The organism is Undibacterium sp. GrIS 1.8 (genome assembly GCF_040544445.1).
GTDB lineage: Bacteria > Pseudomonadota > Gammaproteobacteria > Burkholderiales > Burkholderiaceae_D > Undibacterium.
In genome coordinates, this window is the sequence record NZ_JBEONQ010000019.1 from 1 (window position 1) to 57,671 (window position 57,671).

Below are 57,671 nucleotides of genomic sequence, written 5' to 3' on the forward strand. Positions count from 1 at the left end.
TCTACCTGATCTTATTCAATTCTCTGCCTTCAAACTCCGTACTCACTTCTTGTGTTTCACTATCTTTCTTACCTCTACTTCCCCGCCTCTCGACGGGAGCCGAACTATAGCAAACTACACCTCCCTTTGGCAAGTAGTTTCAAATACAAAGTCATTGCAACTGGTTTTAACCCTGATGCGGAGAGTAAAATGTTGGTTTGGTCTTTGCTATACAGAAGGCTCTTTATTTACCTGGAATGCCGTAAATGCTACGTTTGACTGATATACAACTCCCACTCGATCATCCTGAGTCCGCTATTAAGATAGCTATTTTGCAGCGTTTAGATATTACTGAAAGTGATCTAGTCAGTTTCACTGTCTTTCGCAGAAGCTACGATGCCCGCAAGAAATCTGCCATTGTCTTGATTTACACCATAGACGTCGAAACGACTAAAGACGCGCAATTATTGTCCCTGTTAAAGAACAAGCCCAATATCGGCATCACGCCAGACACCAGCTATCACTTTGTCACTCAAGCGAAGAGCGCCCCCGAAGTACGACCTGTTGTGATTGGATTTGGTCCTTGCGGCTTGTTTGTTGCTTTAATTTTGGCGCAGATGGGATTTCGCCCCATCGTATTAGAGCGTGGCAAAAATGTTCGTGAACGTACCAAAGATACCTGGGGTCTATGGCGCAAACGTGAGCTGCAGCCAGAATCGAATGTGCAATTTGGTGAAGGTGGTGCCGGTACTTTTTCTGATGGAAAACTCTGGAGTCAGGTCAAAGATCCCAAGCATTACGGACGTAAAGTATTAACTGAATTTGTTACTGCCGGCGCGCCGCCAGAAATCATGTATGTCAGCAAGCCGCATATCGGGACTTTTCGATTAGTGAAGATGATTGAAGAAATGCGCGCCAATATCGAGTCTCTAGGTGGCGAAATTCGCTTTGAACAAAAAGTCAGCGACATTGAAATTACAGATGGTCAGATTAACGGCGTGCATCTGGCCGATGGCTCATATATAGCGACGAATCATGTCGTCTTGGCTGTAGGACATAGCGCAAGAGACACTTTCAAAATGGTACATCAGCGTGGAATTTATGTGGAGGCGAAGCCATTCTCCGTTGGCTTTCGCATTGAACATCCGCAATCCATTATTGACAAAGCCCGCTTCGGGCCGAATGCAGGCAATAAGATTCTAGGCGCTGCCGACTATAAATTGGTACATCATGCAAGCAACGGACGCTCCGTTTATAGTTTCTGTATGTGCCCTGGCGGTACTGTGGTGGCAGCAGCATCCGAACCGGGTCATGTCGTGACCAACGGCATGAGTCAATACTCTCGCAATGAACGCAACGCCAATAGCGCCATTGTTGTGGGAATTACTCCAACTGACTACCCGGAACATCCATTAGCTGGCATTGATTTCCAACGAAAACTAGAATCTCTGGCATTCCATTTAGGGGGCGAAAATTACAATGCTCCAGGACAGTTGGTTGGTGATTTTTTAGCAAACAAACCCTCAACAGAATTAGGCAGCGTAGAACCGTCCTATAAACCGGGCATTACCTTATGTGATCTGGCCGCAGCCTTACCTGACTTTGCCATAGAGGCTATAAGAGAAGCGATCCCAGCATTCGACAAGCAAATTAGTGGCTTTGCGATGAAGGACGCAATCATCACGGGCGTTGAAACAAGAACGTCATCGCCGATCCGGATAAAACGCGATGATGTGAGTTTGCAGAGCATTAATACAAAAGGTTTATATCCCGCAGGAGAAGGCGCGGGTTATGCTGGTGGCATATTATCAGCGGCAATTGATGGCATCCGAGTCGCTGAAGCGCTAGCCCTAGATATGCAAAAACACATGCAAAAACGGATTACCTCAAACTAATCACGCAATCATCATTACGTGCAAAACGGACAGATCTAAGATTCAATCTGTCCGTTTTTTTCAAAAATTTGCTTTTGATTTGTGATCTGGCTTTCTGGTCTAACTACTAAACAATTTACTACGCAATTAAGTCTTCCATCCCCTCGCTTAGCTCAGTCAAAGTCGGCATGTCATTCAATATGGCGTTAGACGAAATGCCGAGTTTTTTCGCTACCTCGACTGGGAAAGTGGCGTCTAACTCTTCTTGCGAGTAATTATTTTCCTGCGCACGTGAACGCCAGGCGGCAATGTGGATGATCGCTGCCATTGGTTCAAAAGGTGTATGTTCTAGCGGCTCTGGGAAAGCCTTAATCACAGTCGCAAAATTATCCGGAAAGCGCCAGCGCTTTGCCAGCTCTGCACCCACGTCAGAAAAATCATATCCAAACGAAGAATGCTCAACACTCAATCTGCGAGAATCTAAAGTCCCGGCGATTTTATCAACTTGTAGCATTTGCTCAGGCATTGCTGCATGCATTACCAGTTGACCAATCGCATGCATCATCCCGACGGTAAATGCAAAATCCGAATTACCCCGAATTTGTTTTGCAAGCCACTTTGCGATCACTGCGGTATGCAAGCTATAACGCCAAAACTGCTTTAAATCCACACCTGGCATCGCCTTAAAACCACCGGTCAAACCGCTACTGACAACCAGTGTACGTACTGCCATAAAACCCAGCATCAAGACAGCATCATCCACAGTGCCTATGGTTCTTGATGAATGGTAATACGAAGAGTTTGCCAGTCGTAATAACTTTGCACTCAAGACTTGGTCAGCGGCTAATTTTTTTGCAATCTCATCAATTGATACGTCTTCATTATTAAAACTATCAATGACTTCTTGAACGACTTTAGGAATGGTAGGCAGCGCATTTTGTTGCTGGAATAGTGCGTCGAAATTCATATAGCATCTCCTTTAACGACAGTTTGGAACTGTTACAGCTCATTATTGAATTTATATGCACAAGGAAAGCGATTGCCGCCTTCAGTTGATGTGAGGATTTTATTTTGCTCTCACTATCGAAAATCATACTCCGATAAGATACCGAAAGACATTAAATTTTCTACGAGATCAAAAAAGCACGTCGCCTCTAACGGACGTATATGCAAAAAAGGCGGGCTAATAAAAATTTAGTGCACTCCGTATTTACAAAGCAGCTTGTACGAATTTGCATAAGTCCTAAAAAATCAAAGTTGTTTCTGCCAATACGCAACATCGATCCATCGCCCATGCTTAAAACCGACCTGTGCAAATTGTGCCACTTGCTTAAATCCACATTTTTTATGCAAATGCACGCTCGCCTCGTTGGGTAAAGCGATACCACCAATTGCAGTATGCACACCCTGCTTAGCTAATTGACTCAACAAGGCGCCATACAAAATCGTGCCCGCCCCTTGGCCATGCGCCTCCGGTGACAGGTAGACAGAAACCTCTGCTGAAAATCGATATGCTGAGCGCGCCCTCCATTTTGTTGCGTATGCATAACCAAGCATAGCGCCATCACGTTCCAGGATTAACCACGGAAAATTCTGTGTTACCTCAGCAATGCGATCCGACATTTCAGCCAGACCGACCTCGCTCTCTTCAAAAGAGATCGCTGTAGTCACAACATAATGGTTATAAATTCTACAAATTGCTTCAGCGTCGTCAAGACTCACGGGGCGCACATCGGACATCATCATATTCTCACTCATAAAAAAACGCCTACCTGTACCATCACAGAGAGGCGTCTTTATTGACCTCAGATCAGAAATATTTCTATCACTTCATAGAGCATTTGAACAAGTCAACATCTAGGCAATATCAATATACTCCCCCTATTTTTCATCAAAAACCTTAGATTAACTAGGTTTTACTAGGACAACTAAAAATACTTACTAGGAGTATATTAATTAACTGCTTCCAACTCGATACATAAAGACTGGAAGAGTGCTCAAACTTTTATTCGTCTTTAGCACCATCAATGCCAAGTTCTTGAATCTTCCTTGTAATCGTGTTGCGCCCTATTCCCAACCGAATTGCCGCGTCATTTTTTCTACCGTGTGTATGTTTTAGTGCCGCCTTAATCACAACGGATTCAAAACTACGACCCAACTTATCGATCACATCGGATTGGCCTTGCGTCAGCATTGCTGTCGCCTCGGCTTCCAGCAAACTCATCCAATTATCTGCCTTGTGTTGCTGCGATTCTGCACTGCTGCCAACCAAACTATTACCATTTAAAACACTGCTGCTCAAGGTATCAGCTTGGCGCAACAAAGACGATTCGCTAGTAGTGTTGGCATGCTGCATCGGGGCTGCAACATGTACGGGAACCGGTAACAAATCCTGAGGCAAGTCCGGCACCTCTACCGTTTGCCCCGGTGCCATCACGGTAATCCAATTGCACAAATTTTCTAACTGCCGCACATTACCCGGAAACTCTAATCCAGACAAAAATTGCAATGCTGGTTCTGACATCCGCTTAACTTCTACGCCAAGTTGCTTGGCGCTTTGCGCTAAGAAAAATTTAGTCAGTAGCGGAATATCTTCGCGTCGTTCGCGCAAGCTGGGTAAGCGTAAGCGAATCACGTTTAAACGGTGATATAAATCCTCGCGAAACAAGCCATCCTTGACGCGGAATTCTAAATTTTGATGCGTCGCCGCAATCACACGAACATTCGCTTTCATAGGTTGATGTCCACCGACGCGATAAAAATGACCGTCGGACAAAACCCGCAGTAACCGAGTTTGCAAATCAAAGGGCATATCGCCAATTTCATCTAAAAATAAGGTACCGCCTTCGGCTTGCTCAAAGCGTCCGCGTCGGGTCGCTTGCGCACCGGTAAATGCGCCGCGCTCGTGTCCGAATAATTCAGACTCCAATAAATCTTTAGGGATCGCGGCGGTGTTCAGCGCGATAAAAGGCTGTGCTGATCTGGGGCTGTGTTTATGCAAAGCCCGAGCGACTAATTCTTTTCCGCTACCGGATTCGCCAGTGATCAAGACTGTGACATTCGATTGAGATAAACGGCCAATCGCTCTGAAGACATCTTGCATTGCGGGCGCTTGCCCCAAAATCTCTGGCGTCTCCGAAATGGTTTGCTCTACATTCGATTCGCGCAAACTTTCATCCAAAGCGCGACGAATTAATTCAACCGCTTTGTCCAGATCAAATGGCTTGGCGAGGTATTCAAACGCGCCGCCTTGGAACGCCGCTACCGCCGAATCCAGATCCGAAAACGCGGTCATGATAATCACCGGCAGACCAGGGAATTTTGCTTTAACGACCTGCAATAACTCTAAGCCAGAAGCGCCATGCATACGGATATCGGAGACCAAAACCTGTGGCGTATCGCTTTGCAATGCAGCCATCGCATCACGCGCATTAGTAAAGCTTTTTGTCGTGAGATTTTCGCGTGCTAAGGCTTTTTCAAGCACCCAGCGAATTGAATCGTCATCGTCAACTATCCAGATTGGTTTCATATAATCGTTTTGTCCCGCATTAAAAATTAAAGCAAATTAGATAGCGGCGCTTGTGGCACCACCAACGTTCCATCCACCCGCATTAAGGCAATGGAATCAAAATCCGGAAATCCGTGCACCCAGGCCGACTTTCGCAATCAATCACGCCCATGTGTTGCTCGATAAAAGTTTGCGCTAGTGTCAGTCCCAATCCGCTACCACCGTCACGTCCCGATACCAAGGGGTAAAAAATGCGATCGATAATTTCGGCTGGAATACCTGGTCCGTTATCGATGATATGCAAATCTAATGCCAGCCTGTACCGTATCTTGGAAATAGTAATCTGGCGCACCACACGCGACTTAAATGTCAGCTCGGCATCGCCACGCTTGATGCGCTCGCTTAAAGCCTGCGCTGCGTTGTGGGCAATGTTGAGTACGGTTTGAATCAGTTGCTCCTGATCGCCGCGGAACTCAGGAATCGACAAATCATAATCACGCTTAATACTCAAGCCTTGCGGAAATTCGGCAAAAATCAAACTGCGTACTCGCTCACAAACTTCGTGAATATTCACATCGCCAACGATGTGCGGCAAACGATGCGGCGCCAGCAAGCGATCAACCAACGTCTGTAAACGATCGGCTTCTTTGATAATGACCTGGGTGTATTCGCGTAACTCTTTTAGCTGACGCTCGGGCAATTCAAGTTCTAATAATTGCGCGGCACCGCGTATGCCGCCGAGGGGATTTTTGATCTCATGGGCCAGGTTGCGAATCAATTCTTTATTCGCTCGGTTCTGGTCTTGCATACGTTCTTCGCGATCCAGCTTGAGCTGTTGTACGTTCTCGCGCAACTCGATTAATACCGGATTATCGGGATTGTCCAGTGCAGTGACAATACTGTGTACATGCAATGGATCTTTGCCCGCCCGCACCAGAGTTAAATCTTGGCGCTTGTCCCCGAACTGATGTGCGACTGCCTGATCAAATACTTCTAACAGCTCGTTACCGTTTAAAAACAAATCACTTAATTTTTGTTGATTTAAGGCCTTGAGTGAATTCTCTAGCAAACTCTCTGCCGACGCATTGGCATATAAAATATAACTATCTGCATCCAGCACAATTACGGCTGAAGTCAGCAAATCGAGTCCCGCAAAAGAGGTCATTGGTGTTTTCAAGATAATCCATAAAAAAAGGCCGCCTAGTGCGACCTTGTTACGCAAGCATCATGCCTGAAATCTTTTTTTATTCAGACGCCAGCTCTTTATTTTAAATTGCTGAGCTCTCGTTTCAGTGCTTCGATGTTTTTTTCGGTGCGGCTAATATCATCTTTCATCATATTAGTGCGCTCTTGATACTTGGCATAATTTCGCTCATCGCCACGTCGTTCTGGCTCACCATTGTTGTAATCTTTTTTCAATGCAGCTAATTTTTGCTCTTCCGTTTTTAACTCATCTTGCAGAATTTGTTTTCGATCAGAGTCACGTGCTTTCTGAGTACTCTCATCCACCTTGGGGAAATCCGAAGGTGAGGATGCTGATTTTGACGCTGTTTTTTTTGTCCCCATAAATGCTGGCGCAGGGACGACTGTAATGCCGGGCAACTCAACTCGCTTGCAACCTTTAGTTTCGCCGGTGTTTTTGTACTCTTTATTGCCATTGGCATCGACGCACAAAAACACATCCGCATCTGCATGTGCGGACGGTGCAAAAAAAACTGCCAGTAAAGCTAGGCCACTCAATAGTCGATTCATTTTATCTATAGGTCAGTCAATAACCTCTTTAGTGTATTCCAAGCAAGCGCCCAGCACAATTACCATCTGTAAATGCTTACAATAAATTACTTAATAAACATGACATTTAAGTTATCAGCATATCGACAAAGAGGTATTTTTTAAATACTCCCTCTTATTTTTCTAATTTATAGTCGATTGTCCATACTTTATATGGACGATAAAAATATACTCATAGTAAGTATATTTAGGAAGCAAGAGAAATTTCGTCCTACTTAAGCTAAAAAGACATAAAAAAAGCGGAGAAATCTCTCCGCTTTTGACTTCGTTGCTAATTGCTTTAATTAGCTTGAATTGGCAGGTACCCGATTACAAAGAGTAGTACATATCAAACTCAGCAGGATGCGTGGTCATACGCATACGCTGTACATCTTGCATTTTCAGTTCGATGTAAGCATCAATCATACTGTCGCTGAATACGCCACCGCGTGTTAAGAACTCACGGTCTTTGTCCAGCGCTTCTAATGCTTGTTCCAATGAATGGCAGACTGTTGGGATCAACGCGTCTTCTTCTGGTGGCAAATGGTACAGATCTTTAGATGCTGCTTCACCTGGATGTATCTTGTTTTGAACGCCGTCCAAACCAGCCATCAACAAGGCAGAGAATGCCAGGTATGGGTTAGCCAGTGGATCTGGGAAACGTGCTTCAACGCGACGACCTTTTGGATTCGATACGTAAGGAATACGGATAGAAGCAGAACGGTTTTTAGCAGAGTAAGCCAGTTTTACCGGTGCTTCGTAACCTGGAACTAAACGCTTGTAGGAGTTAGTACCTGGGTTAGTAATCGCATTCAAAGCGCGTGCATGCTTGATAATGCCGCCGATGTAGTACAGAGCAAAGTCAGACAAACCAGCATAGCCGTCACCAGCAAACAGGTTGGTACCTTCTTTCCATACGGATTGATGAACGTGCATACCAGAACCATTATCGCCAACGATAGGTTTTGGCATGAAAGTCGCTGTCTTACCGTAGGTGTGCGCCACGTTCCATACAACGTATTTCAGGTTTTGTGTCCAGTCAGCGCGCTCTACCAGAGTAGAGAATTTAGTACCAATTTCGTTTTGGCCAGCGCCAGCAACTTCGTGGTGATGCACTTCAACTGGAATGCCCAAGGATTCCAGAATCAAACACATTTCAGAACGCATGTCCTGGAAGCTGTCGACTGGTGGCACTGGGAAGTAACCGCCTTTAACTGTCGGACGATGGCCAGTATTGCCGCCTTCGAGTTTTTCGCCTGTGGTCCATGATGCCTCTTCGGAATCAATCTTCACGAAGCAGCCGGACATATCGATTTTCCAGCGTACGCTGTCAAAGATGAAGAATTCTGGTTCTGGGCCAAAGTAGGCAGCATCGCCAATACCGGAGGATTTCAGATAGGCTTCAGCGCGCTTGGCGATGGAGCGTGGATCACGGTCATAACCTTTGCCATCGGTCGGCTCGATCACGTCACATTGCATGAACAATGTTGTTTCTTCCATGAACGGGTCAATGTTGGCAGTAGCAGGGTCCGGCATCAACAACATATCGGATGCTTCAATCCCTTTCCAGCCAGCGATAGACGAACCGTCAAATGCGTGACCAGATTCGAATTTATCCATACTGAACTGGGAAACTGGAACCGTGACGTGCTGTTCTTTGCCTCTTGTATCTGCAAAGCGGAAATCAACGAATTTAACTTCGTTGTCTTTCGCCATTTTCAAGACTTCTGCGGCTGTCATTGCCATGTGAAACTCCTCAAATAAAGCTAAAAATAAATTCGGAAAATGCTGAGCTATCTGCCAACTATCGACCAACCATCGACTGAATAACGGTTAACTTAGTTCGGCTAACTTACTACCGCTAAATTCTTGCCGCTAAATTCCTACCGATCAACTATCAATCAACTAAGCCAATTCTTAACTGACACCTTGAAATGGTGCATTCTTATTTGTGTCTATCATTGCGTTGTTATTCTACAAGAAGCCGCGCCAGAAAAACGACAGCAACCTAAACACACTAAAACACGCTACAACAGATAAAAACCTTCTGCACCAAGTCAATAATGCAACTCGCAAACGATAATAGCAGAATCCGTGCCACCATTTAGGGAAAGAAATTGCGACCACTGAAGATGCTAAATCTTTGTTTTTTCTAAAAATTTTCTGACAACATGATCAAACAAGACATATTCATCCAACAAATTTTGCACCAAATTAAAACATAAAATCATAAGCGCACCAAATTAACGCTTTTTTATAAAAAATACTTAAAATTGCACCCGCATAAAGCATGATCAGAATTTATTACTCTGCTCAGTTAACATAGCGTTCATTCTCAAACCAGCAGTACATAATCTGGTTTAGTACATCCATTGTTGAAGTTGAACGATTTACACCAAGGCTCAATATCATGACAAGCACAACTCTTACATTACTCACGTCAGCCCGCCAACGCGGACAAGAACAAAGTCTGCCGTACGCAGGAGCGGTCACTCCGGAAGAGGCTTTTGCGCTGTTAGAAAGCGATATCAACGTCTTACTGGTTGATGTGCGCACCAATGCAGAAAGAGACTGGATTGGTCGCGTTAAACTACCCGATGCTCAGCACCATGCCGTGCAATGGAGTACCTACCCGGGCGGCAATCCCAATCCTGACTTTTTGACTGAATTAACCAAGGTAACGGCAGACAAAAATACCACTATCCTGTTCCTATGCAGGTCCGGCGTACGCTCACGCCATGCCGCAAAACTCGCCACTGAAAACGGTTACATAGCGTGCTTTGATATTTTGGAGGGATTTGAAGGTGATAAAGACAGCGAAGGTCATCGCAAAACGCTGGGCGGCTGGTGCCAGAGAGGTTTGCCTTGGTTGGGTGCCTGAGTATTTAGCCCCAGATTGATCACAATCTGTAGGTCACAATCTGTAAATCACCATATGGCGCCATCAAATTCGCTACTTCTCTGACTGCAGCAGATCGACCGCAATCTCGCTGGTGTCCTTCAAAGTTTGCAGCACAATATTCGAACGGATATCTAAGACGCCCGTGGTCTTATACAGTCGCTCCAGCACAAACGAGGAATAGTGTTTGAGATTACGGGCTTTTACCCGCAATAGATAATTAGCATCGCCCGTGATGATGTAAGAGCCGACAACTTCGGGCCAGCTTTGTAAAGCAAGCGTGAAATTTTCATGCCATTGCTCTACATCGCGGCGCATGGTGACCTGCACAAAGGCATCCACCTCCAGACCAAGCGCGGTCGGATTGAGGACGGCGCTGTAATGTTGGATGATGCCGCTTTCTTCCAGCAATCGTACCCGACGCAGGCAAGAAGATGGCGATAAAAACACCTTGTCAGCCAGCTCCTGATTGCTGATGCGTCCGTCGATTTGCAGGTAGTGCAAAATTTTAATATCCGTTGCATCTAGCTGCATTTTGACTATCTCCGTACATTCCATCATTAATTGAGTATTTTTTCGCAGTTTATTCTACATAAGCTGGTTTAACCACCTCAATTTGCAAGAACAATTTTTTCATTTGGGAATAAACTTACTGGCATATTTTTCTCTGATGGAGACATCGATGTCAGCTTCTGATCACCAAAAACCGCAACAAAAAAATCCGCAAATTTGGGATATCTCCCCTGCACTGCAAAGCGGTATGCCCGTATGGCCAGGCGACACGGCTTACAAGGCAGAGTCCACCTGGCAAATTGAAGCCGGCTGTCCGGTCAAAGTCAGTAAGATCAGCATGTCCACTCACACGGGTGCGCATTGCGATGCGCCTTCACATTACGATGCGGCTGGCAAAGCGATTGATCAAGTTGATTTGACGACGTATATCGGTGCTTGTCGCGTCATCCATTGCATTGGCCGTCAGCGAGTAGAGCCTGAACATATCGCGGCGCAACTGGCGGGTACTCCGCCGCGGGTTTTATTACGTACTTACTTTGCCGCACCGCAGACTGAATGGGATGATCATTTTCCTTATATTGCACCCGCCACCATAGATCTGTTGGCAAGCCACGGCGTGCGTCTGATTGGGATTGATACGCCCTCGCTCGATCCACAGGATTCAAAAACGATGGATTGCCACTTGACTGTGAAAAAGCATCAGATGGCGATCTTAGAAGGCATCGTGCTGGATGCGGTCAGCGCGGGCGATTATGAGCTGATTGCTCTGCCACTCAAACTGGCGGGACTGGATGCGAGTCCAGTTCGTGCAATTCTTCGTTCGCTCTAAATAGCTACAAAAATAAGCCCTCGTCAAAATCATCGTCCGCTCAATTTTTAACCATACTCATTTTAAATCGCCATGACCACACTCCACCGCCAGCATTGCCTCGACCTCGATGTACAAGATCCTCTTGCCACTTTGCGCGAAGAATTTGATTTGCCCAAGGACGTGATTTACCTCGACGGTAACTCACTCGGTGCAATGCCAAAAGCATCACTGACCCGAGCGCAAGAAGTGATCCGTCAGGAATGGGGTAATGATCTGATCAAGAGTTGGAATAAAGCAGGTTGGTTTGATTTGCCATCTCGTCTGGGTGACATGCTGGCGCCACTGATTGGTGCCGCGCCGGAAGAAGTGGTGGTGACGGATTCGACCTCGATCAATTTATTTAAAGCGCTAGCGGCGGCTTTGCATCTTCAGGCCAGCAATCCTGCTACAGCCGATCGTAAAGTCATCGTGACCGAACGTAGCAACTTCCCGACTGATATCTATATGGCGGAGGGCATTACCCGCTGGCTGGATCGTGGTTATCAAATCAAACTGGTAGACACACCAGACCAATTGGCGGCGGCGATCGACCAGACTACCGCGGTCGTGATGCTGACTCATGCGAATTACCGCAGTGGCTATTTACATGACATGGTCGCAGTGACTGCGCACGCGCATACACAAGGAGCTTTAATGCTATGGGATCTGGCACATTCAGCCGGTGCGGTGCAAGTGGAATTAAACCAGGCGCAAGCGGATTTTGCCGTGGGATGTACTTATAAATATTTAAACGGCGGGCCAGGTGCTCCGGCATTTATCTGGGTGGCAGCACGCCACCAAACGGCATTTTCTCATCCTTTGTCCGGCTGGTGGGGTCATGCAACACCATTTGAAATGGCACCGTCGTTTGTTGGCACACCAGGCATTCGTCGGGCGCTGTGTGGTACACAGCCGATTGTCTCTTTGGCGATGGTGGAATCAGGTCTGGCAGTATTTAGCAAAACCTCGATGGCTGCGATCCGTGCAAAATCCTTAGCACTGACTGAGCTATTTATTCAATTGGTCGAATCACGTTGCGCCAATCAATCCCTGGAACTCGTCACACCGCGCGATCAGGCGCGGCGCGGCAGCCATGTCAGTTTTACACATCCACATGGTTATGCGGTAATGCAGGCGCTGATCGCGCGCGGCATCATTGGCGACTACCGCGAGCCTGCCATCATGCGCTTTGGTTTTACCCCGCTGTATACCAGTTTTGTCGATGTGTGGGATGCCGTCGAAGGTCTTCGCGATATTCTCGAATCCCAAGCCTATGAGTTAAATGCAGAACGTCATGCGGTGACTTAAGCAATCCGATATCAAGCTAAAAACGCCTCCTCAATTACTAAATAAAACACTCATTATGACTAGCGACATCGACAACGACAGCACAGAACAAGCTCCCGGCGGCGCCAGCGAGAATGCCGGAAAATGCCCGGTCTCATGGCATGGCGCCAAAATGGATTTTAAAAATGATATGAGCTATGGCGACTATCTGGGTCTGAATCAAATCCTGTCAGCACAACATCCCCGCTCACCCAACCATAACGAAATGCTGTTCATCATCCAGCATCAAACCAGCGAACTATGGATCAAGCTAATGCTGCATGAACTGCACGCGGTGCGTGCGCAATTGCGTGCTGGCGACTTACCACCGGCATTTAAAATGCTCTCGCGGGTTGCTCGCATCATGGACCAACTAGTGCACGCATGGGATGTCTTGGCAACCATGACGCCGAGCGAATACACTGCGATCCGGCCATATTTGGGCAACTCATCTGGCTTCCAGTCACATCAATACCGTGAGCTGGAATTTTTACTCGGGAATAAAAACGCTAGCCTGCTTAGCGTGCATGAAACCAATACTGAAGCACATACCAGCTTGTCCGATGCGTTGCATGCACCCTCGATCTATGACGAAGCCATCATGCTCATGGCACGCCAGGGATTTGCCATTGATGCAGCACGTTTAGCGCAAGACTGGACGCTTAATGTCGAGCCAAACGAGTCCGTCAAAACCGCCTGGTTACAGGTGTACCAGCAGCCAGAGCAACATTGGGTACTGTACGAACTAGCAGAAAAATTAGTCGATATGGAAACCGCTTTCCGCATCTGGCGCTTCCGCCACGTGACTACGGTGGAGCGGATTATCGGCTTTAAAGTCGGCACCGGCGGCACAGCAGGCGTCAGCTATCTGCGCAAAATGCTCGACGTGGTGTTGTTCCCAGAGCTATTTTCACTCCGCACGGCTTTGTAAAATCACAGGCAAGCTTATCAAGTCACCAAGCAAGTAAATAATATACTCCTATCCAGTAAATTTAATTGTCCATATAAAGTCTGGACAATACGACTATTTTATAAAAATAGTGGGGGAGTATATGATTTTACGCCTCAAAAACGACGGTATATGAAGGTACAAAAAGCCAAGTCATTAAAAATATTCTGACGAATATTGTTTAACATGTTTTTTTGCTCACATTTTGATTTATTATTTGTTAACAATGTTTAACAGTCCAGAGCGGCAATCATCATGTGAACACGGATTCGTTTTCCGCATCCGACTTAACTGAATTAGCGCTGCTCTGCCCCGTCGCTTTCCAGCAACTGAGAAAGCACAATTCCTTAAGGTGAGGCCGCAGATGCCAGATCCCTCGCAAGTCACTCAGATCAGTAGCACGGCGACAGGCGTGGCAGAATCACCGCCTGAAGATACCGCTTCTACCTCTCCACCACAGCGTCCCCAAACGCCGTTGTTACCGCAACGCGGCTGGTTTGGATTACGCGAAAAATTGTTGATGCTAGTGATCGGAGTCGCCATCGGCTGCCTGTTTGTGGCAATGGCGACTTGCTACTTTGTTAGCCAACGCTCGATGGAACTGGTGATCGAATCACATCTGGCGTCGGTGGCACGTTTGCATGCGCAACGGATAGACGAATTCAACGCATTTCTGCGCACGCAAGTGCGCCTGATCAGCACCAGAACTCAGTTGAGTAAATCGGTCAGCAATTACATCGATCAACGCAATCCCGACGCATTGGACTTGACCAAGCAAATGCTGGAAGACGCCAAACGGTCTGCGTCCTCATTAGATAACGTATTGGTATATGGGCTGGATGGCAAACTGATCGCATCGATTTCTGCCATCAGCCAAGAATCGCAACAGCTAGATACCCGTACCCGGGACGCCCTGCTGACCAGCCAACAAGTTACCAGTAGCATCATGGGGTCAGATGGCAAGCGGCTAATGCGTGCAGGCGGCCCTTTGATGGATGGACAACGCGCTATTGGTATTCTGGTTGTGCTGAATAGTCTGGAACCTTTGCGTGCGATGTCGAGTAGTAGCGCAGGCTGGATATCCGAGGAACTGATCATCACCGAAGCTGACAGCGAAGGACGTGTGCGACCGCTGACACCGCTGCGTTTTGCGATGCTGGATGATGTCCCGGTCGCCGAATTAACACGAATTAAAAATCCCTACTCTGGCACATCAGAAGAACATCATCTGCTGGCAGGCAAAGATTATCGTGGTGTGTCGGTACTGGCTTATACGCAAACATTGACTCAGCCAAACTGGACCGTGATGGTCAAAATTGATCAGGAAGATGCATACAAACCTATCTACGATCAGCGCAATCTATGGCTAGCCTCGATCTTGGTGATATTGGTCATTGTGGCGCTAATTGCAGTCTGGCTATCCAGCCATTTCAGCCTGCCTATCATGCGTCTGGCTGAGGTTGCCGTGATGATCGCCAGCGGCGACATCAAGCGCCGCATGAACCATCAATCAAGAGATGAACTAGGCATGCTGTCTTATGCCGTCAATCGCATGGCCGACGAACTGGTCGACGTGAGTGAAGAATTAGAAACTCAATTACGCCTACAGCATGACAAAGCAGACCGTCTCAATGAACAATTAATCCACGCCAATAACGAGTTGCACTGGTTATCGCGTACCGATGCCCTCACCCGCTTATTTAATCGCCGTACGTTAGAAGAAACCTTAGAAAGTGAATGGCTGCGCGCCATCCGCAACCATCATTCGATGGCAGCGATTATGATCGATATCGATTTTTTTAAACTGATCAACGACGTATCAGGACATGCCAACGGTGACGAATGTCTGCGTCGTTTTGCGGGCGTATTAAAAGAGACCGCACAACGCAGCGGCGACTTTGTCGCCCGCTACGGCGGTGAAGAATTTGTAGTGCTAGTGGTCGATGCCGATCTGGATCAGGCACTGGCATTTGCAGAACGAATTCAGGCACGATTGGCAGAAGAAGCGATTCCGCATCCCTCCTCTATCTTAGGACCGGTGATCACCGTTAGTATCGGCATTGCTGCTTGCTTCCCAAACAAAGACGGAGCGCCACGTGAACTGATGTCGCTGGCAGATCAGGCTTTGTATCTGGCAAAATCAAGGGGCCGCAACAGAATAGAAAGTCTAGTAAAAACCGAACCAAAATAAAACAGGCGACAAGAACATTGCCTTGTCGCCTGTTTTTAATCGCGGCTTTTAACTGCGTTTTTTATTACTTTTTTATGGTGCTTGCTAATTAAAATTACTGATTAAAATTGTTGATTAAGCTGATATAGCAAAGCACGCCATATCAGCCGCAATCAACAGAGATATTCAATATTAAAACGCCGCAATACCAGTCTGGGCACGACCCAAAATCAAAGCATGAATATCGTGTGTACCTTCGTAAGTATTCACCACTTCCAGATTCACCAGATGGCGTGCCACGCCAAACTCATCCGAGATACCGTTGCCACCCAACATATCACGTGCCATACGAGCGATATCTAATGATTTTCCGCAAGAATTACGCTTCATGATCGAGGTAATTTCTACCGAAGCAATGCCCTCATCCTTCATGCGTCCCAAACGTAAGCAACCTTGCAAGGCCATCGTGATTTCAGTTTGCATGTCAGCCAATTTTTTCTGAATCAATTGATTCGCAGCCAGCGGGCGACCAAATTGCATACGATCCATCGTGTATTGACGCGCGGTGTGCCAGCAAAATTCTGCCGCACCCAGAGCACCCCAGGCAATACCATAGCGCGCAGAATTCAGGCAGGTGAACGGACCTTTTAAACCCTCGACATTCGGCATCAGATTTTCTTCAGGGACAAATACATTGTCCATCACGATTTCACCGGTAATCGAGGCACGCAAACCCACCTTGCCGTGGATCGCCGGTGCGGATAAACCCTTCCAGCCTTTTTCCAAAATAAAGCCGCGGATACGACCATCATCGGTCTTCGCCCACACTACAAATACATCGGCGATCGGGCTATTGCTGATCCACATTTTGGCACCGCTCAGCGCATATCCACCAGGGACAGTTTTCGCCCGCGTGACCATGCTGCCAGGGTCAGAACCGTGATCAGGCTCAGTCAAACCAAAACAACCAATCCACTCACCTGTTGCCAGCTTAGGCAAATATTTCTGCTTCTGCGCCTCACTACCAAATTCATTAATCGGCACCATCACCAGCGAGCTTTGCACACTCATCATCGAGCGATAACCAGAGTCAATACGCTCTACCTCGCGTGCCACCAGACCATAACAAACATAGTTAAGACCAGCACCGCCGTATTCTGTAGGGATGGTCGAACCGAGCAAACCCAGTTCACCCATTTCACGAAAAATTGCCGGGTCTGTTTTCTCATTACGGAAAGCGTCCAATACCCGAGGTGCCAGCTTCTCCTGACAATACACACGTGCAGCCTCTTGCACCATGCGCTCGTCATCAGTCAACTGCGATGACAACAATAAAGGATCGTCCCAATGAAATGATGCTTTTGCCATTTGTCTCTCTCTGTAATTAATATAAAAATGTCAGGCGAGTATTTTAATACTTTAGTTATACCTGTATTTATTTCTTGCAGAAATTTTTATTTTGCCAATTTCTTACGACAAGTTTAATCCGATAGTGATCACGCTGCGCTTTTGAGTTTGAAGCTAGTTTGATCCTGGTCATAACGCCGTAATACTTCAGCCGTAAGATAACTATATCTGCTGTACGTGCAACCGATATGCCCGATGGCAGCCAGGTGCGCCTTGCCCGATTAGGACAAGGTCAGCACCGCGCCCAATTCTATGCCAGCGCATCAACGCGACGGCAATCAATCATCCCAAACTATTTACTGTATTTCTGAGATAAAAAATAATATCTCGGAATTTGAGCTTATTAAAGTATGCCAATGAGCTTGGATGGCAAATAGGTGATTGACAGACAACGCGTGATTGTTTGCGCCACGGAACCAGATATTTTTTGATTTGGGAATAATGCAGTATGGCTTTGGTCCCTCCGACTGGAATCGAACCAGTATCCCACGCTTAGGAGGCATGTGCACTATCCATTGTGCTACGGAGAGACGCTAATCGAGCTGGAGTATTACTTGCTCTTTGGAAGAAGCCGCATCTTACCTGAGCGGGGCTGAACAATCAATTCGGCTGTTTTTAGAGATGCGCTTTCTCTATGAGGTCACGCACTCAAGTACAATACTGCCTTTATTCATCCAATTGCAGCAGATTACCGTCAATTTCGGTCGTGTTTAAGGAAATTGTCTCATCTGCAAACGCTCTAATCAGTTCATCTTTTTGTTCACCAGGTAATTATGGCAGTCATTTCTCTCAGCAATGCCCAATTGGCATTCGGTCACGTCGCCCTGCTCGATCATGCAGAATTTTCTATTGAGACCGCAGAACGCGTCGGTCTGATCGGTCGCAACGGCACAGGCAAATCATCTTTGCTCAAGATTATTGCGGGCACGTCCAAATTGGATGATGGCTTACTCGTCATGCAGCAAGGCATCAAGATCGCGTATGTCGAACAAGAGCCACAATTTTCGCCTGACATCAGAGTCTTTGATGCGGTGGCATCCGGTATGGGCGAGATGGCTGCGCTTTTGCAAGAATATGAAGAGCTGACCGGTCAGTTTGGTGGCGACAATGATGATGCCTTAATGGAGCGCATGCATGACATCCAGATCAAACTGGATGCGGCAGATGCATGGAGTCTGACTAACAAGGTTGAAACTACCTTAGACAAACTTAATCTCAGCGCAGATGCGATCATGAGTACGCTTTCTGGCGGGATGAAAAAACGTGTCGCGCTAGCATGCGCCTTGGTCAGTGCGCCCGATGTGTTGCTGCTGGATGAACCGACCAACCATTTGGATTTCTCGTCTATTCAATGGTTAGAAGCTTTATTGCGCGATTTTAAAGGTAGCGTGCTGTTTATTACCCATGATCGTAGCTTCCTGGATAACGTCACGACACGGATTATTGAATTAGATCGCGGCAAAATCACTTCTTACCCCGGCAACTTCACGACGTATCAAACGCGTAAAGAAGAACAGTTGGAAAATGAGGAAGTTGAGAATGCCAAGTTCGACAAATTTTTAGCGCAAGAAGAAGTCTGGATACGTAAAGGCGTCAAGGCACGCCGCGTACGTGACGAAGGTCGTGTCAAACGTCTAGAAAATCTGCGTGCGCAACGTAGCGTGCGCCGGGATCAGCAAGGTCAGGTCAAACTGGATGTCACTACTGGCGAACGTTCAGGCAAGATCGTGGCGGAACTGGAAAACGTCTGCAAATCATTTGGCGAAAAAGTCATCGTTACCGATTTCTCCAGCATCATCATGCGCGGCGATAAGATTGGTTTGATTGGTCCAAATGGCGCGGGTAAAACAAGCCTGCTGAAATTAATTCTTGGACAAGATGAGCCAGACAGCGGCACCATCAAACAAGGTAGCAAATTACAAATCGCCTATTTTGATCAGATGCGTGCTCAGTTGGATGATGAAATGAGCTTGGCAGAGACTATTTCTCCGGGTAGTGATTTTGTCGAAATCAATGGCCAGCGCAAACACGTGATGTCGTACTTGGGCGACTTTTTGTTTGCCCCAGAACGCGCTCGCTCTCCGGTGAAGTCATTGTCTGGTGGCGAACGTAATCGCTTGCTGTTAGCCCGTTTGTTTGCCAAGCCAGCCAACGTTTTGGTGCTGGATGAGCCAACTAATGATCTGGATATTGATACCTTAGAATTGCTGGAAGAACTATTGGAAGACTACGATGGCACGGTATTCTTGGTCAGCCATGATAGAACCTTCCTGGATAATGTCGTCACACAAGTGATCGTGGCGGAGGGCGATGGACAATGGGGTGAATTTATCGGTGGCTACAGCGACTGGGAGCGTTATCGCAATAGCGTGCCCGTCACAAAAAAAGTGAAGAATACGTCGCCGTCAGAAGTTAAAACAGAAGCGAAAGTAGCACTCGCAGCCAAAAAGAAACTCAGCTACAAAGAGCAAAAAGAATTAGATGAATTGCCAGCCTACATCGCAAAACTGGAAGCAGAACAAGAAGCGATTACTGAAACTTTGGCTGATAGCGATTTCTACAAAAATAATTCGTCAGATGAAGTCAAAAAGCTGAATGATCGTTTTGCCGAGATTGATGAAATCTTGCTAGTCGCAATTGATAAATGGGATAGATTGGGTAGCTAATCCGCTACATTGATCTGAATTACATCAAATCAACTAGTGGCTATGCTTAGTCACTGTCACTTAGTAAGTACTACTTAACAATTCTCGCTTAACAAGTATCACCTAACGTCGTTCCAGAAAAAACTGGAGCGACGTTTTTACATGCGCTTTTATATACGCTACTACATGCGTTAATACATGCGTTAACACCTGCACATATTTATGGTTCAGCGCTCGCTTTTACGAAAATCTTTCAGGCGAAATCCCATTACAAATAAAGAAGCAAAGTACGTCACCATGCAGGTCAAAATAATACCCAGCAAAATAGCAAAACGGATCCACCCGTTGCTACGCAAAGCAATCCAGTCAAACTGATTTGCGGACAAAACTGCAACGATACCCATTAACACCAGTGCCACGAGTAATTTCACCAAAAAAAGTAGCCATCCTTTTTCTGGCACATAAATACCCCGACGCCGCAAGCCCATATACAACAAGGTCGCATTCATCCAGGCACCCAAGCCTATTGATAACGCCAAGCCAGCGTGCTGTATGTAGGGCACAAATAGCAAGTTCATCAGCTGGGTAGAAATCATCACGATCACCGCAATTTTCATCGGCGTGCGAATATTTTGTTTCGCATAAAATCCCGGCGCCAAAATTTTAACCACGATCAATCCCGTCAATCCTATGCCATATGCCGCCACCGCCTGCGCGGTCATGTGCACAGCTTCGGCACCAAATTTGCCATGGTTAAACAAAGTCGCTGTGAGGGGAACAGGTAAAGTTGCCAGCGCTACTGCGGCAGGCATCGCCAGCAAACAGGTCAAGCGCAGACCCCAATCTAACAAAGAAGAATATTCATGTGTATCCGCATCAAAATTCGCCTTAGACAAACTGGGCAATAAAACCGTACCTAATGCAACGCCAAGTAAAGCAGTCGGAAACTCCATCAACCGATCTGCCGATGCCAACCAAGACATGCTGCCATCCCGCAAATGCGATGCCCAGGTCGAATTAATCAAAACACTGATCTGGGATACAGAGACCGCCAACACAGCGGGACCCATTTGCCGCAAGATACGACGCACACCAGGGTCGCGCAAACCAAACAAAGGATTCAAATGAAAGCGTGGCAACATCCCAATCCTTACCAGGGAGGGTACTTGTATCGCCAGCTGCATTACACCGCCGACAAATACCGCAATTGCTAAAGCATAAATCGGCTGCGCTAATAAAGGTGCCAGATACAATGAACCTAGAATCGATGACACGTTCAATAGCACTGGAGTAAAAGCTGGGATTTTAAATTCGCGCCACGTATTTAAAATCCCGCTCGCTAATGCCACTAAGGACATAAACCCAATGTAAGGGAACATGATGCGCGTCATCATCACCGTGACATTAAATTTAACAGGATTGTCAGCAAATCCTGATGCAAACAAATAGACTAAAATTGGCGCTCCGACCACGCCAATGATGCAAGTCAAAAGCAATGCCCACGTCAAGACAGTTGCGACATCATCCACCAACTCTTTAGTCGCCTCATCCCCTTTTTGATTCTTATATTCGGCCAAAATTGGTACAAAGGCTTGCGAGAACGCACCCTCAGCAAATAAGCGCCTGAAAAAATTAGGAATACGAAACGCAGCGTTGTAAGCGTCAGTCAAAGCATCTGCACCAAAAGCACTATTAATCAGTACCTCACGAAGCAAGCCAGTGATCCGCGATAGCATGGTTATGCCACTAATAGTGGCGAGCGTTTTGAGTAAGTTCATGGAGCGGCATTATAACGGTAGCCTCAGCAAGAGGCGCATCTACTTGGCATAGAAATAATTTAGCAATCGGAATCTGACAATAATCATAAAAAAACAAGCGTGGAGCACGCCAGCTAAAGTTGCCTCCCTATGACAGAGGGCGCCAGAACAAAACATTTGCTGCCAAAACTTTATCTGCTATAATTGCGAGCTTCGCAAATGAGCAACAATGCGAAATCCGGAGAGATGGATGAGTGGTTTAAGTCACACGCCTGGAAAGCGTGCGTAGGTTCATAGCCTACCCGGGGTTCGAATCCCCGTTTCTCCGCCAGCATAGATAAAATAAGGCTCTCCTCGTGAGAGCCTTATTTTTTGCCGTTCAAACTGAATGTGCTATTCAATTCAATTTCCACAGTCCGCACTAAATTTTACTTTTAGAGTAAATTGAGTGATCAACAGCTTACCTACCACCTTAGGTCAGTTGCCTTTTGACCTCTGAAGTCTTCAACCAATTTGACTAAATCCTTGAGAGAATTTGTTAATTCCTCATGACCATTATCTGAGGAGTATTCCATAAATTTTAACCGCATAGATTCCGACGCAACTTCTAGCACGGCGGGATGAACTTCGTCTCTCGGTAAAGTCATGTAATGGAATGGCATGCGCCCATGAGCAAACTGAACATCTTCAAACAAAAGACGTATATCTGGATCGTCAGTACCACAGCCAACAAACAAAAAAGTATGTGTTAACACTAATGATTTAAGAATTTCATAAAAAAGTACGTATTTTGTACGAGCTTTCGCATAATCATTTCTTGTAAAAATTATCTCCTGGGGAGTGTTCGCAGATCCATGGGTTTTAAGAAGCAATCGTACGTCGCCCCCAACAAATAATTCGCAATGTCCTGACTAGTGTGATCTTTTATTATGATTGTGCTCTTGGATGTGTTTGAGGCATAAGTATCATAAATATTGTCAAAATTTGGACTCGCCACTATTGACGCGTCTAAATTGTATATATGTTCATGGATAGCTGCGTGGCCGTATCCTTGACCTTGATATTCTTTTTGCACTAGGTCAATAAATTGGTCTGGCTTAAGCCTTTTTTTGATTAGTTCACAAGCCGTTAGGAAGTCTTTCCTATTGATTAATTCATCGATATGCTCTGTATTGTCAAGAGTTTGAGAGCATCCTTTTAAAAATTGCTCCCACGTTGCGGATCTTTTTCCAGCTATGTTTTGTGAATTTCTCGAAACACCTGCACCAATGACTATTACGCAACGTCTTCTACCTATTGCTTGCACTAATTCAATTGGCCAATGAATCATTGAGAAATTCTTTCATAGAATTTTTGGGAAATACTATGAAAAAATTCACCTGCCTCTGTAACCCGTGAATATTGAGAACCAACAATTCCGTCTTTAGATCCAAGATCAAAAATCGGTGCATGCGCTTGTTGCGATAACGGGACTACACTACTTAATGTTGGTATCACACCTAAATCAACCATTTCTGGATTCACATTGAAAAATAAGCAAAGATTATTAATTTCTTTTGTCTGCTTTTCGATTATTCGCTCGAATGCCATGACGGGTTGGCGAGTTCCACCTTTGCTTTTCGCCTGATATTGCTGCATTACAAATCCTAAAAATTTTAAACTCCAACTGACATCATGATTTTGAATTTGAAATGCACAACCTTCTTGCTTTTGATGCCGTTCAATTGCATCGTTTAAACCAGTCATCCAATTTTGAAATGATTTAATTATATTTTCTACTGCCATCAGACTAAAAATATCAACTGAAAGCGGCATGACGAAATAGTCTACGGCTAACAATACTGACCTGTTCAATGCACCTAAAGATGGTCCCATATCAACAAGCACGAGATCATAGTTTCCCAAGCGACTAATTAATTCTTTGATCGCGTATGTAGTTTGAAATCCTCTAGGATCTCCATTTTTTGTTGACGCCCAATCGGTAGCTAATAAATCCTCACGAATTGACAACTTAGGATCGCCAACGATTAAATCAACGCAGAATCTAGTACTTCTAACAATTGTAGGCAGTTCTGTTGGATATCCTTGCCCACGACGGACGGGTTCATAAAACGAATCTAAACTATAGTGGGTATCGTCTAATAAAATCCCCTCCAATTCATCATCATTAAGCAAATACGCCGAAGCATTACATTGTGGATCTGCATCAATAATTAATACCTTCTGATTTTTTACCTTTGACAATGATGCCGCCAAATTACATATCAAAGTAGTTTTACCAACTCCACCTTTGTTATTAAAAAATCCAATACTTTTCATGACGATCCTTCAAAAACGTTCTGATTGATTTGGTTTCTATTTTCAGAATCACCTACGAAAAACTCAGTAGAAATCGCGAAAAAAAGAATTGAGATAAATATATTTCATGAAATTATAGCAATGATTTTGATTTCGCCAGTAGATCCTTTTTGGCAAATCTCAGCTATGAGCTTACCAATACATATTTCTTAAACCGCAATAAAAATCTCAACAATCATATTTTTATTCCAGTGGTTCAACAAATTCTGATTTTTGCCTACAGACACTCCCAGTAATTTTGCTGTCAATATGAAATAAAAGAGTTGCAGTATGCTCCAAAGTTTTTGCGTCATTGGCACATTTAGGAGCATAAATCATGTTCCGTAAATAGTTCGATTACTTTGATTAAGCCCAGCACCCGGGTAAAAGTCGGTCTTCCAACGCAAATCCAAAGTTGCGTCGCGCATTGCGATGTGACATAGTAATCGGGACATAGTTAAACTATTTTGAGTAAGACGATCAATTGTCACTCCGGATATCAAATGGCTCTTTCCCGAATATCACTGCTCACCCTGTTCCTTCTCTTTGCTAAATTTGCCGCGCCTGCCTTTGGTGGCGAGTTGGTGGTCATTGAAAAAGAAGAGATCACCAAAAAAACAGCCGATGGTGCATTTGTCGGACGCTTTCAGACCGATCTTGGGAAGCTATTGGCAGAGCAAATGGGGCGTACTCTCATAGTTCTTGATCTGCCTCGTAAGCGATTTTCTCCTGCGTTAAAATCAGGTAGTGGTGATATTCTTTGCGGCTTTATTCCGCCTTGGATGCCGGGTGATTTTGATTGGAGTCAGTCATTTATTCCCGTGGCGGACATCGTCATATCTGTCAGTAGTGTGCCTAAACCTGCTTCTATCCAAGATTTAAAAAATAAGCGTATAGGTACGGTATTAGGCTTTACTTACCCCGAACTAGAAAATGAATTAGGTAAAAATTTTTTACGTGATGATGCCCCGTCGATTGACTCATCTTTGCGCAAGTTAATGGCTGGTCGCTTTGATTATATGACGACGACCATGTCAAATTTAAATGAACATCTCAGGCTGGGCGATCTTTCTGTTACGCTCAATCCCCCTTTAATCATTAAGCAGTTCAACACAAAATGTGCTGTCTCTAAAAACGGTCGGGTCAAACTGAGTGAGCTTAATAAAGCGATTGATGCGATTGTGAAGAACGGGGAATTTGCTAAGCTGTTAGCACGCTACCGACCAGAACATTAATAAGAAAAATCTTAACTGAGATTAAATTCCGGTTAAAAAACTCCTCCTACAATGACAAAAATTACGCCGCCATCAGGCACGGCCAATAGCAGCCATCACTTGCACCCACGGAATCGACATCAAGGTCACTATGACTTTGCCAGATTGACCCCATTGGATGCTGAGCTGGCAATGCTGGTAAGCACCAACACGCATCAAAAAACACCGCAACAATCTCAACAGCAAACACATCAAAAAACCACCATAGACTTTACCGATCCTGTCGCAGTAAAAGCCCTCAACCGAGCGTTGCTTAAGGATTATTACGGCATTCAGGGCTGGGATATTCCGGCACATAATTTGTGTCCACCTATACCAGGGCGCGCGGATTATCTGCATTATCTTGCCGATCTGCTGGCATCTGGCAACGCTGGAAAAATACCAAAAGGGTCAGCGGTACAAGTGTTAGATATTGGTGTGGGTGCTAGCTGTATTTATCCGCTGATTGGTAATAAGGAATATGGCTGGCATTTTGTCGGCACTGATATCAACTCGGAATCAATCACCAATGCGCAGACGATTTTAGAGGCAAATCCTGCGATGAAACCAGCAATACAATTGCGCTTACAAACCTCGGCCAATACGATTTTTAAAGGCGTCGTTAGCGATGATGATTGGTTTGACCTGAGCTTATGTAACCCACCTTTTCATAGCTCCGTCAAAGAGGCTAGCGCCGGAACGCAGCGCAAATGGGAAAATCTTGGTAAAGAAGCTGCGAGTGCGCCCACTGTAAATTCAGCTAACACAGCGAACTCGCCAGCATCTACAACATCGCCATTACTCAATTTTGGTGGGCACGATGCCGAGCTCTGGTGCCCAGGTGGAGAACTGGTATTCATACAGCGTATGATTAAAGAAAGCGCTCAGATACCAACGCGCTGCTTTTGGTTTAGTAGTTTGGTGTCCAAATCAGCCAACCTGCCGGGTATTTATGCAGCACTAAAACAAGCTGGCGTACATGACAGTAAAACCATCGCGATGGTTCAGGGGCAAAAACAAAGTCGCTTCGTTGCATGGACTTTTCTTAACACTAGCCAACAGACGGCCTGGCGCAAATTACGTTGGTCAAAAGTGTGACTGATTTTTCTCTCCACAAATACCAGACGCTCGATGGCATACGCGGTGTTGCGGCCTTGTTGATTGTGTTATTTCATACTGCGGATTATTTTGGCCAGGTGTACTTCCCTGAGAGCTATCTGGCGGTAGATTTATTTTTTGTCTTAAGCGGTTTTGTGATCGCTAAAGCCTATGCGCAACGGCTGGCAGATGGTTTATCCGCCGGCGGGTTTATGCGATTGCGACTGATCCGGCTGTACCCTTTGTATGCGTTAGCCACTGTGCTGGGGATTGTGTCGTTCGCGGCTAGTGTGTTGGCAGGGAAGAATGCAGCACAGTGGAGTACCAGCGATTTAATTATTAACTCGGGGTTGGCGATATTGCTGCTGCCCTCACCTTTTACGCCGCAGTTATATGCGATCAATGCGCCATCCTGGTCGCTATTTTTTGAACTTATCGCCAATGCTTTGTATGCGGTCTTGCACCGTTTTTTGAACACGAGCATCTTACTATTAACGATCGCCATTTCTGCCATCGCTTTGCTAGCTTGCACGGTATATTTTGGCAGCCTCGATGTAGGTTACAAGTGGACGCATGCGGTGGGCGGAATACCCCGAGTGCTGTATTCATTTTGTATGGGTCTATTGATTGCGCGGCTGAGTGGTGTACAAGGCGGTGTGCAAGGTGGTGCGCAGAGTAACGATGCTGTTTTTAGTGATGCATTAAGGCGTGTATTGGCGGACTTTAAACTTCCATCATCCATACTACTTTTATTGACGCTGCTGACTCTGTCCGTGACACCGACTGACGCCATCCGTCCCTGGTATGACTTGGGTGCGGTGCTCATTTTATTTCCCTTGATTGTTGTACTCGCCGCCAGATCCGAACCTCGCTCTCTTGGTCTGAAAAAAATCTGCATTTTTCTAGGCGCAATCAGTTACGCGATATATGTTTTGCATGTGCCGATATTTATTTTAGTCACCATCGCTAGTAAAAAACTGGGACTACATGATCTTGCCGACTTTGCGCCATTCTCTGGTGTGCTGTTGTTACTGGTGTTGGTCTGTTTTGCCCGGATCGCGGATCGAGTGTATGACCAGGCGATGCGGCGATGGCTGGGGCAATTTCTGACTAGAGACTAGATTGGAAAGCTGATTCAGAACTAGATTCAGCGATCAATCTGATCGCAAACACGATAAAGCATCTAGCGATTTATTAAACTTCAGCATTAATAACGCAACTCACACAAATATATACTCCTATTAAGTATATTTATATTGTCCATACAATTACTGGTCTGGCGGCTATTTTTAATAAAATTAACGGGGAGTATATTCGACCTCATCTGCGAACATCATCTTTAAACTTCGCTTTATTGGCCGTCAGGATGATCCACATTAACGGCATACGGACTTTTCCCACCTTCGGCAATAAAGCGATCAATCCGTGCTTCCAATACCGGCAACGGCACCGAGCCAAGTTGTAATACCGTGTCGTGAAAAGCACGCAGATCAAACTTATCTTTTAAGGCCGCCTCTGCTTTGTGGCGAGCTTTCCAGATCGCCATCTCTCCCAAAAAATATGACAGCGCCTGTGCTGGCCATGAGATATAACGATCGACTTCGGTTTCTATTTCATGCTCTGATAAAGCGGTGTTCTCATGCAAATAGCTTTGTGCCTGCGTCCGAGTCCAGGCTTTGGCATGGATGCCCGTATCCACCACCAAACGCGCAGCGCGCCAGGCTTGGTAGCTGAGCATGCCAAAGCTTTCGTAAGCAGTTTCATACATGCCCATCTCTGTGCCTAAACGCTCGGCATATAAAGCCCAGCCCTCGCCATAGGCTGAGATATACCCTTGCCGAAACTTTGGACGATGCTTTTGCTCCATCGCGATCGGCATCTGGAAGGCGTGACCCGGTGCGGATTCATGCAAGGTCAGCGCGGGCAAACTATACAAAGCCCGCGACGGCAAGTCATAGGTGTTCACCAGATAAATGCCAGGGCCACCACGACCCGAAGTATAAAACGGTGCCTGATCATCTGGTACGGGAGTAATTGCAAAACGCATACGCGGCAAATAGCCGAAAAAATTAGCCGCTTTGCCATCAAACTTTTTAGCAATATAGGCAGCGCGCATTAATAAGTCTTGCGGAGTTTTTGCATAAAACTGAGGGTCGGTACGTAAAAAAGTGAGGAACGCAGGCAAGTCGCCTTTAAATCCTGTTTGTTGAATGACGGCTGACATTTCCTGGCGAATTTTTGCCATCTCGGTCAGTCCGATTTGATGTATCTGGTCTGGCGATAAATCCAGTGTGGTGAACTCTTGTATCTTTGCTTGGTAATACGCCTTGCCATCTGGCAGGCTCTCGGCACTCAGCTCATTACACGCTTTGGGGAAATATTCTGTCTGCAAAAAAACCAGTAGCTCTTTATGGGCAGGAATCACCAAATCCTGAATCACCTTTATACCTTCAGCACGTAGCTGATTTTGCTGATCCGCACTAAGCGTCGCTGGCATATTCTTGAAGGGCGTGTAGAACACCGTGTCTTGTACCGTCTTGGCGTCAATCACGGACGCAACCGAAGCATCGCGTCCCAGCAAAGTCACTTTAGGCGGGGTAAAGCCGCGCTGCAATCCTGCCCGCATATTGCTGACGTTTTCAGCAAAATACCGTGGCACATCCTTTAACTGAGCAAGGTAATTACGATAGTCGACCAAGCTGAATAAAGGTTTTCTGGCAGCGTAGGTCAGGTCAGACCAAAACGCAGAATCGGCATTCAAAGGCTTTTGATATTCCATCAATATCTGATCATTTAGCAAGGCTTTGATCTGGGCGCGATACACGGCGTAATTGATCTGATCTTCCGTCGATAAAGCTGAAGGATTGATCTTGTCTAACTGGCGCATAACATCCGACCAATACACCAACTTTGCTTGCTGTACTACAGCACCGACCTTGGGCAAACTTGGGCTGACACCACGATCGTTATCTTCGTCAAACTCACCAGTCTGCGCCTGCCGCCACGCAGCTTCTTTTGTGTAGATTGCTTTGAATTGCTGTGCGATTTTAGAGTCGGGCTTAAGGTCAGACTTGAAGTGAGGCTTGAGGTTGGGCGTGGTCAACTGATCTGCGGCAAACGATGGTAGCGATGTCGCTGATAATAATGAAGTCGATACCAGATAAAAAAATGCAACTGAAAAACGGTTCATTATTTCTCTCAAAAAAGGTGCTACCGAGAATTAGCGCCCGGCAATATCAAAATAAAACAGGGTTGCGGAAAAATAGAGAGGGGAAGAAAACATACTCAGCATCTGTGTGTCTATGTGTTCTTACATCCCCAGATATCTACACCTCTGAGGTAAGGTCTTTTTCTAAACTTGCACCAGATTTAGCACTACCAAATATCATATACTCCCCCACACTTTATTAAAAATACGCCCATTGACCAGTAATTACCTGGACAAATAAATATACTTACCATGAGTATATTAATATAAGCAGAATATAGGCGAATTAGCTAAGCAAATAAAACGGATGAATAAGCTGCCTGAAAAATGTGTGAAACAGATATGAGAGATGTGTGACTTAAAGATCAATCACTTCCGGCTCCACATCAGAGGACATCGCTGGTGCGGACAATGGCAGCAAGATCGTAAAGCTAGTTCCTTCACCGACTTTGCTATCAAGATGGATAGAACCACCCAGGACACCTGTCACCAGGTTGTACACAATATGCATACCAAGTCCTGATCCGCCCTGCCCTAATTTAGTGGTAAAAAACGGATCGAAAACGCGCTTTTGGTCTACCTCCGGAATACCAATGCCGTTATCAGCAAAAACAATCTCAACATGCTGATCGTCTACCAAACGGCTGGTGATCTGTATTTCATCCTTAAGTTCACGCTTAATTTCACCCTTCATCTCACCTTTATCTATTCCATCAAAGCCATGGTTGAGCGCATTGCTCATAAAATTAGTCAATATCTGTCCTAATGGTCCGGGAAAACTATCCATAACAATGCCTGGACTAAACTCTGTCCGCAGACTCAGCACCTCTTTATTAAACATCGGCGCTAAGGTCGTGATGACTTCATCTAAAGAAGTTTTCAGATCAAATATCCGCCGCTGATTACTGGCTTGATCAACCGCGACTTGCTTAAAGCTGCGTATCAGTTCGCGCGCAATACCTAAGGTTTTCATCAGCAGCGCAGTACCCGTGGTTGCACTTTGCAGGTACTCGTCCAAAGCAGAACGTCGCAGTTTACCTGCTGATACATCGTCCAATAGCTCTTTGGTCCTGTCTTGCAAGGTGCTGGCAACAGTGACACTGTTGCCGATAGGCGTGTTGAGTTCATGCGCGACACCGGCAACCAGAGAACCTAATGCGGCCATTTTTTCAGAGCGTATCAATTCATCTTGCGCGTATCGCAATGATTCCATGGCTTCTGCCAATTCGATATTGGCTTGCTCCAGCTTCAAGGTTCGCAACCGGACGCGGGCTTCTAACTGCACGGTCATGTCACGTATCTCTTGCTCTACCTGATACTGCCTGGTGACATCCAGCAAACTGAAAATGAAGACTTTATTACCCGCCATATCAAACAAGCGCGCAGATAACAGGCAAGTCAATACGCGACCATCGTAACGCCGGTGCAACATCTCAAAGCGATCTACCCGTCCCTCATTTAATAGAAGCTGCATCATCAAAGCACGCTGTTCAGGCTTATCCCAAAATGCTAACTCGACTGCAGTACGTCCGATCACCTTTTCGCGCGGGAACCCAAACTGCTGGAGCCAGATGTCATTCACTTCAATGACTGACTTAGTTTCAACATCGACCAAGCCCAGTGGGATCGGTGACAACTGAAAAATCGTGGAATATTTATGTTCGTTTTCACGTAATAAACGTTCAGCATCAGCCCGTGCTTGTTCGGTTGCAAGTTCCTGCTCAATGTTTTGCGAGGCTATTAATAAATAGGTCTCATTTTCAGATTCAAATTTAGAGCCAGAAACGCGGCATTGAAAAATGTGACCATCCTGATGACGAAAAGAGATCTGCATATTTCTCACTTCACCATCACGATTGATCAACTCTACTAATTTATTCCTTTGTTCAATCTCCGCCCATAAATTGATGTCGGCTGAGGTAACGCCGATCACTTCATCTCTGGACCAGCCAGAAAGCGACTTCCAATTACGATTGACGTCGATATAGTAACCATCCCTCATCCTGGTCACGGTCAAGGTCACAGGTACCAGTTGGAATACTTTCTCAAACAGCGCCTTACGCTCTTGCAGGACATGTTCTGCATGCTTACGCACGTCCATTTCTGTTTGTATCGCATGCAAGGCCGCATCGGTGTGATGTTGCTGATCAACGATTGCAGCGATCAGCAACATCATGCCAATGCTCAGGTCAATCAAACTGGTCGCTGCAAGACCCCAAAAGATGAAAATATCTTCCGTCGCAAAAACAGGAAAGCCAATGAATAGCATGCCTCTGATCAAGATCAGCAAGAAGAGGATAAGGTGACCCAAATTGGGCTTAGTCTGATGTATTCGCAAAAAACTAAGCGCAGATGCAAAAAGTAATCCGCCACAGTACAAATGCGTCAGGAAGTCAGGCCAGATCAATTCAGGAAAAACTAATTGGGTTCCAATACTCCAGACCGAAACGGCCCCAGAGAAAACGAGAATCCGCTTACTAAATATGGGCAAATCAATAAATACGCGGGTACCCATCCAGAAGAAACTAGCAAACCCGATAAAGAAAAAATCAACGCCGACCGCACTGATATAAGTTTGAACTACAGCGGGCTGAAATGCAGTAAGTTGGAATACAGCGGGTTGGAATACTGCGATCAGCCCGAAAAGATATCTGACACCGACACAGGCATAAGCAATCATCCAAAAACGGGTTGCACGCCTGCAAATATCAATATGCTGCAAGTACATCAGCACCAACACCATGAGCGTACTAATACTGACGGAGAGAGCGCTAGCAACAGTTAAAAGAGAGAGCGGCATAAAAATTCTGCGAAGAGAAATATTAACCAGCAAAAGGCGAATGCTATCAATTGCGATTGATAGTCAGGTATTAAGAGTACAGGTATAGCACCGTTTAGTAGCAAACTTAACTGAGTCTAAACGGGTGAAGAGGTAGAAGCAAGTCGCACTGCAATGCCGCACTGCACTGCCGCATTGCACTGCATTACTTACTGGTGACTAAATATGCTCGTATACGATAAATCGATCTGCAGCAGAGTTATCACGACGAACTTTTAAATGAGATAAATCATATTTTTTGCATCTGCGTAATAACTAGCCTAAGTATCGCCGATCCAGTGATGATGTTGAATCGATGCTTAACCAATACCGAGTCAATGTTGAAAATTTGAGACTAAACGCGCAATTTAGTTGTCATTTTTAAAAAAAATGTACTTGCTCTTGATTATCGTCATTGCTTCACATAAGATGAAGTAAGAAAAAAATTTAACCCAAGCAACAGGGAGAAAACTGATGAAGTCTCAACACAGTAAGATGCCCGGCTTGTTGGCTCAAATGCATGTTCAACCCCACATGCAAACGCCAATACCTTACCAGTGGCTGGCCTCTGGTATTGGATTAGATGAAGTAAAAAAGACAGGTATCGGTAATTATTTGTTAGATGACCTGATATCTAGCTGCTCTGTGAGCAAAAACGATGATGACTTGATCGACTTCCTTGATGAAGATACCGACGTCGACGACCCCAAATTGGGAGCAATTCCCTGGAAAATTTTAATCGCTGATGACGACAGCAACGTGCATGACACAACTTTGCTCGCGCTCAGCGGAGTGCAAATACATGGCAGACCGTTAGAATTTTTACACGCGTATTCTGCAAGAGAAGCCAGACAAGTGATTGTTGATCACGGTGATATCGCACTAGTGTTGCTTGATGTCGTAATGGAGACGGTGGATGCGGGACTAAAGCTGGTCAGCGTTATCCGCAATGAGCTTGGCAGAGATAATCTGCGCATTGTGCTTCGAACCGGCCAACCAGGCTATGCGCCAGAAAAAGTAGTTAATCATGAATTAGCCATTGATGGCTACACCACCAAATCAAAACTGACGCGCTCTATTTTGATTTCGGTTCTGACCGACACCTTGGGGGCAGAGTTTCCTAAGCAAGATCTGCCAAATTAGACTGTAATAAATAATTACTGAAATAAAAAAGGAATGCTGAGCAAATCAGCATTCCTTTTTTTGTTTAAGCAACGATAAGGTGCAAGGCCTAACAATCGCGTTAGTCAGTGACGCTACCCAATGACGTTATTCAGCGTCTGGCTGCATCACAGGTGACGCATTGATAAAGGCGGGGATAGTAAGACAATGCTGATTAATTCTTGTCAAAGTGGGCATCTGGCTTAGATCGCAATTGAAACGCTGTGCATTAAAAATCTGCGGTATCAGACAACAATCTGCCAGCGTCGGCGTATCACCAAAACAGAACAAACCAGTACGCGAATCGCTTGCTAATTTTTTTTCTAAGACCATCAATCCAGGCTCACACCAATGTTTGTACCAAGCCGTCTTTTGCTCATCGCTCACGCCTAAGTTTGCACTCAAATATTTGAGTACCCGCAAATTATTTACGGGGTGGATTTCACATGCGATTGCCAGCGCGAATGCACGTATATGGGCACGGGCTATAGCCTCTTTTGGTAACAGCGGAATCGCGGGATAAACCTCTTCCAGATATTCTATGATCGCCAATGACTGTGTGAGCGAGTTTGTCATTGAGGATGCAGTGTCCGCACTGTCGTCAGTCGATTGATCTGGCAAAAAAGCGGGTACTAAGGCATCAGGATTCAGCGAACGAAATTGTTCAGAAAATTGCTCACCACCATTTTTTACCAAATGCACAGGTATCGATTGGTAATCGAGTCCCTTGAGATTCAATGCAATCCGCACCCGATAAGATGCAGAACTGCGAAAGTAGCCATATAGTTTCATGAGATATCGAGTTGAATAATCAGTTTGATATTAAGGTTGATATGAAGGTTGATATGAAGGTTGATATTGAGATCGATGTTCGCTTAGGCAGCGTAGTCACCCTAATCGGCTTTAGCCATGCGTACTTTTAGGTCGCCCAGACCCTCAATACTTGCTTCCATCAAATCGCCGATCTTAACGGGGCCGACGCCTTCCGGTGTGCCAGAGTAGATCAAGTCACCCTCTTGCAACTCATAAAATGTAGACAGCGTCGAAATCACTTCCGCTACATTCCAGATGAGCTTTTTGATATCGCTGTCTTGCTTTTGTACGCCATTTACATCCAGATGGATATTGCCCTGCTCAATCCAACCGGTGTCAGCAATGGGATGCAACGGTGAGATGGGCGCAGAAAAATCAAATCCTTTTGCGGTATCCCAAGGGCGCCCTTGGTCTTTGGATTCCGCTTGCAAATCGCGTCTGGTCATATCCAAACCAACGGCGTAACCCCAGACGTGTCCGGCAGCGGCTTCGACTGAAATATTTTTACCGCCTTTACCAATAGCGACCACCAGCTCAACCTCGTAATGCAAATTATTGGTCATGCCGGGATAAGGCATCTCGCCGGTTTGTCCATAGGCAACTGGCAGCACGGCATCGGCTGGCTTCATAAAAAAGAATGGTGCTTCGCGGCCTGTCCAGCCCATTTCTTTTGCATGCTCAACATAGTTACGGCCAACACAGTAAATTCTATGAACAGGAAAAAGCAGCTCAGAATTAGCGACAGGCACGCTCACAACTTTAGGCGGAAATAAATAAGACATGATTTTTCTCACTAAAAATTAATCAGGCAATCTTAAATTAGGTAATCTTAAGTAAGGTTAAGCATCAACAGCTTATCCAGGCGCTGCCGTTGGGTTAGGTCTAACAGTACCGGCAAACTACACAAACGGTGCAACTGCTCTTTGGCAGCATCTGCGTTATTGCCAGATCTGAGGGCTGCTTGCAATACATCTACTTGAATTTGCAGGCGTGTTCTCGCCAGTTCTGGTGGGCTATCAATACTATTTAAAATCTCTAATTGCAAAATACTTTGTGCTGCCGAGTCCGCATTTTTTTGCAGCAGATTAGCATAGGAGGCGTCACTATTTTGTACTGCCTGACTAATCGCCGCAAACCGCTTATCTAATTCTGAATCTAATTTACCTGGTAACTTAGTTGATGGCTTTGCTGTCAGTGTTGCCTGAGATGATAATTGCTGCCATTCCGCCGAGAGTTGTGACATCAGCGTTTGTGCCTTACTCGTATCCTCTACAAAAGCTGCCTCTAGCTGCTGACACAAACGAAGCTTCGCTTGTAGCAGCTTTTTACCAGCCTGACTTTTTTCATCATGTGCTTGTTGTAAAAGTCGTTTTAATTGCGCGACGGCGTTCTCATAACGGCGATCAATTTCATTCTCTTCACCACGCGGCACATACCCGATTGAGCGCCAGGTATTTGCCGCCTCTTGCAATAATTGTTTGATTGCTGATTCGGACAAAGCGTCTGCCGACGGCGCTCGCTCTAAGCTCGTACACAAAGTTTGTTTGGCTTGCAGGTTAGCCTTGCGTTCCGCATCTGCGCTATCAGACACCGCTTTGCGTTGCGCAAACAAGCCGTCGCAGGCTGCGCGGAATTTCTCCCACAATGCTTGCTCATCTTTACGACGCAAAGGCAGAGCTTGCGCCTGCTCTTGCCAGCGCGCTTGTAAGGCACGCAACTGATCAACCGAGTCACGCTGCTGCGGATCGAGGGCGGCGACTTGCGCAATTAATTGCTCACGCGACGCGACCTCTGCTTTTCTTTGCTGCTCTAAGGGCTGTGATAAGGACTGATAAATTGCATAAAATTGTCCATCAACCCGGGCTTTATTTTTACGATCAACCGCAGATAATGTTTGCCAGGTTTGCTTCATCTGCATCGCAGTTTGTGAGATGACTTTCCAATCTGGTGCTGTCTGTATTGTCTGCAATAAGGCATCAGCAGTAATGCGCCACTCGCTTAGTTGTAGTTCAGCCTTTTCCAAATTAACTTTGCGCTCTTCTGCTAATTGCTGAAAATAAGCAGCAGCCGGTGCATAGGCCAGATTGCAGGCGGTATCAAAGCGATCCCAGATTTCTCTAGCCGCACCGCCAGTGCTAGCTTCTAAAGACTTCCAGCGCTCACGCAAGCCGCTTACTTTTTTTGCCAGATTATCAGGTTCCAATTCTTTTGATGGCAATTCTTCTGCCGCTTTGATCAGTTCATCGCGGGAGATACTGCCACCCCATTTGGCCCATGACAGTAATCGCCCAAGCTCGCTCTGGACTTTGAATAAACGTTCTTTTTGCTCTGCATTTAAGCCAGTGTGTTTGAGATCAACACCACGCAATACCTCACGCTCCAGTTTTTGCGCCAGCAACGCACTACCCTGCTCCAAGGCTGCCTCCATATCTTGGATCGCCGCCAAAATTTGCTCTGTGCTGACCTGTACCAGCTTGACTGGTTTAGCCTTTGATGAAGGCGTCGTAATTTGCGCAGGCTTTTCCGTCGATGTTGGATCAGTATGCATTGCATTAGCAGGCGCTACATCTACGCTGTCTGAAGTTTCAGCAGCGACAAATTCTGTGCTTGATTCAATCGTCGTAGCTACAGGTGCTGACACTGGTGCTGATATGTAGGTTTTAGCATCGGCTATTTTTTGCTTTTGTAGTTGCGCCCATTGTTCACGTGCGGCCTGCATTTTATGCGTGAAATCTGCCAGCAAATTTTTAGGTAAAGCCACAGCTTCTGCCTGTTGCAAGCATAAATCAAAGGCTTGCTGCCATATATCCAACTGAGCGCCATGGGCGTCGTCAGCAATCCCTTGGGATATGGTCAAATGCTGTACCAGATCCAGCACCTGTCTTTGCAGCGCCGTCTGTGCCTGCAAGCGTGTTTGCAATATCGTGTAGTGGGCATCAAATTCTGCTTTTAAAGCATCGGGAAAATGTTTGAGGCCTGCCACCAACTTATCCAGATCAGCAATTTGCTGCGGATTTAAGCTAGCTTGTAAACCCAACTGCTGCGCTTGATTGATACAGCGCAAAGCCAGTTGTTGCTGTTGATCTGCTTGCGCCAGCACATCCAAACGTGCCTGCATCAGTTTGGCAACACGCTTATCTGTGTTGCGCATTGCGCTCAGTACTTTTTGCAGCGCGGCTGCGCTGTGTACATGATTAGCCGCTTTAAAACGACCGTCAGCAAAATCACAAGATAATAACAAGCTAACGATTGCGTCTTCTGCACCGGGATTGCTTGCCAGACTCTCTAACTTAGCCAAGGCAGCGGCACGCGCCTGGGCAATTTGTTGCTGTTGATCTGCTTTGGCAACGCTCGCCAGGCTGGCAGCGTTAGCGGCGGCTAAATTGCTATTGGCAGAGGAAGATGTTGCTTTAGGTTTGCGCTTAAAAAGGAAATCGAACATGAGTGTTTGGATTGGTAGGTGGGCAAAAACTGCATGATAGCAAGATTCGGCCGAATTCGGCTGGATTCGACTTGGGGGCATGGGGTTCGGCTAGATGAAGCACTCACCCTGTCAATTCAGTATTTTCAGCAATTAAGCTTGCACCAACATCTGTCAGTTGTTGTAGATATTCTCACTACGCACGAAAGAAGGGATTTAAACCATTTCTCTGCACATATTTGTAGCAAACAAATCTAGGCTTTTGGTCTATATGGGGTTGAGTAGCTAGTAGTGAACGTAGCGCACAAGCTGGCACATAAACTGCTATTTATTTTTATTGCGTACAAATAATTCCTACTTTTAGGAAGTCCGTCACAGTGATATTGCTACGTGAAAATGGCAAAGTAATTATCGCAGCAAGTATTTGCAATGTCGTGGCTCAGTACGATGATGGTTTGCTGCGATTGTCTCTCAACCAAATAGGAATTACTCACACACTTATACATACCCAAATAAATTAGTCATCAGGCTCTCAACTACGCTCATTACTACACGTCTATTACTTCAACACCAAGGAGAAATTATGTCACGTCGTACCGTACTAAAAGCGACCGCACTCGGCGCTATGGCTTTGACTGCATCAACCTGGATGGCACAGGCATTGGCAGCAGATACGATTAAAGTCGGAATTTTACATTCGCTGTCGGGCACGATGGCAATTTCCGAGACTTCCCTCAAAGACGTGGCATTAATGACGATTGATGAGATCAATGCCAAAGGTGGCGTAATGGGTAAAAAGCTGGAGCCGGTGATCGTCGATCCCGCCTCCAATTGGCCCTTGTTTGCAGAGAAAGCGCGGCAACTGATTTCACAAGATAAGGTGTCGGTCGTGTTTGGTTGCTGGACATCGGTATCCCGTAAATCTGTCTTGCCGGTATTTAAAGAACTTAATAGCCTGCTGTTCTACCCTGTGCAGTACGAGGGTGAAGAGCTAGAGAAAAACGTGTTTTACACTGGTGCCGCCCCAAATCAACAAGCGATACCAGCGGTGGAATATCTGATGTCAAAAGAAGGCGGCGGAGCCAAGCGCTTTGTTCTGCTCGGCACTGACTATGTTTATCCACGCACTACCAACAAAATCTTACGGTCCTTTTTGCACAGCAAGGGCGTGAAGGATACTGATATTGACGAGGCCTACACCCCGTTTGGTCATTCTGATTATCAGACGATTGTTGCCAATATCAAGAAATTCTCCGCTGGTGGCAAAACTGCCGTCATCTCCACGATCAATGGCGACTCCAACGTACCGTTTTATAAAGAATTGGGTAATGCAGGTCTGAAAGCGACCGACGTCCCTGTCGTCGCCTTCTCAGTCGGCGAGGAAGAACTACGCGGTGTTGATACCAAGCCCTTAGTCGGCCATCTGGCAGCTTGGAATTATTTTGAGTCGGTAAAAAATCCGGTCAACACCGAGTTCATTAAAAAATGGAAAGACTACGCGGTCGCCAAAAAATTACCGAATGCAGCTACCGCTGTGACTAACGATCCGATGGAAGCGACGTATGTCGGTATCTATATGTGGAAGCAAGCAGTAGAAAAAGCCAAATCTACTGATACCGACAAAGTAATTGCAGCAATGGGCGGACAAACCTTTAAAGCACCGTCTGGCTTTGTCTTAAGCATGGATGCAACCAATCATCATTTACATAAGCCAGTAATGATCGGTGAGATCAAAGCGGATGGCCAGTTCAATGTCGTTTATAAAACGAAAGAAACTATTCGCGCACAACCTTGGAGTCCGTACATCCCTGGTAATGAGGCAAAGCAAAAAATGTAATAGCGCGATAGTGATAGCGGGGCTTCAAAAAAACTATCTGCTTGTCCGTCGCTCCTGCTAGCTAGGCAGAAGTCCAGAGACGTGTTGTCATCCACATACGTCTCTGGATTCCTACTAAAAGCACGCAGGAATGACGCGCATCGTATTAGGTCGTATTAAGTCGTATTTAATTATTTTGTGGGCTCTTAATTAACTGGTTTTTAGAAATTTCTAATTTTCAACGTCCAATGATTTGGCGGTCTCCAGACCATAATTGGCCTGGAAGCCGCAGAAATAATGGACATCCTTTTTGTACTTTTGTACCTTCATCTCTGTAAGGTAAGTCTGGCAGTACTCAAAATCGACCTCAAAATATCCTATGAAAATATTCCAATTCAGTATTTTGACTGTCCTGTTTTGCATGAGTTGCGCCGCGCAAGCTGCGATTGATGCCAAACTTTTACAAGGCTTAAACAGCGATGATCCCGATACCCGTATCGCCGCAGTCACCGAGATAGCAGCACTGGCAAATGACGATAGCAGCAAAGTTTTAAATGCACTCAAAAGCGAATCGCTATACACCACAACAGACGGCGCAGTTTTGATCGTCGATGGCGACAATGCCTACAATCCCGCCACCGGAAAATCCAGTAAATTACCCGACGGTAGCGATGCGATCAGTATCAATAATCGTCTGCGTGGTGCTATCGACAATGCCCTCTCCGGCCTGAAGTTATTTTCTGCAGACAAATCTGTACGCCTGGCAGCAGCCACTAGCTTGCAAACCGATGCCAGCTTGGAACAGCTACCGCTCATCAGCAAAGCCTATGCAAAAGAATCCGATCCCGAGGTGAAATCGCTTTTACAACTGGTGATTGCCACCGCTAACCTGCAATCACCCGGTGCAGCGCAACGTAAAGCCGCTGTCACTTCCTTAGTCGGCAGCAGTAATGCCAAGCTCAAACCTTTGCTGCAAAAAATGCTGGATAAAAATCCCAACGGTAGTTTTATTGAAGCAGATGCCAGCATCCGGACAGAGGTCAGCGCGACCTTAAAAGCCATTGATTCCCGGCTGGCACGTACCGAGTTCATTGGTAATTTATTCTATGGTGTGTCCCTAGGTAGCGTCTTACTACTCACCGCGCTGGGCCTTGCGATTACCTTTGGTTTGATGGGCATCATCAATATGGCGCATGGCGAGTTATTGATGATCGGTGCTTACACTACCTATGTCGTGCAAATGCTATTCCGCAAATTCATCCCTGGTGCGCTGGACGCCTATTTGATCGTCGCGCTACCTGCCGCTTTTATTGTTGCTGGTGCGGTGGGGATTTTTTTAGAACGTACTGTCATTCGTTGGCTATACGGCCGACCGCTAGAAACCTTACTCTGTACCTGGGGTATTAGCCTGATGCTGATGCAAACGGTACGCACTATTTTCGGCGCGCAAAATGTGGAGGTTTCTAATCCATCCTGGATGTCTGGTGGCATTACGGTGTTGGGATCGCTGGTATTGTCGTACAACCGCATCTTCATCATTTTTTTCGCCTTCATCGTCGTGTTTGTCGTCTGGCTAATTTTGAACAAAACCAGAATGGGTTTGTTCGTTCGGGCCGTGACACAAAATCGTCGTATGGCGGATTGCGTTGGCGTCGCTACCGGCAAAATTGATATGCTGACTTTTGGCTTGGGCTCGGGTATTGCCGGCTTGGGTGGTGTCGCCTTGTCGCAGTTAGGCAATGTCGGCCCTGATCTGGGTCAAAGCTATATCGTTGATTCGTTTATGGTGGTCGTACTGGGCGGCGTCGGTCAATTGGCGGGCACCGTCATTGCCGCCATCGGCTTGGGCGAAGTGAATAAATTTTTAGAACCCGTTGCCGGTGCGGTGATGGCAAAAATCGTCATCCTGGTATTCATCATTGTCTTCATCCAACGTAGACCACAAGGTTTATTCGCACTGAAAGGCAGGAGTGTCGAATGATCAGCGCCCCAACACAAAGCTATAACAATCCTTCCTTCTTCTCACGTCCGGCCTGGACCGGCATCATCGTTTGTGTCCTTATTGCCGCCCTGTTGCCCATACTTAATTTAAGTTTTCCAGCGGGTCATACCTTACACATTTCCAGCTATACGATTGCCCTGATCGGTAAGTTTATGTGCTACGCGATGGCGGCGCTGGCACTTGATCTGGTCTGGGGTTACACCGGTATTTTATCGCTGGGTCATGGTGTATTTTTTGCGCTAGGTGGCTATGCGCATGGCATGTATTTGATGCGGGCAATTGGCCGCGATGGCGTGTATCAAAGTGACTTACCGGACTTTATGGTGTTCCTCGATTGGAAAACCTATCCATGGTATTGGTCAATGACCGATAACTTCTGGTATTGCATGGCGCTGGTCGTATTGGTACCCGGTGTACTGGCGTTTGTATTTGGTTTTTTTGCCTTCCGCTCACGAATTAAGGGTGTGTATTTCTCTATCATTACCCAAGCGATGACCTTTGCTTTTATGTTGCTATTTTTCCGCAATAACACTGGCTTTGGTGGCAATAACGGCTTCACCGATTTCAAACGGATACTGGGTTTTAACATTACTGCGCCCGGCACCAAAGCCGCTTTATATCTGATCACCTTAGCCGCCCTATTTAGCGCTCTGATGTTATGCCGCTGGATCGTTACATCCAAACTGGGGCGGGTGCTGCAAGCAGTGCGTGATTCGGAATCACGTCTAATGTTTATCGGTTACAACCCGCTTTGGTTCAAGCTGTTTGTCTGGACTTTATCTGCGGTGTTGTGCGGAATTGCTGGTGCCTTGTACGTGCCGCAAGTCGGCATCATCAATCCATCTGAAATGTCGCCTGGTAATTCGATAGAAATGGTGATCTGGGCGGCAGTCGGCGGACGAGGAACATTACTAGGACCGATCATTGGTGCCTTCACGGTGAACGGATTAAAAAGCTGGTTCACTGGTGCTTTCCCAGACTTGTGGTTGTACGCGCTGGGTCTGATTTTTATTTTAGTCACGCTGTTTATGCAACAAGGTATTTTGGGTGTTGCTAAACAAATCAGTGATAAGTTTAAAAGCAAGTTTAAAAACAAGTCCCAAAAAAATAAGGAGGCAGTATGAGCGAGTACAGCACCGTACTGCAGCCTGGCCAAACCTACGATAGCGCAACTGGTGACGCAACAGCCTCTTTTGAACGAGTCAAATCCAATCAGGTTGATACCAGCCACGGCGCAATCTTGTACTTGGAAGACATCACCGTATCGTTTGATGGATTTAAAGCGATCAACAATTTAAATCTGGATATTTCGGTCGGTGAATTGCGTTGCATTATCGGTCCCAATGGCGCGGGCAAAACTACGATGATGGATATCATCACCGGAAAAACCAAACCAACATCAGGTAAAGTTTTTTTTGGTCAGAGCATGGATCTGACCAAAATGACGGAAGTAGAAATCGCGCATGCGGGTATTGGTCGTAAATTCCAGCGTCCTACCGTTTTTGAGCAGCACACTGTCTTCGACAATCTGGAACTGGCGATGAAGATGGATAAGCGCGTCAAGACCACATTATTCGCCAAATTGAATAGCGAACAACGCGGCAAGATAGACAATATCTTGCAACTAATACGCCTGAATGGACAAGAAAATAGATTGGCAGGTTTGCTGTCTCATGGTCAAAAACAATGGCTGGAAATCGGCATGCTATTGATTCAGGAACCGCAATTAATCTTGCTGGATGAACCCGTCGCCGGGATGTCCGATGCAGAAACTGCGCGTACGGCTGAGCTACTCAACGAGCTGCGCGGTAAGCACTCAATTATGGTGGTAGAACACGATATGGGGTTTGTCACCGAGATCGCGCAACAAGGCAAAGTCACCGTGCTGCATGAAGGTTCCGTGCTAGCCCAAGGCACGATGCAGCAAGTGCAGGCAGACGAAAAAGTAATTGAAGTGTATTTGGGGCGTTAAGTTCTAGCTATAGCCAAAATGTCCCGTCTAACACTGACGAAAATGTATTAATACCGGAATCAGACATGCTACAAGTCGAACAAGTACATCAACACTATGGCTCATCCCATACTTTGCGGGGTATTTCTCTTAGCGTTAAAAAAGGGGAGTGTTTGTCGCTACTCGGACGTAATGGGGTTGGTAAAACGACGCTATTAAAATGTCTGATGGGTGTGCTCCCATTATCCCAAGGCAGCATAGAGCTGGACGGTAAAAATATCAGTAAATTGTCGCCGCATGAAAGAGCAAAACTAGGTATTGCCTACGTACCGCAAGGTCGTGAAATTTTTGCCAGACTCACAGTTGAAGAAAATTTGCTAATGGGCATGGCAACGCTGTCGAGCAAAAAAGCATCGACCATCAAAGGCGAAGTTTATGAACTTTTTCCCGTATTAAAAGAAATGCTGCAACGTCGCGGCGGTGATTTATCAGGCGGTCAACAACAACAGTTGGCGATAGCGCGGGCCTTGCTGGCAGAGCCCAAACTGATCATTCTGGACGAACCGACCGAAGGCATTCAACCCTCCATCATCAAAGACATCGGCCGCTTGATCCGCCTGCTGCGTGAGCGCGGTGATATGGGGATTTTATTGTGTGAGCAATATTTTGATTTTGCCCGCGAACTGGCCGATCATTTTGTGATTTTAAATCGTGGCGAGGTAGTCGCCTCTGGTGATCAAAATTTAATGGATGGGGATGACGTAAAGCGGCACTTGGCGGTATAGTAAAGGCATGATACTTACTGATTTATCCCCCTCCATTATTCACGATCATGCCGCAGCTAAAAAGCAGCACTGGCAAGCCAAACTGCAACTTGGCTTTAGCGATGATCAGGGCGTTACCCGACTGACCGAACGTAATCATACCGGCCCGCTGCGAGTACAAAAACCCCTGTACCCAGAAGGCCAAAAAATTTGCCACGCCATCATCATCCATCCACCCGGTGGGGTAGTCGGTGGCGATCAGCTCAGCATTAAAGCGGCACTTGGAGTAGCAAGCCACGCTCTCATCACCACCCCGGGCGCGGCCAAATGGTATCGCAGCAACGGGTATACATCGCAGCAGCATATTCATCTGCTGGCAGAAGCCGGTGCCAAGCTGGAATGGTTGCCGCAAGAGACGATATTTTTTGATGATGCGCAAGTCGACTTACATCAGACAATTCAACTGGCACAAGACGCCTGCTACATCGGTAGCGACATCCTGTGCTTTGGGCGCACCGCATCAGGCGAGAGCTATCGTAGCGGAAAAATAAAACAACATACCCGAATAGAACGCGCAGGCAAACTGATCTGGCATGAGCAAGGCAGCATACGAGGCGGTAGCGCAGCGATGTCCAGCCGCATGGGCTTGGCAGGCAATACCGTTTGCGCCACGGTGATTGCCAGCCCGGCACCGCTCAATGCGGCAGGCTTGCAAGCGCTGCGGGATCAAACCCACAATTGGTTGCAGCAAGCCGAGGCAGGTGCACAATGCGGCGTATCGCAATTAAAATCCTTATTGGTGGCACGCTACCTTGGCAATTCGAGTGAAACAGCCAAACAATGGATGACCATGGTCTGGCAACATTTACGCCCTACTCTCATGCAAGAAAACGCCGTCATACCGCGCATCTGGAACACATGAGAAACCAGTAAAAATTCGCCCTAAAATTAAGACGAACTACTCAAGCAACACCCGAAAGGAAAATACATGGATCTCACTCCCCGCGAAAAAGATAAGTTGCTCATCTTTACCGCTGCCTTGTTAGCAGAACGCCGTCAGGCACGCGGCCTCAAACTTAATTATCCAGAGGCTGTTGCCCTGATCACTGCCGCCATCATGGAAGGTGCGCGCGATGGCAAAACTGTGGCGCAACTGATGTCTTATGGCACCCAAATCCTGACCCGTGCCGACGTCATGGATGGCATCCCCGAAATGATCCCCGATATTCAGGTAGAAGCGACCTTCCCTGACGGTACCAAACTGGTCACCGTGCATCACCCCATTCCATAGGACCCCATCATGACCCCAGGCGAAATGCTGATAGAACCCGGCGATATCGAACTCAATGTCGGTCGTGCGACCACCACGCTGGTGGTCTCCAATAGTGGTGACAGACCTATACAGGTCGGCTCCCATTTTCATTTTTTTGAAACTAATCCGGCATTGCAATTTGAGCGTCAGACAGCTTATGGCATGCGGCTCAATATTGCTGCAGGTACCGCCGTCCGGTTTGAACCAGGCCAGCAACGTACGATTGAACTAGTCGCGCTGGCGGGGGACCGCAAAGTGTATGGCTTCAACGGTAAAGTGATGGGGGCATTATGAAAATTTCCAGACAAGCCTATGCAGAAATGTTTGGCCCCACCACGGGTGACCGTATACGCCTGGCGGATACTGGCCTGTTTATTGAAATCGAAAAAGACTTCGCGATCTATGGTGAGGAAGTCAAATTCGGCGGCGGCAAAGTGATCCGCGACGGCATGGGGCAATCGCAGCGTCCACATGCCGAGGTAATGGACACCGTCATCACCAACGCAGTGATTCTGGATCACTGGGGTATCGTCAAAGCGGACATTGGTTTAAAAAACGGCCTGATCGCCAAGATCGGTAAAGCAGGCAATCCAGATATCCAGTCGGGTGTTGATATGGCCATCGGTGGTGCGACTGAAATCATTGCGGGCGAAGGTATGATCGTCACCGCAGGCGGAATCGATTCACATATCCATTTCATTTGTCCGCAACAAATTGAAGAAGCATTGATGAGCGGCGTGACCACGATGCTGGGCGGCGGTACTGGCCCAGCAGTCGGCACCGCAGCTACAACCTGTACGCCGGGACCGTGGCATTTACATTCGATGCTGATGGCGGCAGATGCCTTCCCGATGAACCTCGGCTTTTTGGGTAAGGGTAATGTCAGCCTGCCCTTGCCTCTGGAAGAACAAATCCTGGCGGGCGCAATCGGTCTGAAGCTACATGAAGACTGGGGTACGACGCCGGCAGCGATTGACAACTGCCTAAGTGTGGCAGACCGCATGGATGTGCAAGTAGCGATCCATAGCGACACCTTAAACGAAGGCGGTTTTTTAGAACACACGCTGGCGGCGTTTAAAGACCGGACTATTCACACCTTCCATACAGAGGGTGCAGGCGGTGGTCACGCGCCCGACATCATTGCAGCAGTGGGTGAAAGTAACGTGCTCCCCTCCTCCACCAATCCGACGCGTCCTTACACGGTCAACACGCTGGACGAACATTTAGACATGCTGATGGTCTGCCATCATCTCGACCCTGCAATTGCAGAAGATATCGCCTTCGCCGAATCTCGCATCCGGCGCGAGACCATCGCTGCTGAAGATATCCTGCATGACATCGGCGCGATCTCCATGATGTCATCCGATTCGCAAGCCATGGGACGCGTGGGCGAAGTCATTATGCGTACCTGGCAAACCGCCGACAAGATGAAGCAGCAACGTGGTTCTCTACCAGAAGATAACGAGCGCAATGACAACTTCCGCGCCAAGCGCTATATCGCTAAATATACGATCAATCCAGCCATCACCCACGGGATTGCGCATGTAGTCGGTTCGCTGGAAGTCGGAAAAATCGCCGATATCGTACTCTGGAAGCCCGCCTTCTTTGGCGTCAAACCATCGTTGATCATCAAAGGCGGTATGATCGCTGCTGCTCAGATGGGCGACCCCAACGCCTCTATCCCAACACCACAACCGGTGCATTACCGCATGATGTTTGGTGCGTTTGGAGGCGGCTTAAAAAAATCCTTCACCTTTGTATCGCAAGCGGCATTTGATGCTGGCCTAGGCGAACAACTCAAACTCAACAAGACCTTAATCCCGGTTAAAAATACCCGCAACATCCGCAAAAAAGACATGATCCACAACGGATTAACGCCCAAAATGGAAGTCGATTCAGAAACTTATGAAGTCCGTGCCAATGGAGAATTGTTGGTCTGCGAACCGGCAAAAATTTTGCCAATGGCGCAGCGATATTTCTTATTTTAGTTTTGGTAAAAATTCGGTTTAGAGTGACTTCGTATCGCATCTAGCTTCACCGATACAAAACAGATTACCATCGCTAAACTAGCTATTAGCGATGGTTATTTTTTCACTTATCCGTGACAAAATTCATATACTCCCCCCTTATTTTTTAAAATAGGTCTTATCGTCCAATGATTATATGGACACTTTAAATTACTTACCTAGAGTATATTTTTTAGATGCTGACTATCGAGCTCATTGCACAGCACAATACGATTAATGGCGCAGTCACACAAAAGAATTTTTCATGCTGGTATTAACATTAACTAGCGTCGAAATAATCAAAGTAAAGCACATGATTGCATCCATCTTTTAAACCACACTTGTCATCTGTGCGGCTAATCAGTATTCGCGGATCAATAGAAAATCTTGGTCTCAATCCATCTGTGAACAAGGGCGATACAATAAGTCTTCATAAGCACTTCATTAAACCTGCTTCATCCAGCGTCATCCCGCTATAATCTACGGTACTTACACAACCGAATACACTAATCCCATGACAAAAATCACCTGCATTTATCCACAATATCTGATCCCGGTTGAGCCGCGTACCACCGTGTTGACTCATCATGCATTAGTGATGCAGGACGACAAAATTCTTGCGGTGTTGCCCGCCGATCAGGCGCGCCAGCAATATGCCAGCGCGCAACATCTGGAGATGCCTGAGCACGCTTTGCTGCCCGGCTTGATCAATCTGCATGCCCACTCTGCGATGAGTTTACTGCGCGGTCTGGCAGATGATTTATCTTTGATGGATTGGCTCAACCATCACATCTGGCCAGCAGAGAAGAAGCATGTCTCGGATGAGTTTGTGTTTGATGGTAGCGTGCATGCGATGGCGGAAATGATCCGTGGTGGCACAACGACGGTCAACGATATGTACTTCTGCCACGAGGCGGTAGCGCGCGCTGGTGTGCACACCGGCATGCGCACCATCGTTGGTTGCAGTATTTTAGAATTCCCAACCGTGTATGCGAATGATGCCGATGAATACATCAGCAAAGCGCTGGCAGCTCGTCAATCATTTGTCGGGCAAGCCGGTATTAGCTTCCGCCTTGCGCCGCATGCACCGTACACCGTAGCCGATGAGACTTTTAGCAAAATCATTGCGCTGTCTGAAAAACTAGGTATCGATATCCATTGCCATATTCATGAAACTCAGGACGAGGTCGATACCAGCCTCAAACAATACGGCATGCGTCCGCTAGAGCGCTTGCATCAACTCGGACTCCTCAGCCCTGCCCTGATCGCTGCGCATGTGGTGCATGCCAACGATGCCGAAATCGCGCTACTGGCAAGGCAAGGTGTGCATGTCGCGCATAATCCTGCCAGCAATCTGAAACTCGCGTCTGGCTTTGCCCGTGTGCATGATATGCAAACAGCGGGTATTCAGGTCGGTATTGGTACCGATGGCGCAGCCAGTAATAACAAGCTCGATTTGCTGGGTGATCTGCGTATGGCAGCGCTGCTGTCCAAAGCACAATCCGGCAACCCAACCGCACTCAATGCCAGTATCGCACTGGAAATGGCAACATTGTCTGGTGCCAAAGCATTGGGCATGGATCAGCAAATCGGTAGCTTGGTCGCAGGCAAACAAGCTGACCTGATCGCCATTGATTTGTCCGCAATAGAAACGCAACCTCTGTTCGATCCGATATCGCAAATAGTCTACGCAGCTGGGCGAGAACAAATCAGCCACGTCTGGGTCAATGGCAAGTGTCTGATGAGCGACAGAGTATTCTGCGATTTGCAGATGGATCAGTTATTAGATAAGGCGCGTTGGTGGCAGAAAAAGATCGCTGTTGCTACGGTATAAAAACAACGGTTATCTGTAGGGTGCGCCACGCGCACCAATAGCTTTGTAGAGCAAGATCAAATTGCACAGCGATGCGCATGGCGCACCCTACGACTAAAAACTTATTTACATCGCCCAATTTACGCTACCTACCGAACAAGCTTAGCAACTGATCCGCAAAAAGCAACAACGCCAAATATTTTAAATCAGAGGAACACACGTGAAAAAAATCTCCCTCCGCTTCGCTCTAATTTCTCTCATCTCCTTCAGCGCTTCCATAGCAGCATCGGCTGTGTATGCAGGTGACTCGGATCTCTGTAAATCCATTTGCGCATCTGAGAAAAAAGAATGCCGCGCCAACGCAGACACACAAACAAAATTTGATACTGACCCAATGATCAGCGCATCATCAGGTAGCAGAAATCCAAATGACTCAAACCATGATCGCTTAGCCGATACGATCCGCAATAAAGAAGTCGCGAATAAGGATTTTATGAATCGCAAATTAGAGCGTTATCGGGCATGCGACGATAAAAATCTTCAATGCATCAACACATGCACTAACACATCCTCTGCACCTAAAAAATAACTCCCAGAAAGTGATCTGATGTTGATGTCTTCACGCCTCTTGTTTTGCCTGCTGTCCGTGGCTACGTTATCTGTTACAAGCAACACAGCCAATAGCGCGACGCCGCTTAAGAATAATCTGACTACACTCTCTGAACGTTCTGGCTTCGTCAAAACAGGACGTTATGATGAAGTCATCGCGCTTTGCGCAGAATTCCAGAAAGCCTATCCAACTGCCGTGCGCTGCATTGAGTTTGGCCGTACACCAGAAGGCCGGCCCATGCTGGCACTAATCGCCTCACGCACAGGGGCATTGACGGCAACAGAAGCACAGCAGCGTAATATACCTGTCGTACTGATACAGGGTGGAATACATGCGGGTGAAATTGATGGAAAAGATGCCGGTTTTTTAGCGCTGCGCGAGACTTTAGAAAACACTGCTGCCAAAGGCGCATTGGATAAGCAGGTACTAATTTTTGTTCCTGTGTTTAATATCGATGGTCATGAACGCTTTGGTCGATGGAACCGGCCAAATCAGCAAGGGCCAGAAGAAATGGGCTGGCGCACGACCGCACAAAACTTCAATTTAAATCGGGATTACGTCAAAGCCGATTCTCCCGAAATGCAGTCCATGCTCAAGCTGATCAATGAGTGGGACCCGCTTGCCACGGTTGATTTGCATGTGACCGACGGCGCTAAATTTGAACATGATATTTCGATACAAGTAGAGCCGGTCAATTCTGGCGACGCCAACTTACGCGCATCTGGCAAACAATTACGCGATGCGGTGATTACCGATCTGGCAAAGCAAGGTTCTCTGCCATTACCCTTTTATATGTCGTTTGAAAAAGAGGATGATCCTATGTCCGGCTTTGCGGATAATGTGCCGACAGCCCGGTTTTCGCATGGCTATTTTGTACTGCGTAATCGCTATGGGATGCTGGTAGAAACGCATTCCTGGAAAGACTATCCAACCCGTGTCCGCATCACGCATAACACCATCATTTCTGTACTCAATCAGATCGCGTTGCATGGCGCTCAATGGCGCAGTTTAGCTATCGCCGCCGATGCCAGAGCCGCCACCTTGGCGGGCAAACAAGTGGTCGTCAGTTATGCCACTACTGATAAAACCATCCCTGTCGCCTTTCGCGGCTATGCTTACGAGCGAACACCATCGACTATCTCTGGCGCACTGATGACACGCTATGACGAGACCAAACCACAAGTCTGGAATGTGACCTTACGTAATGAGATAGTACCCAAAAACATCGTCACCGCACCGCAGGCAGGCTACCTGGTCAGCGCCGCGTATGCAGATGCCATTGCACAAAAACTGACACAGCATGGCATCCAATTCCGGGTACTGAAATCTGGACTAGAAGGTGCAAGGATAGAGAGCCTGCGTGCAGATAAAGTCAGTTTCACTGCCGAATCATTTGAAGGCCACCAAATGCTCACGCTAAAAGGTGGATGGAAAACCGAACAACGCACGCTGGCGCCAGGTAGTCTGTTTGTACCCATCGCCCAAGCCAAATCAAGGCTAGTTATCGAGCTATTCGAGCCCAGCGCACCCGATGCGCTAGTCAACTGGGGCTGGTTTAATAATGCCTTCGAACGCAAAGAATATATGGAAGCCTACGTCGCCGAAGAAGTCGCCCGTGAGCAATTAGCCGCAGACCCGACATTACGAAAAGAATTTGAACAACGTCTCGCCAGTGATGCCAGCTTTGCAAAAAATCCGGTCGCCAGATTAGATTTTTTTGCGCGCAGACATTCTTCCTGGGACGAACGGTTTAATTTGTATCCGGTGTTTAGAACGGCGTTGGTACCGCAGTGACGGGCTCGCAGTAATGGATTAGATTCAAACAAATTAATGAATTGGGATTGTAGCTAAAGCAATGACATCAATATGGCGACTGCCCCCAATTCAAAGCAAAGCTAAATACCACCAGCAACACATAAGGAAACGCAACCGTCGGGCGTAGTGCCTGACTTGCGTATTCCATCAATAAGCCAACTACGCCTTTACGTTCTTTCAACCATTCGATATGTAATTGGAAGGCGGAAAAATCTTCTTGAGGCGGCTGCTTGATCATCGCTTCTATCCGCAGAATACGATTACTCAGACGCGCTTGCGAGGTCCTGACGATAGCTTCCTGCAGGCACATCAACAATAATAATCCGACGATCATCACTACGCTAAAGTTAAAAACGGCAGTGGCGATAAACAAGGCGACGGCACAAAGTTTGATCAACAGACAGCTACGTTCTAAGGCTTCGATATTGTTTTGCAGGACGATCCATTCTTGCTCTAATGAGGTATTGTTTGCATCTGACATGCTGGTTTCCTTTTTTTGCTTACGAGGCAATAAAAACCATATACTCCCCCTTATTTTTCATAAATATGCTCTATTGTTCAGATAATCTATGGACAACTTAAAATACATACTAGGAGTATAGACATTTACGCTCTGCAACTCCTGATTGATTTACTCATAAAACATTCTATTCAGTGTATTAAAAATTGATCTAGTGAAAAAATAGATATGCCACAAAAATCGCTGCAACAATGCCAGCAAAGTCGGCGAGCAAACCGAATGAAATCGCATAGCGGGTTTTACGTATGCCGACCGATCCGAAATAGAGAGCGACAATATAAAACGTAGTATCGGCAGAACCTTGGAACACGCAGGCAAGGCGACCGACGAAGGAATCGACGCCATAGGTTTTCATCGCATCAACCATCAGAGCGCGTGATCCGCTGCTGCTGAGCGGCTTCATCAATGCGGTTGGTAAGGCGGGCGTAAAGTCGGTGTTGATACCGAGGTGCGAGAAGACCCAATTGAATCCGGCGACAACAAATCCGAGTACGCCAGCGTTACGCAAGATGCCAATCGCAACCAGCATACCGACTAAATAAGGGATGATGGTGATCGAGGTTTGTATGCCGCCTTTGGCACCTTCGATAAAGGCTTCATACACGTTCACTTGCTTGCGCATAGCTGCCAGCATAAAACTGACGATGATACCGAATAGCAGAAGATTGCTGCTGAGTTTAGAAAAAACTTCAATCTCAGATCGGCTCATGCATTGGCTAAGGTACCAGACCAACAAAATAATAAAGGCACTGATCCCGCCGAGCCAGCCCAATACCACACGATTCAATAAATTGATGCGCTGCCTGATGGCGACTGCAACCAATCCTACGATGGTGGCGACATAAGTGGCGATCATACAGGGGATAAAAATATCCGAAGGGTCATGCGCACCCAAGACGGCACGTTGCGCCATGATCGCCAGTGGTATCAGCGTCAGGCCAGAGGTGTGTAAGACTAAAAACATGATTTGCGCATCGCTGGCCTCATCCTTATTCGGATTTAAGCTTTGCAAACTCTCCATAGCTTTTAAGCCGAAGGGTGTGGCTGCGTTATCTAGTCCCAATAAATTGGCGGAAAAGTTCATCACCATATGACCGTTGGCCGGGTGATCTTTGGGCACGCCTGGGAAAATACGCTGAAAAAATGGTGCGATGATCTTGGCAATAAAGTTGATCGCACCAGCTTTCTCGCCGATGTTCATAATACCCAACCAGAGCGTCATGATGCCTGCCAATGGCAAAGCAATTTCCATCACGCCGATGCGGGCAGATTCAAACGTGCCGTCGATGATGCGCTTAAATACTTCGGCATCACCCAATAACAACCATTGTCCTAGCGCGGCGATAAAGCTGATGAAAAAGAATCCGGTCCAGATGTAGTTGAGTGCCATTTTTTGAGTCGTAATGTTGGGACGTGATGTTGATACGTAATGTTGATACGTAATCAGAAAACTAAAATCATGAAACTAAAAAATAATTTCATCCGAAAAACTTTATTGCCACATTCAAGTGCTAGATCCCCCCAGATTTGGATCTATCCACGCAAGCACTTTGTATCATGAAACACAACGGCATCGCCTGAATTTTTCTACCCGCATTGCTATCTAAATTGATCACTGATTTGATGACTACAAATCGGTTTCCACATTTTATAAAGACAGTGAAGCGTATCGATTATCACCGCCAACAGCTTATAGTCAGATACATTTTGTTGCATCTTTTTTGAGAAAAATGCACATCTTTGTCAGCTTTCTTGTTGCTCAGTTCGTTGTAGAGGTGTAGTCAAATTAAAGAAAAGGTGTTCATCATGCGTACTATTACTTCTTTCAACATGCTGGCAAAATCACTTGCATTGGGTGTTCTTGTTGTTGGCGCAGGTATCAGCGGCACAGCCTCTGCACAAGATCGTGATTGGAATCGCGGTGGATGGCATCAGCCACAATACAGACACGAAGTAGTTCGTAACTATAACTATGTGTATTACCCAGCCCAACGCGTGTATTACTCACCCAACAATGGCAACTGGTTTTGGGCGAATGGCGGGAATTGGCAAGCAGGTGCTCGCTTACCTGGCTATTTAAATGTTGATCTGCGCCTCGGTGGCGTGCCTGTAGTGTTGGGCTCTGATCGTCCTTATATGCAACATGCTTATGTGGAGCAAACTTACGGTCAACCATGGCGCACGGCACATTACCAACGCACTTACTATGACAACCGCTACGGTCGTTGGGATGGCTACCGTGACGATCACCGCTATGAACGCCATGAGCATGATGACCACGACAATTATCGTGATCGACATGATGATTACCAGCGTGGCGACGAGCATTACCACAACCGGTAATTTGTCACTAACCAGAGCCTTGCTGAAAGGTAGTCATTGAGGGCTTCAGAAATTCACATCAGCGCATCAGTCAGTGCCAGCATCGCAGCCAGGAATAGAGTCAATTACCGACCAGACTGGCTGCGATGTTGATTGAGAAACCGACAATCGCGACATTAAATAAAAAACTTAAGACGGATTGTCCTAATACCGTCTTACGCATCTGGCGTGTCATCACGCTGACATCGGATGTTTGTACTGCCATCGCGATGGTGAATGAAAAATATAAAAAGTCCCAGTAGTCAGGATTTTTTTCATCATCGGGAAAACGTAAAGCGGGATGCCCTTTGGGTGAGCGATAAAACACTAGCGCATAGTGAAACGTAAAAATCATCGCCACTAAACACCAAGAGCCAAATACCGTCATCGCAGTGAGTATATATTTGAGAAAACGGACGTCGGCAGATAGTCCCTTCATGTTCGACAACTCAAAAATAATGGCAACCAGACTGGCAGTTGCCGCGACCGACAAAATCACCAAAATAGCAACCGCACCTTCATGCTCTTGCTGGGCAATTTTGTTGACACTGTCGTGATTCGCGCAGCTCATCAACCAGCCCATCAAAATCAAATATCCCCATACCGCGACGTTCCAGCCAAATAGTGCGCGGGTCATCCAATCAAAATTACCGGGAAGTAGAAACGTGACTAGCAAGCCTAAAAAGAATGTCAGGCTTAACCGGGGGCGTGTATGTATAAAATTTTTAATTGAGAACATAAGAGAAATAAGGCATTCTTGAAAAACGTCGTTGCGATAGCGCGCATTTGTGCGAGGCAAATAATATAACAGCGGGCAGATAAGTAATGTCGGTAAAGTAAACGCGGATGTTTCCACCCAAACATACCTGCCGTAGTATATTAGAGCTTGTGCTATCAGGAGAAACAAAATCATGTGCGTCGGGTGAAAATTTATTACACTAAAGACATCATCAAATCTCTATTATGACTAAGCGACACCAATATTTACCTCTATCAAAAATCACTGCCGGCAGAGTGTTAGCGGCTGATTTGCTTGACAAGCAGGGACATGTTTTGCTGCCCGCAGGCGTGACCTTGTCGGAGTCGATGTTAGTTTCTATCGCACAGCATCATGTTCAACAATTGTCGGTGATAGCAGACGACTTGCCCGAGGTCGATGATGCGAGTGTCCAAAAAGCAAAGCTGGAACGTCTTGATCAATTATTCAGACACACGCATGGTCATGCGCCAACGACCATCTTGTTTGACTATATGCGCGCCTATCGCGATGTAACGCCATGACCCCTGATCAACCCTCACCCAGCAGCCAGCATTTGCTATTAATTGATGTGATTAAACACATCAAGTCTTTGCCGACCTTGCCCGCAGTGGCGCAAGAAATGTTGTCCAATTTAAATGACGATGATATTAGTCTGGACACGATTGCAGAAAAAGTGTCGCACGACCAGTCGCTGACTGCCAGCACGCTTCGGTTAGCAAACTCGTCAATGTTTGGCAGCAATTCTAAAGTGGTGACATTGCAACAGGCTGTCAGCATGCTGGGTATCAGGCAAATAAAAAATTTAATCCAACTCACGGCAATCGCAAATAGTTTTCCAACGTCACGTTGCAGGAACTTTGATTTTCAGGCATTTTGGCGACATAGCGTGGCGACGGCAGAATGCGCTGAACTGATCTCACGCACGCTGTCGATGAAGCACGATTTTGCTTACACTGCGGGCTTATTGCACGATATTGGGAGACTGGTTTTGGTGACGCGTTTTCCAGCACAATATGAGCAAGCGATTCTGTATAGAGAACAAGAAGATTGTTATTTGCTGGAAGCAGAGCATGCAGTCATGAATATTGATCATGTCACCGCAGGTTTGGCACTAGCGGAACATTGGCAATTTTCTGAAGCGATCCGAGATGCGATTCGCGGTCATCATGATCCAGAAATAGAAGGACTTAATTCGATTGCGGCGATTGTGCATGTGGCTAATGCAATCGTACATGCGTTAGATATCAGCCAGGTAGAGGACGATCTGGTACCGTTAATATCACAGATGGCATGGAACACTTTGGGCTTAAATAAAGCAGATTATCTAGCGATATTCCGCGAGACTGAAATGCGTTTTGAGGCCTTAGACGGGATTTTATTGTAGCTTGTAATAAGCTACTTTTAGTACGTTGTTTTAGCTATGGCCGTAACATAATTTTAGCGTTTTTTGATAGAAATTCATGTACTTGGAAAAAACCATTTTGGAACAGTTAATGCAATTCGGTGATGCCGATTATCCAATAGAGAGCATCCATTTATTCCGCGATATTTCTCCGGAAAACCATCAGTTAATTGAAGATATTATTCAGTACTGCGCCGTGGTGAAAGCAAGAACAGGACAAATCGTTTTGGATGCCCACAGTTCTGGTGCACGATTATATGTTGTGCTTAAAGGGGTACTGGGAATCACGCGACAAGACGCCAACAGCAATCAATTAGAAACCGCCATTACCCAATATCTGCCGGGTGAATGTGTCGGCGAAATATCGGTATTAGACGAAGAAATTCATTCCGCTACTATCAGCGCCTTAACCGATAGTGAGTTACTGGTGATCGAGGCTGAAACTTTATGGCGACTGATTGATGAGTCGAATGGTGTCGCAAAAAATTTATTGCAGCTACTGTCTTTCCGTATCCGCGCAGCCAATGCACAAATTCGTAATCGGCAAAAAGTAGGCGAATTTTATCGTCAGCTTTCTATGGTTGATGGTTTAACTGGATTACATAATCGCGCCTGGTTAAATAGTCAGTTGCCAAATATGGTGGAAAGCGCACACGCAAGCGGCAATCCGCTGAGTATCATTATGGTGGACCTTGATCATTTCAAACGATTTAACGATGATTACGGTCACTTAGTAGGCGACGATGCGCTACAAAGCGCTGCCAAAGTAATGAATGCCGGATT

46 protein-coding genes and 2 tRNA genes (1 of these 48 running past the window's edge) are annotated in these 57,671 nt (G+C 46.5%); 28 read left to right on the forward strand and 20 right to left on the reverse strand.

What is annotated here, in order from left to right; genetic code table 11:
- The first annotated feature begins 245 nt into the window (after positions 1-245).
- Positions 246-1,874: an NAD(P)/FAD-dependent oxidoreductase gene (locus tag AAKU64_RS10740; RefSeq protein ID WP_354331292.1), complete on the forward strand. Its 1,629-nt coding sequence runs from the start codon at positions 246-248 to the stop codon at positions 1,872-1,874.
- Positions 1,875-1,992: 118 nt separating this feature from the next.
- Here the strand turns inward: AAKU64_RS10740 and AAKU64_RS10745 are convergent, their stop codons facing one another.
- The 6 genes from AAKU64_RS10745 to glnA form a co-directional block, all read right to left on the reverse strand.
- Positions 1,993-2,820 (reverse strand): HDOD domain-containing protein, encoded by an 828-nt coding sequence (locus tag AAKU64_RS10745; RefSeq protein WP_354331290.1) that lies wholly within the window; start codon positions 2,818-2,820, stop codon positions 1,993-1,995.
- Positions 2,821-3,104: 284 nt separating this feature from the next.
- Complete coding sequence (locus AAKU64_RS10750; RefSeq protein WP_354331288.1) at positions 3,105-3,611, reverse strand: arsinothricin resistance N-acetyltransferase ArsN1 family B; 507 nt, start codon at positions 3,609-3,611, stop codon at positions 3,105-3,107.
- A 247-nt stretch (positions 3,612-3,858) separates the two neighbouring features.
- Positions 3,859-5,382, reverse strand: a complete 1,524-nt coding sequence (gene ntrC / locus AAKU64_RS10755) for a nitrogen regulation protein NR(I) (protein WP_354331286.1) — start codon at positions 5,380-5,382, stop codon at positions 3,859-3,861.
- 82 nt (positions 5,383-5,464) lie between these two features.
- Positions 5,465-6,526 carry a nitrogen regulation protein NR(II) gene (gene glnL, locus AAKU64_RS10760; RefSeq protein ID WP_416200141.1) on the reverse strand — a complete coding sequence of 354 codons (1,062 nt, stop codon included), beginning with the start codon at positions 6,524-6,526 and terminating at the stop codon, positions 5,465-5,467.
- 98 nt (positions 6,527-6,624) lie between these two features.
- On the reverse strand, positions 6,625-7,113 hold the full coding sequence (locus AAKU64_RS10765; protein WP_322121511.1) for a DUF4124 domain-containing protein: 489 nt from the start codon (positions 7,111-7,113) through the stop codon (positions 6,625-6,627).
- Between the two features lie 348 nt (positions 7,114-7,461).
- Positions 7,462-8,877 carry a type I glutamate--ammonia ligase gene (gene glnA, locus AAKU64_RS10770; RefSeq protein ID WP_322121510.1) on the reverse strand — a complete coding sequence of 472 codons (1,416 nt, stop codon included), beginning with the start codon at positions 8,875-8,877 and terminating at the stop codon, positions 7,462-7,464.
- 664 nt (positions 8,878-9,541) lie between these two features.
- Between glnA and AAKU64_RS10775 the strand changes: the two genes are divergently transcribed.
- Positions 9,542-10,012, forward strand: coding sequence for a rhodanese-like domain-containing protein (locus AAKU64_RS10775; protein ID WP_354362133.1), 471 nt, complete (start codon positions 9,542-9,544; stop codon positions 10,010-10,012).
- A 72-nt stretch (positions 10,013-10,084) separates the two neighbouring features.
- Here AAKU64_RS10775 and AAKU64_RS10780 read toward each other — a convergent pair whose 3' ends face one another.
- Positions 10,085-10,564 carry an Lrp/AsnC family transcriptional regulator gene (locus AAKU64_RS10780; RefSeq protein ID WP_354331282.1) on the reverse strand — a complete coding sequence of 160 codons (480 nt, stop codon included), beginning with the start codon at positions 10,562-10,564 and terminating at the stop codon, positions 10,085-10,087.
- A gap of 148 nt (positions 10,565-10,712) precedes the next feature.
- On the opposite strand from AAKU64_RS10780, the gene kynB reads away from it, so the two are divergent.
- The 4 genes from kynB (at position 10,713) to AAKU64_RS10800 (ending at position 15,859) form a co-directional block, all read left to right on the forward strand.
- Complete coding sequence (kynB, locus tag AAKU64_RS10785; protein WP_354331280.1) at positions 10,713-11,372, forward strand: arylformamidase; 660 nt, start codon at positions 10,713-10,715, stop codon at positions 11,370-11,372.
- 72 nt (positions 11,373-11,444) lie between these two features.
- The gene (gene kynU, locus AAKU64_RS10790) at positions 11,445-12,701 is read left to right on the forward strand and encodes a kynureninase (RefSeq protein ID WP_354331278.1); all 1,257 of its coding nucleotides are present in this window, start codon (positions 11,445-11,447) and stop codon (positions 12,699-12,701) included.
- A gap of 151 nt (positions 12,702-12,852) precedes the next feature.
- Complete coding sequence (gene kynA, locus AAKU64_RS10795; RefSeq protein WP_354331299.1) at positions 12,853-13,650, forward strand: tryptophan 2,3-dioxygenase; 798 nt, start codon at positions 12,853-12,855, stop codon at positions 13,648-13,650.
- A gap of 382 nt (positions 13,651-14,032) precedes the next feature.
- Positions 14,033-15,859 (forward strand): sensor domain-containing diguanylate cyclase, encoded by a 1,827-nt coding sequence (locus AAKU64_RS10800; protein WP_354331276.1) that lies wholly within the window; start codon positions 14,033-14,035, stop codon positions 15,857-15,859.
- Between the two features lie 171 nt (positions 15,860-16,030).
- Here the strand turns inward: AAKU64_RS10800 and AAKU64_RS10805 are convergent, their stop codons facing one another.
- Together AAKU64_RS10805 and AAKU64_RS10810 are read right to left on the reverse strand one after the other, a co-directional pair.
- Positions 16,031-17,206 carry an acyl-CoA dehydrogenase gene (locus tag AAKU64_RS10805; RefSeq protein WP_322121505.1) on the reverse strand — a complete coding sequence of 392 codons (1,176 nt, stop codon included), beginning with the start codon at positions 17,204-17,206 and terminating at the stop codon, positions 16,031-16,033.
- Positions 17,207-17,700: 494 nt separating this feature from the next.
- Positions 17,701-17,775, reverse strand: a tRNA-Arg gene (locus AAKU64_RS10810).
- A gap of 243 nt (positions 17,776-18,018) precedes the next feature.
- Between AAKU64_RS10810 and abc-f the strand changes: the two genes are divergently transcribed.
- Positions 18,019-19,911, forward strand: a complete 1,893-nt coding sequence (abc-f, locus tag AAKU64_RS10815) for a ribosomal protection-like ABC-F family protein (RefSeq protein WP_354331274.1) — start codon at positions 18,019-18,021, stop codon at positions 19,909-19,911.
- A gap of 206 nt (positions 19,912-20,117) precedes the next feature.
- Here the strand turns inward: abc-f and murJ are convergent, their stop codons facing one another.
- Positions 20,118-21,668 (reverse strand): murein biosynthesis integral membrane protein MurJ, encoded by a 1,551-nt coding sequence (murJ, locus tag AAKU64_RS10820; RefSeq protein WP_354331272.1) that lies wholly within the window; start codon positions 21,666-21,668, stop codon positions 20,118-20,120.
- A 219-nt stretch (positions 21,669-21,887) separates the two neighbouring features.
- On the opposite strand from murJ, the gene AAKU64_RS10825 reads away from it, so the two are divergent.
- Positions 21,888-21,978: transfer RNA gene (locus AAKU64_RS10825), tRNA-Ser, on the forward strand.
- A gap of 133 nt (positions 21,979-22,111) precedes the next feature.
- Here the strand turns inward: AAKU64_RS10825 and AAKU64_RS10830 are convergent.
- Entirely contained in the window at positions 22,112-22,519 is a 408-nt protein-coding gene (locus AAKU64_RS10830; RefSeq protein WP_354362134.1) for an SIR2 family NAD-dependent protein deacylase, read from the reverse strand.
- Positions 22,520-22,973: 454 nt separating this feature from the next.
- Positions 22,974-23,966, reverse strand: a complete 993-nt coding sequence (locus AAKU64_RS10835) for a ParA family protein (protein WP_322121500.1) — start codon at positions 23,964-23,966, stop codon at positions 22,974-22,976.
- A 485-nt stretch (positions 23,967-24,451) separates the two neighbouring features.
- Here AAKU64_RS10835 and AAKU64_RS10840 point away from each other — a divergent pair, with 485 nt between their 5' ends.
- The 3 genes from AAKU64_RS10840 to AAKU64_RS10850 are packed head-to-tail and all read left to right on the forward strand — an operon-like array spanning position 24,452 to position 27,456.
- Positions 24,452-25,219, forward strand: a complete 768-nt coding sequence (locus AAKU64_RS10840; RefSeq protein WP_322121499.1) for a substrate-binding periplasmic protein — start codon at positions 24,452-24,454, stop codon at positions 25,217-25,219.
- A 51-nt stretch (positions 25,220-25,270) separates the two neighbouring features.
- Positions 25,271-26,335 carry a 23S rRNA (adenine(1618)-N(6))-methyltransferase RlmF gene (gene rlmF, locus AAKU64_RS10845; RefSeq protein ID WP_354331268.1) on the forward strand — a complete coding sequence of 355 codons (1,065 nt, stop codon included), beginning with the start codon at positions 25,271-25,273 and terminating at the stop codon, positions 26,333-26,335.
- Positions 26,332-27,456 (forward strand): acyltransferase family protein, encoded by a 1,125-nt coding sequence (locus AAKU64_RS10850; RefSeq protein WP_354331266.1) that lies wholly within the window; start codon positions 26,332-26,334, stop codon positions 27,454-27,456. The genes rlmF and AAKU64_RS10850 overlap by 4 nt, the downstream gene beginning before the upstream one ends.
- Positions 27,457-27,686: 230 nt before the next feature.
- On the opposite strand, the gene AAKU64_RS10855 is transcribed toward AAKU64_RS10850, so the two are convergent.
- Both AAKU64_RS10855 and AAKU64_RS10860 read right to left on the reverse strand, forming a co-directional pair.
- Positions 27,687-29,525: a DUF885 domain-containing protein gene (locus AAKU64_RS10855; protein WP_354362135.1), complete on the reverse strand. Its 1,839-nt coding sequence runs from the start codon at positions 29,523-29,525 to the stop codon at positions 27,687-27,689.
- Between the two features lie 376 nt (positions 29,526-29,901).
- Positions 29,902-32,343: a PAS domain-containing sensor histidine kinase gene (locus AAKU64_RS10860; RefSeq protein ID WP_354362136.1), complete on the reverse strand. Its 2,442-nt coding sequence runs from the start codon at positions 32,341-32,343 to the stop codon at positions 29,902-29,904.
- Positions 32,344-32,835: 492 nt separating this feature from the next.
- Between AAKU64_RS10860 and AAKU64_RS10865 the strand changes: the two genes are divergently transcribed.
- Complete coding sequence (locus AAKU64_RS10865) at positions 32,836-33,504, forward strand: hypothetical protein (protein ID WP_354331251.1); 669 nt, start codon at positions 32,836-32,838, stop codon at positions 33,502-33,504.
- A gap of 126 nt (positions 33,505-33,630) precedes the next feature.
- Here AAKU64_RS10865 and maiA read toward each other — a convergent pair whose 3' ends face one another.
- The 3 genes from maiA to AAKU64_RS10880 all read right to left on the reverse strand — a co-directional run bounded on the left by maiA (position 33,631) and on the right by AAKU64_RS10880 (position 37,777).
- Positions 33,631-34,314 carry a maleylacetoacetate isomerase gene (gene maiA / locus AAKU64_RS10870; protein ID WP_354331249.1) on the reverse strand — a complete coding sequence of 228 codons (684 nt, stop codon included), beginning with the start codon at positions 34,312-34,314 and terminating at the stop codon, positions 33,631-33,633.
- Positions 34,315-34,415: 101 nt separating this feature from the next.
- The gene (locus AAKU64_RS10875) at positions 34,416-35,117 is read right to left on the reverse strand and encodes a fumarylacetoacetate hydrolase family protein (protein WP_354331247.1); all 702 of its coding nucleotides are present in this window, start codon (positions 35,115-35,117) and stop codon (positions 34,416-34,418) included.
- A gap of 47 nt (positions 35,118-35,164) precedes the next feature.
- Positions 35,165-37,777: a DUF349 domain-containing protein gene (locus AAKU64_RS10880; RefSeq protein ID WP_354362137.1), complete on the reverse strand. Its 2,613-nt coding sequence runs from the start codon at positions 37,775-37,777 to the stop codon at positions 35,165-35,167.
- A gap of 562 nt (positions 37,778-38,339) precedes the next feature.
- On the opposite strand from AAKU64_RS10880, the gene urtA reads away from it, so the two are divergent.
- The 12 genes from urtA to AAKU64_RS10940 all read left to right on the forward strand — a co-directional run bounded on the left by urtA (position 38,340) and on the right by AAKU64_RS10940 (position 51,824).
- Positions 38,340-39,593: an urea ABC transporter substrate-binding protein gene (urtA, locus tag AAKU64_RS10885; protein ID WP_322121489.1), complete on the forward strand. Its 1,254-nt coding sequence runs from the start codon at positions 38,340-38,342 to the stop codon at positions 39,591-39,593.
- 358 nt (positions 39,594-39,951) lie between these two features.
- Positions 39,952-41,553 (forward strand): urea ABC transporter permease subunit UrtB, encoded by a 1,602-nt coding sequence (gene urtB, locus AAKU64_RS10890; RefSeq protein WP_354331245.1) that lies wholly within the window; start codon positions 39,952-39,954, stop codon positions 41,551-41,553.
- A complete protein-coding gene (urtC, locus tag AAKU64_RS10895; RefSeq protein ID WP_354362138.1) occupies positions 41,550-42,698 on the forward strand; it encodes an urea ABC transporter permease subunit UrtC in 1,149 nt (382 codons plus the stop codon). The genes urtB and urtC overlap by 4 nt, the downstream gene beginning before the upstream one ends.
- Complete coding sequence (gene urtD, locus AAKU64_RS10900; RefSeq protein ID WP_354362139.1) at positions 42,695-43,546, forward strand: urea ABC transporter ATP-binding protein UrtD; 852 nt, start codon at positions 42,695-42,697, stop codon at positions 43,544-43,546. The genes urtC and urtD overlap by 4 nt, the downstream gene beginning before the upstream one ends.
- Positions 43,547-43,611: 65 nt before the next feature.
- Complete coding sequence (urtE, locus tag AAKU64_RS10905; RefSeq protein WP_354362140.1) at positions 43,612-44,310, forward strand: urea ABC transporter ATP-binding subunit UrtE; 699 nt, start codon at positions 43,612-43,614, stop codon at positions 44,308-44,310.
- Between the two features lie 7 nt (positions 44,311-44,317).
- On the forward strand, positions 44,318-45,211 hold the full coding sequence (locus tag AAKU64_RS10910) for an urease accessory protein UreD (protein ID WP_354331237.1): 894 nt from the start codon (positions 44,318-44,320) through the stop codon (positions 45,209-45,211).
- 66 nt (positions 45,212-45,277) lie between these two features.
- On the forward strand, positions 45,278-45,580 hold the full coding sequence (locus AAKU64_RS10915) for an urease subunit gamma (RefSeq protein ID WP_322121483.1): 303 nt from the start codon (positions 45,278-45,280) through the stop codon (positions 45,578-45,580).
- 9 nt (positions 45,581-45,589) lie between these two features.
- The gene (locus AAKU64_RS10920) at positions 45,590-45,895 is read left to right on the forward strand and encodes an urease subunit beta (protein WP_354331234.1); all 306 of its coding nucleotides are present in this window, start codon (positions 45,590-45,592) and stop codon (positions 45,893-45,895) included.
- Complete coding sequence (gene ureC, locus AAKU64_RS10925) at positions 45,889-47,589, forward strand: urease subunit alpha (protein WP_354331296.1); 1,701 nt, start codon at positions 45,889-45,891, stop codon at positions 47,587-47,589. The genes AAKU64_RS10920 and ureC overlap by 7 nt, the downstream gene beginning before the upstream one ends.
- A 532-nt stretch (positions 47,590-48,121) precedes the next feature.
- Positions 48,122-49,441: a TRZ/ATZ family hydrolase gene (locus AAKU64_RS10930; RefSeq protein ID WP_354362141.1), complete on the forward strand. Its 1,320-nt coding sequence runs from the start codon at positions 48,122-48,124 to the stop codon at positions 49,439-49,441.
- A gap of 199 nt (positions 49,442-49,640) precedes the next feature.
- Positions 49,641-50,009: a hypothetical protein gene (locus tag AAKU64_RS10935; RefSeq protein ID WP_354331230.1), complete on the forward strand. Its 369-nt coding sequence runs from the start codon at positions 49,641-49,643 to the stop codon at positions 50,007-50,009.
- Positions 50,010-50,027: 18 nt separating this feature from the next.
- On the forward strand, positions 50,028-51,824 hold the full coding sequence (locus AAKU64_RS10940; RefSeq protein WP_354362142.1) for a M14 family metallopeptidase: 1,797 nt from the start codon (positions 50,028-50,030) through the stop codon (positions 51,822-51,824).
- 67 nt (positions 51,825-51,891) lie between these two features.
- On the opposite strand, the gene AAKU64_RS10945 is transcribed toward AAKU64_RS10940, so the two are convergent.
- The gene (locus tag AAKU64_RS10945) at positions 51,892-52,326 is read right to left on the reverse strand and encodes a hypothetical protein (protein ID WP_354331227.1); all 435 of its coding nucleotides are present in this window, start codon (positions 52,324-52,326) and stop codon (positions 51,892-51,894) included.
- Between the two features lie 190 nt (positions 52,327-52,516).
- Positions 52,517-53,755 carry a spore maturation protein gene (locus AAKU64_RS10950; protein ID WP_354331225.1) on the reverse strand — a complete coding sequence of 413 codons (1,239 nt, stop codon included), beginning with the start codon at positions 53,753-53,755 and terminating at the stop codon, positions 52,517-52,519.
- Between the two features lie 416 nt (positions 53,756-54,171).
- On the opposite strand from AAKU64_RS10950, the gene AAKU64_RS10955 reads away from it, so the two are divergent.
- Positions 54,172-54,708 carry a hypothetical protein gene (locus AAKU64_RS10955; protein ID WP_354362143.1) on the forward strand — a complete coding sequence of 179 codons (537 nt, stop codon included), beginning with the start codon at positions 54,172-54,174 and terminating at the stop codon, positions 54,706-54,708.
- Between the two features lie 100 nt (positions 54,709-54,808).
- Here the strand turns inward: AAKU64_RS10955 and AAKU64_RS10960 are convergent, their stop codons facing one another.
- Positions 54,809-55,465 carry a DUF1345 domain-containing protein gene (locus AAKU64_RS10960; RefSeq protein ID WP_354362144.1) on the reverse strand — a complete coding sequence of 219 codons (657 nt, stop codon included), beginning with the start codon at positions 55,463-55,465 and terminating at the stop codon, positions 54,809-54,811.
- A 224-nt stretch (positions 55,466-55,689) separates the two neighbouring features.
- On the opposite strand from AAKU64_RS10960, the gene AAKU64_RS10965 reads away from it, so the two are divergent.
- The 3 genes from AAKU64_RS10965 to AAKU64_RS10975 all read left to right on the forward strand — a co-directional run.
- A complete protein-coding gene (locus AAKU64_RS10965) occupies positions 55,690-56,007 on the forward strand; it encodes a hypothetical protein (protein WP_322119878.1) in 318 nt (105 codons plus the stop codon).
- Complete coding sequence (locus AAKU64_RS10970; protein WP_354331219.1) at positions 56,004-56,870, forward strand: HDOD domain-containing protein; 867 nt, start codon at positions 56,004-56,006, stop codon at positions 56,868-56,870. Before AAKU64_RS10965 ends, AAKU64_RS10970 begins: the two co-directional genes overlap by 4 nt.
- 76 nt (positions 56,871-56,946) lie before the next feature.
- A protein-coding gene (locus AAKU64_RS10975) for a diguanylate cyclase (RefSeq protein WP_354331217.1) crosses the window boundary here: on the forward strand, positions 56,947-57,671 show its 5' portion. The gene runs 280 nt beyond the window's last position; only the first 725 of its 1,005 coding nucleotides appear in the window; the start codon lies at positions 56,947-56,949; its stop codon lies beyond the right edge, outside the window.

Excerpts from the sequence above, each read along its gene's own strand:
- AAKU64_RS10740 (WP_354331292.1), top strand. The coding sequence starts at position 246 with ATGCTACGTTTGACTGATATACAACTCCCACTCGATCATCCTGAGTCC.
- AAKU64_RS10745 (WP_354331290.1), bottom strand. The coding sequence starts at position 2,820 with ATGAATTTCGACGCACTATTCCAGCAACAAAATGCGCTGCCTACCATT.
- AAKU64_RS10750 (WP_354331288.1), bottom strand. The coding sequence starts at position 3,611 with ATGAGTGAGAATATGATGATGTCCGATGTGCGCCCCGTGAGTCTTGAC.
- ntrC (WP_354331286.1), bottom strand. The coding sequence starts at position 5,382 with ATGAAACCAATCTGGATAGTTGACGATGACGATTCAATTCGCTGGGTG.
- glnL (WP_416200141.1), bottom strand. The coding sequence starts at position 6,526 with ATGACCTCTTTTGCGGGACTCGATTTGCTGACTTCAGCCGTAATTGTG.
- AAKU64_RS10765 (WP_322121511.1), bottom strand. The coding sequence starts at position 7,113 with ATGAATCGACTATTGAGTGGCCTAGCTTTACTGGCAGTTTTTTTTGCA.
- glnA (WP_322121510.1), bottom strand. The coding sequence starts at position 8,877 with ATGGCAATGACAGCCGCAGAAGTCTTGAAAATGGCGAAAGACAACGAA.
- AAKU64_RS10775 (WP_354362133.1), top strand. The coding sequence starts at position 9,542 with ATGACAAGCACAACTCTTACATTACTCACGTCAGCCCGCCAACGCGGA.
- AAKU64_RS10780 (WP_354331282.1), bottom strand. The coding sequence starts at position 10,564 with ATGCAGCTAGATGCAACGGATATTAAAATTTTGCACTACCTGCAAATC.
- kynB (WP_354331280.1), top strand. The coding sequence starts at position 10,713 with ATGTCAGCTTCTGATCACCAAAAACCGCAACAAAAAAATCCGCAAATT.
- kynU (WP_354331278.1), top strand. The coding sequence starts at position 11,445 with ATGACCACACTCCACCGCCAGCATTGCCTCGACCTCGATGTACAAGAT.
- kynA (WP_354331299.1), top strand. The coding sequence starts at position 12,853 with ATGGATTTTAAAAATGATATGAGCTATGGCGACTATCTGGGTCTGAAT.
- AAKU64_RS10800 (WP_354331276.1), top strand. The coding sequence starts at position 14,033 with ATGCCAGATCCCTCGCAAGTCACTCAGATCAGTAGCACGGCGACAGGC.
- AAKU64_RS10805 (WP_322121505.1), bottom strand. The coding sequence starts at position 17,206 with ATGGCAAAAGCATCATTTCATTGGGACGATCCTTTATTGTTGTCATCG.
- abc-f (WP_354331274.1), top strand. The coding sequence starts at position 18,019 with ATGGCAGTCATTTCTCTCAGCAATGCCCAATTGGCATTCGGTCACGTC.
- murJ (WP_354331272.1), bottom strand. The coding sequence starts at position 21,668 with ATGAACTTACTCAAAACGCTCGCCACTATTAGTGGCATAACCATGCTA.
- AAKU64_RS10835 (WP_322121500.1), bottom strand. The coding sequence starts at position 23,966 with ATGAAAAGTATTGGATTTTTTAATAACAAAGGTGGAGTTGGTAAAACT.
- rlmF (WP_354331268.1), top strand. The coding sequence starts at position 25,271 with ATGACAAAAATTACGCCGCCATCAGGCACGGCCAATAGCAGCCATCAC.
- AAKU64_RS10855 (WP_354362135.1), bottom strand. The coding sequence starts at position 29,525 with ATGAACCGTTTTTCAGTTGCATTTTTTTATCTGGTATCGACTTCATTA.
- AAKU64_RS10860 (WP_354362136.1), bottom strand. The coding sequence starts at position 32,343 with ATGCCGCTCTCTCTTTTAACTGTTGCTAGCGCTCTCTCCGTCAGTATT.
- AAKU64_RS10865 (WP_354331251.1), top strand. The coding sequence starts at position 32,836 with ATGAAGTCTCAACACAGTAAGATGCCCGGCTTGTTGGCTCAAATGCAT.
- maiA (WP_354331249.1), bottom strand. The coding sequence starts at position 34,314 with ATGAAACTATATGGCTACTTTCGCAGTTCTGCATCTTATCGGGTGCGG.
- AAKU64_RS10875 (WP_354331247.1), bottom strand. The coding sequence starts at position 35,117 with ATGTCTTATTTATTTCCGCCTAAAGTTGTGAGCGTGCCTGTCGCTAAT.
- AAKU64_RS10880 (WP_354362137.1), bottom strand. The coding sequence starts at position 37,777 with ATGTTCGATTTCCTTTTTAAGCGCAAACCTAAAGCAACATCTTCCTCT.
- urtA (WP_322121489.1), top strand. The coding sequence starts at position 38,340 with ATGTCACGTCGTACCGTACTAAAAGCGACCGCACTCGGCGCTATGGCT.
- urtB (WP_354331245.1), top strand. The coding sequence starts at position 39,952 with ATGAAAATATTCCAATTCAGTATTTTGACTGTCCTGTTTTGCATGAGT.
- urtC (WP_354362138.1), top strand. The coding sequence starts at position 41,550 with ATGATCAGCGCCCCAACACAAAGCTATAACAATCCTTCCTTCTTCTCA.
- urtD (WP_354362139.1), top strand. The coding sequence starts at position 42,695 with ATGAGCGAGTACAGCACCGTACTGCAGCCTGGCCAAACCTACGATAGC.
- urtE (WP_354362140.1), top strand. The coding sequence starts at position 43,612 with ATGCTACAAGTCGAACAAGTACATCAACACTATGGCTCATCCCATACT.
- AAKU64_RS10910 (WP_354331237.1), top strand. The coding sequence starts at position 44,318 with ATGATACTTACTGATTTATCCCCCTCCATTATTCACGATCATGCCGCA.
- AAKU64_RS10915 (WP_322121483.1), top strand. The coding sequence starts at position 45,278 with ATGGATCTCACTCCCCGCGAAAAAGATAAGTTGCTCATCTTTACCGCT.
- AAKU64_RS10920 (WP_354331234.1), top strand. The coding sequence starts at position 45,590 with ATGACCCCAGGCGAAATGCTGATAGAACCCGGCGATATCGAACTCAAT.
- AAKU64_RS10930 (WP_354362141.1), top strand. The coding sequence starts at position 48,122 with ATGACAAAAATCACCTGCATTTATCCACAATATCTGATCCCGGTTGAG.
- AAKU64_RS10940 (WP_354362142.1), top strand. The coding sequence starts at position 50,028 with ATGTTGATGTCTTCACGCCTCTTGTTTTGCCTGCTGTCCGTGGCTACG.
- AAKU64_RS10945 (WP_354331227.1), bottom strand. The coding sequence starts at position 52,326 with ATGTCAGATGCAAACAATACCTCATTAGAGCAAGAATGGATCGTCCTG.
- AAKU64_RS10950 (WP_354331225.1), bottom strand. The coding sequence starts at position 53,755 with ATGGCACTCAACTACATCTGGACCGGATTCTTTTTCATCAGCTTTATC.
- AAKU64_RS10955 (WP_354362143.1), top strand. The coding sequence starts at position 54,172 with ATGCGTACTATTACTTCTTTCAACATGCTGGCAAAATCACTTGCATTG.
- AAKU64_RS10960 (WP_354362144.1), bottom strand. The coding sequence starts at position 55,465 with ATGTTCTCAATTAAAAATTTTATACATACACGCCCCCGGTTAAGCCTG.
- AAKU64_RS10965 (WP_322119878.1), top strand. The coding sequence starts at position 55,690 with ATGACTAAGCGACACCAATATTTACCTCTATCAAAAATCACTGCCGGC.
- AAKU64_RS10970 (WP_354331219.1), top strand. The coding sequence starts at position 56,004 with ATGACCCCTGATCAACCCTCACCCAGCAGCCAGCATTTGCTATTAATT.